At 68.0% G+C, this 56,579-nt stretch carries 56 protein-coding genes and 1 tRNA gene (1 of these 57 running past the window's edge); 39 read left to right on the plus strand and 18 right to left on the minus strand.

Annotation, left to right across the window (positions count from 1 at the left end; all coding sequences use genetic code 11):
- A partial coding sequence (locus tag B0293_RS07390) for an alpha/beta hydrolase (protein ID WP_077241260.1) occupies window positions 1-1,556 on the minus strand: 1,556 nt, incomplete at its 3' end.
- A 107-nt stretch (window positions 1,557-1,663) separates the two neighbouring features.
- Window positions 1,664-2,284 carry a hypothetical protein gene (locus B0293_RS07395; protein ID WP_005150411.1) on the minus strand — a complete coding sequence of 207 codons (621 nt, stop codon included), beginning with the start codon at window positions 2,282-2,284 and terminating at the stop codon, window positions 1,664-1,666.
- Window positions 2,285-2,444: 160 nt separating this feature from the next.
- Between B0293_RS07395 and B0293_RS07400 the strand changes: the two genes are divergently transcribed.
- Entirely contained in the window at window positions 2,445-2,816 is a 372-nt protein-coding gene (locus B0293_RS07400) for an ankyrin repeat domain-containing protein (RefSeq protein WP_209437239.1), read from the plus strand.
- A 49-nt stretch (window positions 2,817-2,865) separates the two neighbouring features.
- Here B0293_RS07400 and B0293_RS07405 read toward each other — a convergent pair.
- Together B0293_RS07405 and B0293_RS07410 are read right to left on the minus strand one after the other, a co-directional pair.
- Window positions 2,866-2,938, minus strand: a tRNA-Arg gene (locus tag B0293_RS07405).
- A 65-nt stretch (window positions 2,939-3,003) separates the two neighbouring features.
- Entirely contained in the window at window positions 3,004-3,441 is a 438-nt protein-coding gene (locus B0293_RS07410) for a MarR family winged helix-turn-helix transcriptional regulator (protein ID WP_005150406.1), read from the minus strand.
- Between the two features lie 78 nt (window positions 3,442-3,519).
- On the opposite strand from B0293_RS07410, the gene B0293_RS07415 reads away from it, so the two are divergent.
- Together B0293_RS07415 and B0293_RS07420 are read left to right on the plus strand one after the other, a co-directional pair.
- The gene (locus B0293_RS07415) at window positions 3,520-4,644 is read left to right on the plus strand and encodes an epoxide hydrolase family protein (protein ID WP_005150400.1); all 1,125 of its coding nucleotides are present in this window, start codon (window positions 3,520-3,522) and stop codon (window positions 4,642-4,644) included.
- A gap of 151 nt (window positions 4,645-4,795) precedes the next feature.
- A complete protein-coding gene (locus B0293_RS07420; RefSeq protein WP_005150399.1) occupies window positions 4,796-5,719 on the plus strand; it encodes a cation diffusion facilitator family transporter in 924 nt (307 codons plus the stop codon).
- Between the two features lie 4 nt (window positions 5,720-5,723).
- Here B0293_RS07420 and B0293_RS07425 read toward each other — a convergent pair whose 3' ends face one another.
- Both B0293_RS07425 and B0293_RS07430 read right to left on the minus strand, forming a co-directional pair.
- Complete coding sequence (locus tag B0293_RS07425; protein WP_005150396.1) at window positions 5,724-6,437, minus strand: DUF305 domain-containing protein; 714 nt, start codon at window positions 6,435-6,437, stop codon at window positions 5,724-5,726.
- Window positions 6,438-6,446: 9 nt separating this feature from the next.
- On the minus strand, window positions 6,447-7,241 hold the full coding sequence (locus B0293_RS07430) for a DUF3105 domain-containing protein (RefSeq protein ID WP_005150393.1): 795 nt from the start codon (window positions 7,239-7,241) through the stop codon (window positions 6,447-6,449).
- A 203-nt stretch (window positions 7,242-7,444) separates the two neighbouring features.
- Between B0293_RS07430 and argS the strand changes: the two genes are divergently transcribed.
- The 6 genes from argS (at window position 7,445) to rho (ending at window position 16,232) form a co-directional block, all read left to right on the plus strand.
- Window positions 7,445-9,100 (plus strand): arginine--tRNA ligase, encoded by a 1,656-nt coding sequence (argS, locus tag B0293_RS07435; RefSeq protein WP_039915176.1) that lies wholly within the window; start codon window positions 7,445-7,447, stop codon window positions 9,098-9,100.
- A 5-nt stretch (window positions 9,101-9,105) separates the two neighbouring features.
- Window positions 9,106-10,539: a diaminopimelate decarboxylase gene (gene lysA / locus B0293_RS07440; RefSeq protein ID WP_005150389.1), complete on the plus strand. Its 1,434-nt coding sequence runs from the start codon at window positions 9,106-9,108 to the stop codon at window positions 10,537-10,539.
- Between the two features lie 3 nt (window positions 10,540-10,542).
- Window positions 10,543-11,853 (plus strand): homoserine dehydrogenase, encoded by a 1,311-nt coding sequence (locus B0293_RS07445; RefSeq protein WP_005150388.1) that lies wholly within the window; start codon window positions 10,543-10,545, stop codon window positions 11,851-11,853.
- Window positions 11,850-12,911, plus strand: a complete 1,062-nt coding sequence (gene thrC, locus B0293_RS07450) for a threonine synthase (RefSeq protein ID WP_005150387.1) — start codon at window positions 11,850-11,852, stop codon at window positions 12,909-12,911. The genes B0293_RS07445 and thrC overlap by 4 nt, the downstream gene beginning before the upstream one ends.
- Window positions 12,908-13,789 (plus strand): homoserine kinase, encoded by an 882-nt coding sequence (gene thrB, locus B0293_RS07455; RefSeq protein ID WP_005150386.1) that lies wholly within the window; start codon window positions 12,908-12,910, stop codon window positions 13,787-13,789. The genes thrC and thrB overlap by 4 nt, the downstream gene beginning before the upstream one ends.
- 436 nt (window positions 13,790-14,225) lie before the next feature.
- On the plus strand, window positions 14,226-16,232 hold the full coding sequence (rho, locus tag B0293_RS07460) for a transcription termination factor Rho (protein ID WP_005150385.1): 2,007 nt from the start codon (window positions 14,226-14,228) through the stop codon (window positions 16,230-16,232).
- 275 nt (window positions 16,233-16,507) lie between these two features.
- Here the strand turns inward: rho and B0293_RS07465 are convergent, their stop codons facing one another.
- Window positions 16,508-17,053: a hypothetical protein gene (locus tag B0293_RS07465; protein WP_005150384.1), complete on the minus strand. Its 546-nt coding sequence runs from the start codon at window positions 17,051-17,053 to the stop codon at window positions 16,508-16,510.
- Window positions 17,054-17,276: 223 nt separating this feature from the next.
- Here B0293_RS07465 and rpmE point away from each other — a divergent pair, with 223 nt between their 5' ends.
- Both rpmE and prfA read left to right on the plus strand, forming a co-directional pair.
- Window positions 17,277-17,504: a 50S ribosomal protein L31 gene (rpmE, locus tag B0293_RS07470; protein WP_005150382.1), complete on the plus strand. Its 228-nt coding sequence runs from the start codon at window positions 17,277-17,279 to the stop codon at window positions 17,502-17,504.
- 93 nt (window positions 17,505-17,597) lie between these two features.
- Window positions 17,598-18,668: a peptide chain release factor 1 gene (gene prfA / locus B0293_RS07475; RefSeq protein ID WP_039915323.1), complete on the plus strand. Its 1,071-nt coding sequence runs from the start codon at window positions 17,598-17,600 to the stop codon at window positions 18,666-18,668.
- Window positions 18,669-18,690: 22 nt separating this feature from the next.
- On the opposite strand, the gene B0293_RS07480 is transcribed toward prfA, so the two are convergent.
- The gene (locus tag B0293_RS07480) at window positions 18,691-19,428 is read right to left on the minus strand and encodes a hypothetical protein (RefSeq protein ID WP_005150380.1); all 738 of its coding nucleotides are present in this window, start codon (window positions 19,426-19,428) and stop codon (window positions 18,691-18,693) included.
- Window positions 19,429-19,574: 146 nt separating this feature from the next.
- On the opposite strand from B0293_RS07480, the gene B0293_RS07485 reads away from it, so the two are divergent.
- A complete protein-coding gene (locus tag B0293_RS07485) occupies window positions 19,575-21,338 on the plus strand; it encodes a hypothetical protein (protein ID WP_005150379.1) in 1,764 nt (587 codons plus the stop codon).
- Between the two features lie 3 nt (window positions 21,339-21,341).
- Here B0293_RS07485 and wsfD read toward each other — a convergent pair whose 3' ends face one another.
- From wsfD to B0293_RS07505, 4 genes are all read right to left on the minus strand, one after another.
- A complete protein-coding gene (wsfD, locus tag B0293_RS07490; protein ID WP_005150378.1) occupies window positions 21,342-22,775 on the minus strand; it encodes a glycan biosynthesis hexose transferase WsfD in 1,434 nt (477 codons plus the stop codon).
- A 113-nt stretch (window positions 22,776-22,888) separates the two neighbouring features.
- Window positions 22,889-23,323, minus strand: a complete 435-nt coding sequence (locus B0293_RS07495; protein ID WP_005150376.1) for a GtrA family protein — start codon at window positions 23,321-23,323, stop codon at window positions 22,889-22,891.
- Window positions 23,320-24,306, minus strand: a complete 987-nt coding sequence (locus B0293_RS07500) for a glycosyltransferase family 2 protein (protein WP_005150366.1) — start codon at window positions 24,304-24,306, stop codon at window positions 23,320-23,322. Before B0293_RS07500 ends, B0293_RS07495 begins: the two co-directional genes overlap by 4 nt.
- 101 nt (window positions 24,307-24,407) lie before the next feature.
- Window positions 24,408-25,661, minus strand: a complete 1,254-nt coding sequence (locus B0293_RS07505) for a mannosyltransferase family protein (protein WP_005150364.1) — start codon at window positions 25,659-25,661, stop codon at window positions 24,408-24,410.
- 212 nt (window positions 25,662-25,873) lie between these two features.
- Here B0293_RS07505 and B0293_RS07510 point away from each other — a divergent pair, with 212 nt between their 5' ends.
- The 17 genes from B0293_RS07510 (at window position 25,874) to B0293_RS07590 (ending at window position 41,686) form a co-directional block, all read left to right on the plus strand.
- Complete coding sequence (locus B0293_RS07510; protein ID WP_005150363.1) at window positions 25,874-26,422, plus strand: HD domain-containing protein; 549 nt, start codon at window positions 25,874-25,876, stop codon at window positions 26,420-26,422.
- 84 nt (window positions 26,423-26,506) lie between these two features.
- Window positions 26,507-27,373: a peptide chain release factor N(5)-glutamine methyltransferase gene (prmC, locus tag B0293_RS07515; protein ID WP_005150362.1), complete on the plus strand. Its 867-nt coding sequence runs from the start codon at window positions 26,507-26,509 to the stop codon at window positions 27,371-27,373.
- A gap of 185 nt (window positions 27,374-27,558) precedes the next feature.
- Window positions 27,559-29,544, plus strand: coding sequence for a M6 family metalloprotease domain-containing protein (locus tag B0293_RS07520; protein WP_005150360.1), 1,986 nt, complete (start codon window positions 27,559-27,561; stop codon window positions 29,542-29,544).
- Window positions 29,545-29,862: 318 nt separating this feature from the next.
- Entirely contained in the window at window positions 29,863-30,513 is a 651-nt protein-coding gene (locus B0293_RS07525) for an L-threonylcarbamoyladenylate synthase (RefSeq protein ID WP_039915173.1), read from the plus strand.
- An 87-nt stretch (window positions 30,514-30,600) separates the two neighbouring features.
- Window positions 30,601-31,752, plus strand: coding sequence for a glycosyltransferase family 4 protein (locus B0293_RS07530; RefSeq protein ID WP_005150358.1), 1,152 nt, complete (start codon window positions 30,601-30,603; stop codon window positions 31,750-31,752).
- 57 nt (window positions 31,753-31,809) lie between these two features.
- Complete coding sequence (locus B0293_RS07535; protein WP_005150357.1) at window positions 31,810-32,265, plus strand: hypothetical protein; 456 nt, start codon at window positions 31,810-31,812, stop codon at window positions 32,263-32,265.
- Between the two features lie 379 nt (window positions 32,266-32,644).
- A complete protein-coding gene (gene atpB, locus B0293_RS07540) occupies window positions 32,645-33,439 on the plus strand; it encodes a F0F1 ATP synthase subunit A (RefSeq protein ID WP_005150355.1) in 795 nt (264 codons plus the stop codon).
- Window positions 33,440-33,501: 62 nt separating this feature from the next.
- Window positions 33,502-33,756 (plus strand): ATP synthase subunit c family protein, encoded by a 255-nt coding sequence (locus B0293_RS07545; protein WP_005150354.1) that lies wholly within the window; start codon window positions 33,502-33,504, stop codon window positions 33,754-33,756.
- Between the two features lie 33 nt (window positions 33,757-33,789).
- A complete protein-coding gene (locus tag B0293_RS07550) occupies window positions 33,790-34,347 on the plus strand; it encodes a F0F1 ATP synthase subunit B (protein WP_005150352.1) in 558 nt (185 codons plus the stop codon).
- Window positions 34,348-34,353: 6 nt separating this feature from the next.
- Complete coding sequence (locus B0293_RS07555) at window positions 34,354-35,175, plus strand: F0F1 ATP synthase subunit delta (RefSeq protein ID WP_005150351.1); 822 nt, start codon at window positions 34,354-34,356, stop codon at window positions 35,173-35,175.
- A 53-nt stretch (window positions 35,176-35,228) separates the two neighbouring features.
- Window positions 35,229-36,866 (plus strand): F0F1 ATP synthase subunit alpha, encoded by a 1,638-nt coding sequence (atpA, locus tag B0293_RS07560; protein WP_005150349.1) that lies wholly within the window; start codon window positions 35,229-35,231, stop codon window positions 36,864-36,866.
- 11 nt (window positions 36,867-36,877) lie between these two features.
- Window positions 36,878-37,816, plus strand: coding sequence for a F0F1 ATP synthase subunit gamma (locus B0293_RS07565; RefSeq protein WP_005150347.1), 939 nt, complete (start codon window positions 36,878-36,880; stop codon window positions 37,814-37,816).
- The gene (atpD, locus tag B0293_RS07570) at window positions 37,816-39,240 is read left to right on the plus strand and encodes a F0F1 ATP synthase subunit beta (protein WP_005150346.1); all 1,425 of its coding nucleotides are present in this window, start codon (window positions 37,816-37,818) and stop codon (window positions 39,238-39,240) included. The genes B0293_RS07565 and atpD overlap by 1 nt, the downstream gene beginning before the upstream one ends.
- A gap of 114 nt (window positions 39,241-39,354) precedes the next feature.
- On the plus strand, window positions 39,355-39,720 hold the full coding sequence (locus B0293_RS07575) for a F0F1 ATP synthase subunit epsilon (protein WP_005150340.1): 366 nt from the start codon (window positions 39,355-39,357) through the stop codon (window positions 39,718-39,720).
- A gap of 25 nt (window positions 39,721-39,745) precedes the next feature.
- Window positions 39,746-40,180, plus strand: coding sequence for a DUF2550 domain-containing protein (locus B0293_RS07580; RefSeq protein WP_039915170.1), 435 nt, complete (start codon window positions 39,746-39,748; stop codon window positions 40,178-40,180).
- A 33-nt stretch (window positions 40,181-40,213) separates the two neighbouring features.
- Window positions 40,214-41,449 carry a 3-phosphoshikimate 1-carboxyvinyltransferase gene (gene aroA / locus B0293_RS07585; protein WP_005150326.1) on the plus strand — a complete coding sequence of 412 codons (1,236 nt, stop codon included), beginning with the start codon at window positions 40,214-40,216 and terminating at the stop codon, window positions 41,447-41,449.
- Window positions 41,450-41,533: 84 nt separating this feature from the next.
- On the plus strand, window positions 41,534-41,686 hold the full coding sequence (locus tag B0293_RS07590; protein WP_005150324.1) for a hypothetical protein: 153 nt from the start codon (window positions 41,534-41,536) through the stop codon (window positions 41,684-41,686).
- An 80-nt stretch (window positions 41,687-41,766) separates the two neighbouring features.
- Here B0293_RS07590 and B0293_RS07595 read toward each other — a convergent pair whose 3' ends face one another.
- Window positions 41,767-42,339 (minus strand): cob(I)yrinic acid a,c-diamide adenosyltransferase, encoded by a 573-nt coding sequence (locus B0293_RS07595; protein ID WP_005150323.1) that lies wholly within the window; start codon window positions 42,337-42,339, stop codon window positions 41,767-41,769.
- 61 nt (window positions 42,340-42,400) lie between these two features.
- On the opposite strand from B0293_RS07595, the gene murA reads away from it, so the two are divergent.
- The gene (gene murA / locus B0293_RS07600; protein WP_005150322.1) at window positions 42,401-43,675 is read left to right on the plus strand and encodes a UDP-N-acetylglucosamine 1-carboxyvinyltransferase; all 1,275 of its coding nucleotides are present in this window, start codon (window positions 42,401-42,403) and stop codon (window positions 43,673-43,675) included.
- 207 nt (window positions 43,676-43,882) lie between these two features.
- On the opposite strand, the gene B0293_RS07605 is transcribed toward murA, so the two are convergent.
- Window positions 43,883-44,515 (minus strand): LysE family translocator, encoded by a 633-nt coding sequence (locus B0293_RS07605; RefSeq protein ID WP_005150321.1) that lies wholly within the window; start codon window positions 44,513-44,515, stop codon window positions 43,883-43,885.
- A gap of 128 nt (window positions 44,516-44,643) precedes the next feature.
- Here B0293_RS07605 and B0293_RS07610 point away from each other — a divergent pair, with 128 nt between their 5' ends.
- The 6 genes from B0293_RS07610 (at window position 44,644) to ehuA (ending at window position 50,473) form a co-directional block, all read left to right on the plus strand.
- On the plus strand, window positions 44,644-45,222 hold the full coding sequence (locus B0293_RS07610) for a YdbT family protein (RefSeq protein WP_005150318.1): 579 nt from the start codon (window positions 44,644-44,646) through the stop codon (window positions 45,220-45,222).
- An 81-nt stretch (window positions 45,223-45,303) separates the two neighbouring features.
- A complete protein-coding gene (locus B0293_RS07615; protein ID WP_077241262.1) occupies window positions 45,304-47,325 on the plus strand; it encodes a protein meaA in 2,022 nt (673 codons plus the stop codon).
- 117 nt (window positions 47,326-47,442) lie between these two features.
- Window positions 47,443-48,336 (plus strand): ectoine/hydroxyectoine ABC transporter substrate-binding protein EhuB, encoded by an 894-nt coding sequence (gene ehuB / locus B0293_RS07620; RefSeq protein ID WP_005150314.1) that lies wholly within the window; start codon window positions 47,443-47,445, stop codon window positions 48,334-48,336.
- Between the two features lie 13 nt (window positions 48,337-48,349).
- A complete protein-coding gene (gene ehuC / locus B0293_RS07625) occupies window positions 48,350-49,045 on the plus strand; it encodes an ectoine/hydroxyectoine ABC transporter permease subunit EhuC (protein ID WP_005150313.1) in 696 nt (231 codons plus the stop codon).
- On the plus strand, window positions 49,045-49,701 hold the full coding sequence (ehuD, locus tag B0293_RS07630) for an ectoine/hydroxyectoine ABC transporter permease subunit EhuD (RefSeq protein WP_005150310.1): 657 nt from the start codon (window positions 49,045-49,047) through the stop codon (window positions 49,699-49,701). Before ehuC ends, ehuD begins: the two co-directional genes overlap by 1 nt.
- Window positions 49,702-49,708: 7 nt before the next feature.
- Entirely contained in the window at window positions 49,709-50,473 is a 765-nt protein-coding gene (gene ehuA / locus B0293_RS07635; RefSeq protein WP_005150308.1) for an ectoine/hydroxyectoine ABC transporter ATP-binding protein EhuA, read from the plus strand.
- A 521-nt stretch (window positions 50,474-50,994) separates the two neighbouring features.
- Here the strand turns inward: ehuA and B0293_RS07640 are convergent.
- On the minus strand, window positions 50,995-51,555 hold the full coding sequence (locus B0293_RS07640; protein ID WP_005150305.1) for a cysteine hydrolase family protein: 561 nt from the start codon (window positions 51,553-51,555) through the stop codon (window positions 50,995-50,997).
- A gap of 72 nt (window positions 51,556-51,627) precedes the next feature.
- On the opposite strand from B0293_RS07640, the gene B0293_RS07645 reads away from it, so the two are divergent.
- Window positions 51,628-52,614, plus strand: coding sequence for a GlxA family transcriptional regulator (locus B0293_RS07645; RefSeq protein WP_005150302.1), 987 nt, complete (start codon window positions 51,628-51,630; stop codon window positions 52,612-52,614).
- Entirely contained in the window at window positions 52,587-53,360 is a 774-nt protein-coding gene (locus B0293_RS07650) for an enoyl-CoA hydratase-related protein (RefSeq protein WP_039915159.1), read from the plus strand. The genes B0293_RS07645 and B0293_RS07650 overlap by 28 nt, the downstream gene beginning before the upstream one ends.
- A 4-nt stretch (window positions 53,361-53,364) precedes the next feature.
- On the opposite strand, the gene B0293_RS07655 is transcribed toward B0293_RS07650, so the two are convergent.
- Window positions 53,365-53,904 carry an NUDIX domain-containing protein gene (locus B0293_RS07655; RefSeq protein WP_005150299.1) on the minus strand — a complete coding sequence of 180 codons (540 nt, stop codon included), beginning with the start codon at window positions 53,902-53,904 and terminating at the stop codon, window positions 53,365-53,367.
- A 37-nt stretch (window positions 53,905-53,941) separates the two neighbouring features.
- On the opposite strand from B0293_RS07655, the gene nucS reads away from it, so the two are divergent.
- A complete protein-coding gene (gene nucS / locus B0293_RS07660; protein WP_034308895.1) occupies window positions 53,942-54,601 on the plus strand; it encodes an endonuclease NucS in 660 nt (219 codons plus the stop codon).
- On the opposite strand, the gene B0293_RS07665 is transcribed toward nucS, so the two are convergent.
- Both B0293_RS07665 and B0293_RS07670 read right to left on the minus strand, forming a co-directional pair.
- Entirely contained in the window at window positions 54,553-55,938 is a 1,386-nt protein-coding gene (locus B0293_RS07665) for a tyrosine-type recombinase/integrase (protein ID WP_005150297.1), read from the minus strand. The two genes, nucS and B0293_RS07665, sit on opposite strands and share 49 nt — an antisense overlap.
- Window positions 55,925-56,579, minus strand: partial view of a hypothetical protein gene (locus B0293_RS07670; protein ID WP_143254518.1) — the 3' portion only. It continues 14 nt past the right edge of the window; only the last 655 of its 669 coding nucleotides appear in the window; its start codon lies off the right edge, out of view — the gene reads right to left on this strand; the stop codon is at window positions 55,925-55,927. Before B0293_RS07670 ends, B0293_RS07665 begins: the two co-directional genes overlap by 14 nt.

Consider the following 56,579-nt stretch of genomic DNA (forward strand, 5'->3'; position numbering starts at 1 on the left):
GAGTGCTGTGAGACGACGGCCGGCCGCGCGGCCGCCGCGGTTCCCGCCTTCGGCACCGGCAGCGGATGCGGCGCGATGTCGAGGTCACCGTTCGGCAGCAGGCCATCGACGAGGTAGTCCTTGCCGATCCGCTGCGCCTCCCGGTTGAGCATCGCCGGGTGGGCGCCGAACACGCAGTGGGTGCCCGCCCCGCGCTCGGTCACCAGCACCGAACTGGGGAGCTGCTCGTGCATCGCGACCGTGTTCACGTACGGCGTCGCGGAATCCCCCTCGACGCCGAACATCAGCATCGGCGGCAGGTTCTTCCCCGACGGCACGATCCGCTGATCGTGCACCGGCCAGTTGGCGCAGGCGGACGGGATCGACACGTTGTACCAAGCGAAATCGCTGGTCTTGGCCAGCTCACCGAAGTCGCGCTCGATCTTCGTCCGGTCCGTCGGCGCGTCGGAATCGACGCAGGCGATCGAGATCATCCCCGCGATGAAGCTCTCGCCCGCCGCTCCACCCGACGGAGTCGCCCAGTCCAGCACGGCACGATCGTCACCGCGCAGCACGTAGTCGGCCATCGCCTTCGCGAGCGGTTCCCAGTAGAGCTCGTGGGAGAGGTTGGCGATGTAGACGTCCAGCAGTTCCACCGCGCCGACGTTCTTCATCGGCCCGCGCGGCGCCTTCCGGAAGTCGCCGAGCAGCTTCTGCCAGGCCGTGTTCACCTCCTCGTAGCTCTTGCCGAGGTGGAAAACGTTGTCGTACTGGGCGATCCAGCTCAGGTAGGCCTTCTCGCGGGCGACTCCGGCGGTGACCTGACCGGTCGAGTTCCCGTACCACATCTGCGGTTCCACCGGATTCATCGAACTGTCGAGGACCATCCGGTCGACCCGGTCCGGATACCGCTCGGCGTACGCGCTGCCGAGGTAGGTGCCGTAGGAATAGCCGAGGTAGCTGATCTTTTCCTCGCCGAGCAGCGTGCGCACGCGGTCCATGTCCTGGATGACGTTGCGGCTGCCCGTGTACTTCAGCTTTTCGCCGTTCTTTTCCGCGCAGGATCGGGCAAAGGCCTTCCAGCGCTCCCAGCTCTTGTCCCGTTCCTCGGGGCGGTCCGGGTCGGGCTGAAGCTGGCGCCAATAGTCCTCGCCGACGCAGCTGAGCGGCTGGCTGTGGCCGGTGCCGCGGGAATCGAGGCCGACGATGTCGTAGGCCTCCAGCACTTCCTTGGGCAGCCGGGTGTACCCGGTCGCGTCCGGAAGGGACAGCTTGCCTGCCTGCATCACCGCGGAACCCGCCGGACCGCCGGGATTGACGAACAGCGTGCCGCGTCGTTTCGCCGGGTCGGTGCTGGTGTGTTTCGAGACGAGCACGTCCATCCGCGCGCCGAACGGCCGCGAATAGTCGAGCGGGACGTTGACCGTCGCGCATTTCAATGCCGGGTACGCCTGAGCGACATCCGCCGGGCAGGCCCCGAAGTCGAGCTGTGAAGCGGCGTGCGCGGGTGTACTGACGGCCGCCGCGGTGCCCAAGGTGAGCAGCGCGGACAGGCCGATGGTGAGGAATTTCCTCATTCGAACCCCCAGTTCGATCGGACGTCGGGACTGTAGCGACAAGACCGACGTCCCGTCCGGGCATTCACGAAGATCGCGGAGACGACATCCGTTCCGGGCATTTGGCTCTAGGCCAGTTCGTTGACCGTCTTGCCGTCCCCGTCCAGGATCTTGATGGTCGGCCGGTCGTTTTCGTCGACCTGGAGCACGATTCGCGGACGCCCTTGGGAATCGCACAACGCCAGTTGCGCGCCGAAGGCGGTGTGGCAGCCGAAGAGCGCGCGCGGGGTGGCACGGACGCCGGGCCCGGCGTCGGGATCCGGAATGCCGTTGATGGTCAGGCCCGCGCCGCCCACGCCGTCCTTCGCGGACAGGCTGAGGTTGATCCCGTCCACCGCGTGCGGATAGTCGAAGGCGATGTGGCCGCCGGTGGGGTGGACGAGCAGCCCGCCCTTCTCGTCGCCGGTCTCGTCGTTGAAGATCAGATAGGAGCCGTTCTCCGGCCCGGAGCGCCGCTCGGGCGGGTAGGTCTGGCCGTCGACGATCAGCGGCGGCTTACGGCTGTCGAGCAGGAATCGCTGCCGCCCTCGCTTGTCCACCACGGTGAACGACGGGCTCACCTGGTGCTTGTCGTTCGCCGCGGAGCCGGCCGCGGACTCCGCCGCGCCCGCGGTGCCACCGGCCAGCAACGCGCCGCCGGCGGTCGCCGCCATCCCGAAAGCCGCCCGTCGCCCGAGATCCCCTGTCATCGCCCAGCCCCCTCAAGTCGGTCCCCGGACGCTAGCAAAGATCATCGCCAGATGTGACAGATCGACGACATGTGTCACTCGCTTGGAGTAGGGCGGTTCGTCTTTCCGAATGTGCGGACAATTCTTCCGGCTCGCTGGAATGGGTATGCTAATTCGAGCAATGCCGGACTTCATTTCGCAATTGGGGGAGGGTTTGGCTGTGGGTGACTTCAGTCCTGCTCATCTGGCTGTCGAGATGTGTGATCTGCCGCTGCTTCGTGAACTCCTCGATGGCGGCGGCGACATCAATGAAGAGCATGGCGGGCTCACGTTGTTGCACCATGCGATCGATGTGGAGATCGACAGTCATACGCAGACCGGCGAGCCGCTGCACGTGGATGTCACGGCCTACTTGCTCGCGCGAGGGGCGGACCCGAAGCGACCTTCGAATGGCGGCTGCGGTGTCACCGCTGAACACATGGCCTTCGTGGATGGTCATTGGCTGGCGACGGCCCTCTTCGAAAGATGGGATATCCGCCGAGAGAACTCGTGACCGTCCGGCCCAGACTGGCGCGAACAGGATTCGATTCGATCGGAAAGTGTGCCCTCGGCAGGATTCGAACCTGCGACACCTGCCTCCGGAGGGCAGTGCTCTATCCCCTGAGCTACGAGGGCGTTGCCGCCTGAGCGACTCGTGAAGCTTAGCGCACCCCGCGCGGCCTCCTCGCGCGAGGTGGTCGTTAACCCTGATGGTGCTCGACGACGCGGGCCAGGAGCCGCGTCAGCTGCTCTCGTTCGGCGGGTTCCAGTGCCGAGAGGAAGACGTCCTGCGTGTCGCTGACCAGGTCTTCCAGGTGCTCCAAACGCCGCTTGCCCAGGCTGGTGAGGGTGATCAGGTTGCGCCGCCCGTCCGCCGGGTCGGGAGCGCGCTCGACGTAGCCCGTGTCGGCGAGTTCGTTGATGACGGCGACGACGTCGCTGCGGTCGATGCCGGTGCAGCGGCTCAGGGTGGCTTGGCTCGACGGGCCGTTCTCGTCGATCGCGGCGAGGATCCCGTAGTGGTAGCGGCGGGCGCCGCTGCGGGCGAACTCGTCCAGGGCGAGCCGGTGGGCCACGGTGGCGGCCTGGTTGACCAGCCAGCTGGCCTTGGTCCGGAGCCGGGCGGGGGCGGTGCTCATCGGGGCAGCGTACCGAACCGTTGGCGTGACCAATGAATCCTGCTAGCGTTGGTGAGACCAACGAACTGGGAGTATGCCGTGATCGAACCGTTCGAAGTCCGGATTCCCGAAACCGCCATCGTCGATCTGCGGGCCCGGCTGCGCGCCACGCGCTGGCCCGAGCCCGCCACGGCGGACGGCTGGGAGCAGGGTGTCCCGCTGGAGTTCGCGCGCGAGTTGTGCCGGTACTGGGCGGAGGACTACGACTTCGGCCTTGCCGATCGCGTCAACGCCTTCCCGGGTTTCAAGACCACTGTGGACGGTCTCGGGATCCACTTCCTGCACGTCCGTTCGCCGGAGCCGGACGCGACGCCGCTCGTGCTCACGCACGGCTGGCCGGGGTCGGTGGTCGAATTCCTCGACGTGCTCGGCCCGTTGACCGATCCCGCCGCGCACGGTGGCGATCCGGCGGACGCGTTCCACGTCGTGGCGCCTTCGCTGCCGGGCTTCGGCTGGAGCGACAAGCCGTCGTCGACGGGCTGGAACGTCGAGCGCATCGCCCGGGCCTGGGACGAGCTGATGGGGCGGCTCGGCTACGAGCGCTACGCCGCACAGGGTGGCGACTGGGGCGCCGGGGTGACGAACATGCTCGCCAAGGTCGCGCGGGAGCGGATGATCGCCGTCCACGTGAACATGGCGGGCGTCCCGTACGACGTGGCCGAGCTGGGGGATCCGACGCCGGAGGAACGGGCCGCGATCGGTGACCTCGCGCGGTTCCGCGATGTCGGGTCCGCGTACTCGCAGCAGCAGGCCACGCGCCCGCAGACGGTCGGCTACGGGCTCACCGACTCGCCGGTGGCGCAGGCGGCTTGGATCGCCGAGAAGTTCTGGGAGTGGACCGACAACGACGGCTCGCCGGAGACCGCGCTTTCGTGGCGGCAGATGCTCGACGCGATCTCCGTCTACTGGTTCACCGGAACGGCCGCTTCGTCGGCTCGGATCTACTGGGAGAACAAGGAGCGGGACGTCTCCGCGGTTGAAGTTCCTTCGGGTATCTCGATCTTCCCGCGCGAGATCGTCCGCCCTTCGCGGCGCTGGGCGGAGCTGCGCTACACCGATCTTCGCTGGTACGACGTGTTGGCCAAGGGTGGTCACTTCGCCGCGTTCGAGCAGCCCGAGGCCTTCGTCGGTCAGCTGCGGGGGTTCTTCCGGTCACTCCGGTAGCGGTGCGTGGCGGTTTCAGGTTTCGGGAAGGCCCTCCTGGGGGATGGCTTCCGTGTGTGGCTTAGGACAAAGTGAACTTAGGCTCACCTGTATTGCACATATGCGCATGTGACAATATATTCGGCCTGTCGACTTCACGAGAGGCGGAGCAATGGGTCACGGGCACGGGCATGGGCATGGGACAGCCTCGCCGTCGAGCGCGTCAGGTCGCTACCTCAAGAGCCTGACGATCGCCCTGGTCATCGGTGCCGGCTTCATGGTCATGGAGTTCATCGTCGGGTTCGCCACGGGCTCGCTCGCGCTGATCTCCGACGCCGCGCACATGTTCACCGACGTCCTCGGCGTCGGAATGGCGCTGGCGGCCATCCTGCTCGCCCGGCGCAGCGGCCCGACGCTCACCCGCACGTTCGGTTTCTACCGGGCCGAGGTGCTCGCGGCGCTGGGCAACGCCATCCTGCTGTTCGGCGTCGCGGGGTACGTCCTGGTCGAGGCCGTCGGCCGGATCAGCGACCCGCCCGCCGTGCCCGGCCTGCCCGTGCTGCTGGCCGCCGCCGCGGGCCTCGTCGCGAACATCGTCTCCTTCCTGATCCTGCGCAAGGGCGCGGAGGAGAGCATCAACGTCCGGGGCGCGTACCTCGAGGTCCTCGCCGACCTGATCGGCTCCGTCGGTGTGCTGCTGAGCGGCGCGATCACGCTGCTGACCGGCTGGCGCTACGCCGACCCGATCATCGGTGTCGCGATCGGCCTGTTCGTCCTGCCCCGCACGTACGCGCTCGCCCGGCGTGCGCTGCGGATCCTGTTCCAGCACGCGCCGAAGGGGGTCGACGTCGCCGGGATCCAGGCCGAACTCGGCGGGCTGAAGGGCGTCGAAGACGTCCACGACCTGCACGTCTGGACGCTGACGTCGGGGATGGAGGTCGCTTCGGCGCACCTCACCATCGCGCCGACCGTCGAGCAGGCGGAGGTGCTGACCGAGGCGCAGAACCTCCTGGCGGACCGCTACTCGATCGAGCACGCGACCTTGCAGATAGAAGTGCCCCAATGTGCTCAGCGCTGCCGGGAACTCTCCTGGTAGCGGGTCAGGCAGGCAAGGGGGAGGCGCCGCGTTCCTGGAGCAGGGACTTCATCAGGTCCATCTCCGCACCCTGCGAGACGAGCATGCTCCGCGTCAGCGACTTCACGTCCGCGATGGACGTGTGGTCGTTGCCGTACTGAGCCATCTCCGTCCCGCCCATGTGATGCCGCAGCATCAGCTGGAGGAAGAAGACGTCCATCTCCTTGCCGGTCAGCGAGCGCAGCTTGGCCAGTTCGGCCGACGTCGCCATCCCCGGCATCGGCGCGCCGTTCGACGGCTTCATGTCGGCGCCACCGTGTCCGCCGTGGCCTGAAGGTTCGGTCATCCAGGTCATGTAGGCGCCGGTCGCCTGCTCGGGCTGGCCCCACAGGCCCAGCCAGCCCTTCATCCGGCCGACCTGGCCGGTCTGCGTGCGCTCGATGTCGAACGCGAGGGTCTTGATCGCCGGATCGGTCGTGTGGTCCCGCGCCCAGCCCGCCATGGTGACGGCCTGGAGGTGGTGCACCGACATGTCCTGCGCGAAGCCGACCTCGACCGAACCCGCTCCCGGGGTCGTCTGCTCCGGCTCGGAGTCGATCAGCCTGGTCGTCAGGGCGCCCAGGCCGAAGCCCAGGATCAGCATGACGACCAGGGCGGCCCCGATCACCAGCCACCGGCTCTTGGCCGCGCGTGGCACCGCGTCGCCGGGTTCGTCGACGTACTGGAGATCGGGGTCCATCTGGCTCACTTACTTGCTCGCGGGCGCCGAGGGCTGGGTGGCCGGGGGCTGCGACGGCTGGCCGGCGCCGGGCTGGTCCTGCTGGGTGCCCGCGGTGCCCTTGTAGTCCATCGGCTTCGCGTCCGGCCCCGGCGGGGTCGGGTCGAAGTCGCCCGGCTCGATCTGCGCGTCGCAGGTGGCGTCACGCTCGGGGTACGCGCCGAACGGGTTGGTGCGCAGCGCGGCGATGAACTGGTCGATCCGCTCGTCGGAGGCGCTGTCCAGCTTCAGCTGGTGGCCCCAGGACTGCAGCGAGATCGGCTTGTCGAGGTTCGGGTACGGCGACATCGTCGTGTACGGCTTGCCCTCGACGCGGACCCGCAGCAGCTCCAGCGCGTCGCCGGAGATCTGCGCCGGGTTGTAGGCGATCCAGATCGCGCCGTGCTCGAGACCGTGGACCATGTTCTCGTTGCGGACGGCCTTCTCGTAGACGACGCCGTTGCACGCGGCCCAGGACTGGTCGTGCGGGCCGCCGTAGGGCGGGGTCTTGTCGTAGGCGACGCGCTCGGCCGCCGTGACGTGCACGGACCCCTCGTAGGTGGTCGTGGTCACGCCGTTGATCCGCTTGGAGGGATCCGGGTCCTGCTGCGAAGGCGCGAAGGCGGCAGCGGCCTCTTCACGGGTCTTCTGCTCGCGCTTCGGCGCCGAGGCGACCATGTAATAGGTGACCACCGAGGCCGCCAGGGCGACGATCGCGACGACCGCGATGATCGTGCCCCAGGGCGTGCCCTTCTTGGACACGACGGAACTACGGGCGGCCTTCATGGCGTTCTTCGACGACGCGCCCTTTTTTCTGGTTGTCCCGTTAGCCATGGCTCCTGCGTTCTCCAAAGGGGGTGGTCCCTGCGCGGGCCAGTGTAGAGACCGCGCGTCTGATCACCGTGAACAGCCAGAAGATCAACCGCTTGGCTCACACCTTCCGGCGGTCGCTGCGAAGCCCGGACCTGGTCACACCTAGAATTCCGCGAGTGACTCCCGCAGCTCTCGCCGACCTGGTCCGTAACTCAGCCGTGCAGGTTCTCACCGCGCGCGGCCTCGACGATTCCGTGCTGCCGGAGAAGGTGACGATCGAACGTCCCCGCAACCCGGAGCACGGCGATTACGCGACCAACCTGGCGCTGCAGGTGGCCAAGAAGGCGGGCATGAAGCCCGGCGACTTCGCCGACGCGCTGGCCGAGGCCCTCGCCGCCGCCGACGGCATCGAGTCGGCCGAGGTCGCCGGGCCGGGCTTCCTCAACCTGCGGCTCGCCGCCGACGCGCAGGGCCAGATCGTCCAGCAGGTGCTCGACGCCGGCGAGAAGTACGGCCTCGGTGACGCGCTGGCCGGGGTCAAGATCAACCTCGAGTTCGTCTCGGCGAACCCGACCGGCCCGATCCACCTCGGCGGCACCCGCTGGGCCGCGGTCGGTGACGCGCTGGGCCGCGTGCTCTCCGCGCAGGGCGGCCAGGTCACCCGCGAGTACTACTTCAACGACCACGGCGCGCAGATCGACCGCTTCGTCCGGTCCCTGATCGCCGCCGCCAAGGGCGAGCCCGCCCCCGAGGACGGCTACGCGGGCGGCTACATCAACGACATCGCCGCCGAGGTCATCCGGCAGGAGCCGAGCGCGCTTTCGCTGCCCGAGGACGAGCGGGCCGAGACCTTCCGCCGGGTCGGCATCGAGCTGATGTTCACCGAGATCAAGCAGAGCCTGCACGACTTCGGCACCGACTTCGACGTCTACTTCCACGAGAACTCGCTGCACGAGTCCGGCGCGGTCGCGTCGTCGGTCCAGCGGCTGAAGGACTCCGGGAACCTGTACTTCGAGGACGGCGCCTGGTGGCTCAAGTCCAAGGAGCACGGCGACGACAAGGACCGCGTCGTCATCAAGAAGGACGGAAACCCGGCCTACATCGCCGGTGACCTCGCCTACTTCCAGGACAAGCGCAAGCGCGGCTTCGACCTCTGTATCTACATGCTCGGCGCGGACCACCACGGCTACATCGCCCGGCTCAAGGCCGCCGCGGCCGCGTTCGGCGACGATCCGGCCGTGGTCGAGGTGCTGATCGGCCAGATGGTCAACCTCGTCTCCGACGGCAAGCCCGTCCGGATGAGCAAGCGCGCGGGCACCGTGATCACCATGGAGGACCTGGTCGGCACCGTCGGCGTCGACGCGGCCCGCTACGAGCTGATCCGCTACTCCGTCGATTCCACTTTGGACATCGACCTCGACCTGCTTCGCAAGCACTCCAACGACAACCCGGTCTACTACGTCCAGTACGCCCACGCGCGGCTGGCCTCGTTGCAGCGCAACGCATCCGACCTCGGTCTCACCTTCGATGGCGACGCCGACCTCGGACTGCTCACGCTGCCGGCCGAGGGCGACCTGATCCGCACACTCGGCGAATTCCCGACCGTCCTCCGCCGGGCCGCACAGCTGCGCGAACCGCACCGTGTCGCCCGGTACCTCGAAGAACTCGCCGGCGCCTACCACAAGTGGAACGCCGTCGGCCGGGTCCTTCCGAAGGGCGACGAGGAGACCACCCCCCTCACGTTCTCCCGCCTCGCGCTCAGTGAAGCGACTCGTCAGGTGCTGGCCAACGGCCTCACCGTGCTCGGTGTCTCTGCTCCGGAACGGATGTAAGCAAGATGGCTCACCCCGCCGGCCCCCGCCACGCCGACGTCTACCCCCACGCCGACGCCTCCGGTTTCCCGCCGTCGAGTCCCGAAGAACTCGACAGGCTGTATCCGAAAGTCTGGCCGCGCAACACTTTCCGCGGCGGAGACGGCGTCGTGCGCATCGCGGGCGTCGACGTCCGCGAACTCGCCGAGAAGTACGGCACGCCGCTGTTCGTCGTCGACGAGGCCGACTTCAAGTCCCGGTGCGCCGACTACGCCGAGGCGTTCGACGACCCGGCGCTCGTGCACTACGCGTCCAAGGCGTTCCTGTCCATCGAGATCGCCCGCTGGGTGGCCGAGCAGGGGCTGAGCCTGGACGTCTGCAGCGGCGGCGAACTCGCCGTCGCGCAGCGCGCGGAGTTCCCCGCCGAACGGATCACCTTCCACGGCAACAACAAGTCGCTGTCCGAGCTGGACGCCGCTGTCGAAGCCGGCGTCGGCACGGTCGTGGTCGACTCCTACTTCGAGATCGCGCGGCTGGCCGATGTCGCGGCCCGGCACGACGTCGTGCAGAACGTGCTGATCCGGGTCACCGTCGGCGTCGAGGCGCACACCCACGAGTTCATCGCGACCGCGCACGAGGACCAGAAGTTCGGTTTCTCGCTGGCTTCCGGTGACGCGGCCGAGGCCGTGCGCCGCGTGCTCAACGCGCCGTCGCTCAAGCTGATCGGCCTGCACAGCCACATCGGTTCGCAGATCTTCGACGCCGACGGCTTCGAGGTCGCCGCCCGCCGCGTGGTCGGCCTGCTGGCCGAACTCGCCAAGGAGCACGGCGCCGATCTGCTCGACCAGCTGTCCATCGTCGACCTCGGCGGCGGTTTCGGTATCGCCTACACCGACAAGGACAACCCGCCGCCGCCCGCGCAGATGATCACGCAGATCCGCGAGATCGTCCGCAAGGAATGCGAGTACGCGGGCCTCCCGGTGCCGAAGATCGCCGGTGAGCCGGGCCGCGCCATCGCCGGTCCCGGCACGATCACGCTGTACGAGGTCGGCACCATCAAGGACGTCTCGCTCGGCGACAAGGCCGCCCGGCGCTACGTCAGCGTCGACGGCGGGATGAGCGACAACATCCGCACCGCGCTCTACGACGCGGTGTACGACTGCCGTCTCGTCTCCCGGACCTCCGACGACGACGGGGACGGCCAGGTCGCCGCCGCGCTGTCCCGGGTCGTGGGAAAACACTGTGAGTCCGGCGACATCGTCGTCCGCGACTGCTGGCTGCCCGACACCCTTGCTCCCGGCGACCTGCTCGCCGTGGCGGCCACCGGGGCGTACTGCTACTCGATGGCCAGCGGGTACAACCGGCAGCCGCGGCCGGCGGTGGTGGCCGTGCGCAACGGCAGCTCCCGCGTGCTGCTGCGGCGGGAGACGACGGACGACATGCTGCGCCTGGAGGTCTAGCAAGTGTCTACTGTGGACGGACGCGTGATCAGGGTCGCCCTCCTGGGCTGCGGGACGGTCGGCGGCGAGGTCGTCCGGCTGCTCACCGAGCAGGCCGAAGAGCTCGCCGCCAGGGCGGGCGCCAGGATGGAGCTGGCGGGCATCGCGGTGCGGCGCCCCGACAAGCACCCCGAGCTGCCGCCGGAACTGGTGACCTCCGACGTGACGAAGCTCGTCACCTCCCCGGACGTCGACGTCGTCGTCGAACTGGTCGGTGGCATCGAGCCGGTGCGGGAGTGGCTGCTCGACGCGCTCAAGGCGGGTAAATCCGTTGTCACGGCGAACAAAGCGCTGATGGCCGAGCACTCCGCGGAGCTGTTCGAGGCCGCCGACGCGGCAGGCGTGGACCTGTACTTCGAGGCGGCCGTGGCCGGGGCGATCCCGTTGCTGCGCCCGCTGCGCGAATCGCTGGCGGGCGACCGCATCACCCGCGTGATGGGCATCGTCAACGGCACCACCAACTACATCCTGTCCGCGATGGACTCCACCGGCGCCGGTTACGCGGAAACGCTGGAAGAGGCCAGCAGGCTCGGATACGCCGAGGCGGACCCGACGGCCGACGTCGACGGCTACGACGCGGCGTCCAAGGCCGCGATCCTCGCCTCGCTCGCGTTCCACACCCGGGTGACCGCGTCCGAAGTGCACCGTGAAGGCATCGCCGACGTGACCGCGTCGGACCTCGCCGCGGCGAACGTGCTGGGCCGCACGGTGAAACTGCTCGCCATCTGCGAGCGCGTCACCTCCGACGACGGCACCGAATCCGTTTCGGCGCGCGTGCATCCGGTGATGATCCCGCGTGGCCACCAGCTCGCCGGGGTCGGCGGCGCGTACAACGCCGTCTACGTCGAGGCCGACGCCGCCGGTGAGCTGATGTTCTACGGTCAGGGCGCCGGTGGCGCGCCGACCGCGAGTGCCGTGCTCGGCGACCTCGTCGCGGTGGCTCGAAACCGGGTCGTCGGCGGCCGTGGCCCGCGCGAATCCGCGCACGCCGCGCTCCCGGTCAGGCCGATGGGCCAGACGCCGACGCGGTACCACGTCAGTCTCGACGTGGCCGATCGAGCGGGCGTGCTCGCCCAGGTGGCCCAGGCGTTCGCCGGGCACGGCGTCAGCATCGCCGCCGTGCGGCAGCGCGACGCCAACGACACGGCCAGCCTGGTCGTGGTCACCCACCTGGCGCCGGACGCGGCACTGCGGTCCACTGTGGACGACATTGCCAAGCTCGATGTGGTGAACCAGGTCGTCAGTGTGATGCGTGTGGAAGGCGAAGACCAGTGATTTCCCAACCGTGGCCCGGGATCATCCAGGCTTATCCCGACCGGATCCCGGTACCGGCAGGCGCGAAGGTGATCACCCTCGGCGAGGGCAACACCCCGTTGCTGCCCGCTCCGCACCTCTCGGAACTGACCGGCTGCGAAGTCCACCTCAAGGTCGAAGGCGCGAACCCGACCGGGTCGTTCAAGGACCGCGGGATGACCGTGGCGATCACGCACGCGCTCGCCAGCGGTCTCAAGGCGGTCATCTGCGCCTCCACCGGCAACACCTCCGCGTCGGCCGCGGCGTACGCGGCCCGCGCCGGGCTCACCTGCGCCGTCCTCGTCCCGCAGGGCAAGATCGCGATGGGCAAACTCGCCCAGGCCGTCCTGCACGGCGCGCGGATCCTGCAGGTGGACGGCAACTTCGACGACTGTCTCGAACTGGCGCAGAAGACCGCCATCGACTACCCGGTGACCTTGGTCAACTCGGTCAACCCGGTGCGCATCGCCGGGCAGAAGTCGGCCGCTTTCGAGATCTGCGACGTGCTCGGCAAGGCGCCGGACATCCACTGCCTGCCGGTCGGCAACGCGGGCAACATCACCGCCTACTGGGCCGGGTATTCGGAGTACGCCGGGGACGGTGTGGTGAAGAACACCCCGCGGATGTTCGGTTTCCAGGCGGCGGGCGCCGCGCCGCTCGTGCACGGCGAGCCGGTGGCCGATCCGGACACGATCGCGACCGCGATCCGCATCGGCAGCCCCGCGTCCTGGGACGGCGCGATGAAGGCGAAGAACGCGTCCGCCGGGCTGTTCGAAGCGATCACCGACGAAAAGATCCTTGAGGCGTACCGGCTGCTGGCCCGCAAGGAGGGCGTGTTCGTCGAGCCCGCTTCGGCGACCAGCGTCGCGGGCCTGCTCGCCACGGCCGCCGACGGACGACTGCCGAAGGGCTCGACCGTTGTGTGCACCGTCACCGGGCACGGCCTGAAGGACCCGGCCACGGCGCTGGAGGGCAACGTCGAGGTCGAGCCGCTCGCCGTCGACCCGACCGCCGTCGCCGCCGCGCTGGACCTGCGATGACACTGCTCAAGATCAAGGTCCCGGCGTCCTCGGCGAACCTCGGGCCCGGGTTCGACACGCTGGGCCTGGCGCTGGCGCTCTACGACCGGGTCGAACTCCTGGTCACCGACGCCGGGCTCAAGATCGAGGTGATCGACGCCGGCGCCGGTGACGTGGACGACGTCCCGACCGACGAATCGCACCTGGTCGTCCGGGCTTTCCGGCGTGGTTGCGAACACCTCGGCCTCCGGCCGCCCGGCGTGCACCTGCGCTGCTTCAACGCCATCCCGCACGCCCGCGGCCTCGGCTCGTCCGCGGCCGCCGTCGTGACCGGTGTCGCGGCGGCGTACGCGCTGGCGGAGAAGGCCCTGGACGACGACGCGCTGCAGCTGGCCGCCGGGTTCGAAGGGCACGCCGACAACGCGGCGGCGAGCCTGCTGGGCGGCTTCGTGGTGGCCTGGAACGAGGGCGAGCGGTTCCGCGCCGAACGGCTCCAGCCGCATCACGACATCCGGCCCGTGGTCGCCGTCCCGGCGTTGCGCTCGTCGACCGACGCGACGCGCGGACTGCTTCCCGCCCAGGTCCCGCACGCCGACGCGGCTTTCACGGCCGGTCGCGCGGCGCTCGCGGTGCACGCGCTCACCGCGCGCCCCGACCTGTTGCTCTCCGCGACCGAAGATCGGCTCCATCAGCATTACCGGGCGCCCGCGTACCCGGCGAGCAGCGAACTGGTGCGCGCGTTGCGGGCCGAAGGGGTGGCCGCGGCCATCTCCGGAGCCGGTCCGACCGTGCTCGCGCTGACCACCGGCGGAATACTCCCGACGGGTGTCGACGTTACATCTTTCGACGTCACCGAGCTGCCGATCGATCCGGGCGGCGTACAGGTTGCGGCTCAGTAAAGCCTCGGTCACATGCCGGAGCCCCATCCCGCCACGCGGGGGGTGGTTGTTGCACCCGGCCGTGGCGCGGTCTACCCTCGGGGGCGTTCGATCACCGTGCGTTTCCGCACCCGGTGCCGGTCCAGGTGACCAGTGTCATCCTTGGCCCGCATCCTTCGTTGATCCGCCAGTTCCGCAGGACGTCCGGCGACTAGCACAGCCTGGCAAGCGGGGGCTGGCAGATTGACACAGGCGGGTTCCCGGTTCCGGCGGTGCCGAATTCCGCTTCCTCCATATGGAGGACGCAAATCCCTGTGCTGGAGGCCTTCTAGCTGTGTTCAACACGGCCGAGGAGTTGCTAGCCCGTATCGGGGGCCAATTACGCCGTTTCGCAATCGGACGCGAGCGGCGGTCCGCTGATCCACCTGGAGGCGTGGATCGGTCAGGAAGGACATTTGTGAGCAACACCGATCTTTTGAGCGACGTCGAAGGTGGCGCCGCCGAGTCGAACGGCGTCGTCGCTCCCAAGCGCACGGTCGGCGGATTGACCGGCAAGACCGTCGCCGAGCTGCGCTCGATCGCTGGGGAACTCGGCATCGGCGAGACCACCGGTATGCGCAAGGGCGACCTGATCGCGGCCATCCGCGAGCGCCAGGGCAAGACCAAGCGCAAGTCCCCCGCCGCGGCGAGCGAAACGCTTCCGCTCGAGGGGATCGATGCACCGCGCAAGGCCCCGAAGGCCGACGCGCCCAAGACCGAGGCCCCGAAGCAGGAGGCCCCGAAGGCCGAAGCGCCGAAGGCGGAAACCGCCCCGGCCGAGGCTCCTCGCGCCGAGAAGACCGAGAAGACCGAGAAGTCTTCGGAAAACGGCGCCGCGCCCGCCGCGGAGCGGCCCGCGCAGCAGGACAACGGGCAGCAGGACGGCCAGTCGCAGCAGGAAGAGGGCGGCCGCGGCCGTCGTCGTCGCGGCTCCAACCGTGCCGCGGGTTCGCCCGAGCAGGGCGGCCAGCAGCGTGAGCGCGGTGACCGGGGCGACCGCGGTGAGCAGGGCGGCAACCGTCAGGGCAACCGTGACGGTGGTCGTGACGGCAACCGCGATGGCGGCCGTGACGGCAACCGCGACAACCGCGGCCAGGACAACCGCCAGCGCAACCAGCAGGGCGGCGGCCAGGACAACAGCCAGCGTCAGGGCCAGGGCCAGCAGGGGGACGACGACGAGGAAGGCGGCCGTCGCGGCCGTCGCTTCCGCGACCGTCGCCGCCGGGGTTCCGGCGGTGGCCGTGAGCAGGGCGGTTCGCCCGACACCGAGATCCGCGAGGACGACGTCCTGCTGCCCGTCGCGGGCATCCTGGACGTGCTCGACAACTACGCGTTCGTGCGTACCTCGGGCTACCTCGCCGGGCCGAACGACGTGTACGTCTCGCTGTCGCTGGTCCGCAAGTACGGCCTGCGTCGCGGTGACGCCATCACCGGTGTCGTGCGCCAGCCGCGTGACGGCGAGCAGCAGCGGCAGAAGTTCAACCCGCTGGTGCGCGTCGACTCGATCAACGGCCTGGAGCCGGACGAGTCCAAGCGCCGTCCCGAGTTCACCAAGCTGACCCCGCTGTACCCGAACGAGCGGCTGCGCCTCGAGACCGAGCCGCACAAGCTCACCACCCGCGTCATCGACCTGGTGATGCCGGTCGGCAAGGGACAGCGCGCGCTGATCGTGTCGCCGCCGAAGGCCGGCAAGACGACGATCATGCAGGACATCGCGAACGCGATCTCGACGAACAACCCCGAGTGCCACCTGATGGTCGTGCTCGTGGACGAGCGTCCGGAAGAGGTCACCGACATGCAGCGGTCGGTGAAGGGTGAGGTCATCGCCTCGACCTTCGACCGCCCGCCGTCCGACCACACCTCGGTCGCGGAGCTGGCCATCGAGCGGGCGAAGCGCCTGGTCGAGATGGGCCACGACGTCGTCGTGCTGCTCGACTCGATCACCCGTCTGGGCCGCGCCTACAACCTGGCGGCCCCGGCGTCCGGCCGGATCCTCTCCGGTGGTGTCGACTCGACCGCGCTGTTCCCGCCGAAGCGTTTCCTCGGCGCGGCGCGCAACATCGAGAACGGCGGTTCGCTGACGATCTTCGCCACGACGATGGTCGAGACCGGGTCCACCGGTGACACGGTCATCTTCGAAGAGTTCAAGGGCACCGCGAACGCGGACCTCAAGCTCGACCGGAAGATCGCCGAGCGGCGCGTGTTCCCCGCGGTGGACATCAACCCGTCCGGTACCCGCAAGGAAGACCTGCTGCTTTCGCCGGACGAGCTCGCGGTCACCCATAAGCTGCACCGGGTGCTGCACGCGCTGGACTCGCAGCAGGCCATCGACCTGCTGATCTCGCGTCTGCGCAAGACGAAGACCAACATCGAGTTCCTCATGCAGGTCTCGAAGACGGCCCTCGGCTCGAACGACGACGACTGAGTTTCGTTCTGTAAGTACATGAAGGCCCCCTTCCTCGCGCCAGGCGCAAGGAAGGGGGCCTTCATGTACTTGGGCACTGGCGGGGCGAAGCGACGTTGTGAAAGCCACTTTCGCAACGTTCAGCGTTGCGAAAGTGGCTTTCACAACGTCGGGTGCGGCAGGTGCTGTCACCTCCGCCCACACCCCTGAAGCGCGTGAAGGCCCCCTTCCCTCGGCTCAGCCGAGGGAAGGGGGCCTTCACGCGCTTCCGCGCGCTGACTACGAGACCCGAGGGCTCAGCGGTGCGGAACGGCCGCGGGGGTCCAGCCGCGGTAGTTGTTGAAGTAGTTCACGCTCGAAGCGTGGCCGATCTTGCCGCCGATGCTGGAGGCGTAGATCCCGCCGGAGCCGTCGGCGATGCCGACGTGGCCCCACTGGCTGATGTTCCAGTACACGAAGGAGCCCTTCGGCGGGGTCCCGGTCGTGTGCTTCGGGCTCGCGCCGTTCCAGTGCGCGTTGGCCGAGGCCCAGACGCCGGTGGTCCCGTACGCGTTCTCGGCGGCCTTCTCGCAGAGGCCCTGGTACGCGGTGGAGCCGGCGTGGTTCTTGTACCACTGGACGGCGCCGGCGGGAGTGCCGTCACCGGCGCCCTGGATGGACAGGTCGCCTTCGGGCACGGTGGTGAAGGTTCCCGCGGCCGGGTTGATGTCGGCGGCGGTGATGGTGGCGCCCGCTTCGGGGGCGGCCGGGGCGGCCCCGGCGACCGGAGCCACGGCGAGGGCCGCGATGGCCAGCGCGGCGACGGACGCCGGCTTCGCCACCTTGGCGAGGATGGTGCGCATGATCAGTACCTCCTGTTGAGGAATTACCAACAGAGAAGACGGTCTCGTGATCAAGTACAAATTTCGTACAACTCGGCGTCGATAGTTGATAACTCAACGTGCTGGAATATACCGGGGGAGGGGTGCGTTGACGCCACTGCCAGCACATCTGGCAAAATCATCCGCTGAAGTCCGGCACCGGTTCACCCCGAACGGGGACCCGGGGCCAACGAGAGAGGACACCATGAAGAGCGGTATTCACCCCGAGTACGTCGTCACGCACGTCAACTGTGACTGTGGCAACGAATTCACCACGCGCAGCACCAAGACCTCCGGCAGCCTCCACGTCGAGATCTGCTCGAACTGCCACCCGTTCTACACCGGCAAGCAGAAGCTCATGGACACCGGCGGCCGCGTCGCGCGCTTCGAGGCTCGCTACGGCAAGCGCAAGAAGGCCGAAGACGCCAAGTAGCTTGATCGACGGCGCCTACCCGCATGTCCGGGTAGGCGCCGTTTTTTTGGTGTTTCAGCCATGGTTTTGCCCGGGCCGTCGAGAGGTGGAGTGGTGGATTCGAGTTCGCTCAAGGGTCTGCTCGAAGAGCACGCCCAGCTGGAAGAGCAGCTGGCCGACCCGTCCGTGCACGCCGACCAGGCGCGCGCACGCAAGCTCGGTCGTCGCTACGCGGAGCTGAGCCCGGTCGTCAAGACGGTCCGCGAGCTCGACACGGCCCGCGAAGACCTCGAGACGGCGAAGGAACTGGCGGCGGAAGACGCGGCCTTCGCGGCCGAAGCCGAGGAGATCGCCGCCAAGATCCCCGTGCTCGAGGCCAAGCTCACCGAACTGCTCCTTCCGCGCGACCCGTACGACGGTTCCGACGTGGTCATGGAGATCAAATCGGGTGAAGGCGGCGAGGAGTCGGCCCTGTTCGCCGGCGACCTGCTGCGCATGTACCTGCGCTACGCCGAGCGTCACGGCTGGAAGGCCGAGGTGCTCGACTCGGTCGACTCGGACCTCGGCGGTTTCAAGGACGTCACCGTGTCCATCAAGAGCCGTTCGGCCGACGTCGACGGCGTCTGGGCGCGGCTGAAGTTCGAGGGCGGGGTGCACCGCGTGCAGCGCGTGCCCGCCACCGAGTCGCAGGGCCGCATCCACACCTCCGCGTCCGGCGTGCTCATCTACCCCGAACCCGAGGACGTCGAGGTCGAGATCGACCCGAACGACCTGCGGATCGACGTCTACCGCTCGTCCGGGCCCGGTGGCCAGAGCGTGAACACGACCGACTCGGCCGTGCGCATCACGCACCTGCCGACCGGGGTGGTCGTCTCGTGCCAGAACGAGAAGTCGCAGATCCAGAACCGCGCCCGTGCCTTGCAGGTGCTCCAGGCCCGTCTTCAGGCGATCGCCGAGGAGGAGGCCGCCGCGAAGGCGTCGGACGCGCGCCGCTCGCAGGTCCGCACCGTCGACCGCTCCGAGCGGGTCCGCACCTACAACTTCGCCGAGAACCGCATCGCCGACCACCGGGTGAACTACAAGGCCTACAACCTGGATCAGGTCCTCGACGGCGACCTCGACGGGGTGCTGAACGCGCTCATCACCGCGGACCGCGAAGAGCGGCTCGCCGCCCACGCCGGCTGACAGCCGTTCCGCGCCGGGCCCGCTAGCCGGGTTCGGTGTAGAACGGGTCGTCGTCCAGTCCGGTGTGGATGGCCCGCACCGACATGCTCACCCGGGAAAGCCTCTCGGTGATCTCGTTCGTGACCCGGCTCTGCGCCTCTTCGCCGCTTTCCCCGTCGAGAGCCGGAAACGCCGACAGCAGGACCGCTTCGCAGGGGCCCGCGTCCGTGCTGATCCGGACCAGCGACGCCGAAAGGTCGGTCGCGGGACGGCCGCACAGGCCCACGGCCAGCCGCAGATCCCCGGTGGGGACGTAAAGATGCACTCGCGAAATGACATCCGTTTCCGCGCGCGGGGTGAAATCGTGCCTGGTGACGTACGCGGGCTCACGGGGGTCGGTGCCGCCGACGGCGGCCATCAGTGAATAGAGCGTGAATCCTTCGGTCGGGGTGTCGCAGGCGTCGTAACTTCCGTACTGGCCGGTCTCCGGCGTGCCGTGGATCTCGAAGAATTCCGCATTCAGTCCGAAGTGGAAAAGCGCGGGCAAGGCGGCCCGGTGCAGTGTTTCGGCGGGATCTTCGTCCTCGGCGGGAGGCGTGCGATAGCCGACGGAGACCAGGTAGCCCTTCCAGCCGCCTTCGGGGTCGGCCCGGCAGATCTCGAATTCGGTGGCCTCGAAGTCGCCGATGAAACGTTCTCCCAGCTCGGCGGCCGCGGTGAAATCCTCGGTGTCGATATTCGCGGATATCCGCGTGACGACATCTGTTTCCCGGAGATCCATGGCTGCTTCGAGTGGCCCCTTCGTGGCTGACAGGTGTGCACAGCGTACGTGCGGTGCCGGTGGGCCTACAGTCGGCCTGTCCTTGATTCCCTGTTTCCGCTACGGTTTTGGAGAGTGAGGGAAATTCGCAGGGGGAAACACAATTCGTGGCGCACGCAGACGACCTGAACATCAGGGAACGACCGATTCCGGCGATCCGGAAACGTGCTCCGCGAGCCTTCTTGCTCGGAGCGGGAACACTCCTGCTCAGCGCGGTCGTCGTCGCCAGGATCGGCCGGTTCGGCTTCAATCCGACCGACCAGGGATTCGTGCTCGCGCAGGTGTGGCGCGTCCTGCACGGCGAGATCCCGCACGTCGATTTCCTCGGGCCGAGACCGTTCGGTTCGGCTTACCTGCACCTGATCGACCATCTCGTCCCCGCGCCGCTGATGATCGGCTCGAGTTTCGTGATGATGGTGCAGCTGATCGTCGCCACGTTCGCCCTCGTCGCGTTCCTGACCGGGACTTCGCCGCTGGACTGGGGTCCGCTGCGGCTCGGCCTGGTTTTCGCCGCCGCGCTGGTCTGCCTGAACACGTATCCGCTGATGGCCTGGCATACCGTCGACGGGGTCTTCCTGGTCGCGGTCGGCTGGTGGGCGCTCGACAGCGGGTTGCGTTCCGGCTCGCGGTGGCGACGCCTGCTCGGGCTGTTCTGCCTCGGGTTCGCGATCATCGTCAAGCAGAGCTTCGTGTTCGCCGCGCCGATCTGTCTGCTGATCCTCCTGTTCCATCCCGCCGCGCCGCCGAAGAAGTGGCCGCGCCTGCTGGGTGACGTCCTCGTACTCGGCGCGGCACCGTTGCTGTACTTCGGCATGGTCACCGTCGCCGGGGGACTCCCGTCGGCGATCGCGCAGCTCACCGGTGGCACCCAGACGTGGGGCGAGAGTCTTTTCCGGTTCTGGGCGGCGGACTTCGAGGGCCGGGCCGATCCGAGGACGTACCTCCTCCCGGTGCTGCTCGCGGTGGCGGTGATCGCCGTGGCGTGGTCCGTCCGCGAACGACTCGGCGAGCCAGGACGTCGGCTCCGGCTCGTGATGGGTTTGTGCGTCGGGGCCGTGGTGGTGTTCGTCGTCGCCGACGGCGGGTTCGAGCACGTGGGCAGCTGGCCGGTCACGCTGCTGTGGCTCTTCCTGCTCGCCGCGGTGCTCGACGCCGTCGTCCGAAAACGGTTGCCCTGGCAGCACCTGGCGATCGCCGCACTCGGCTGGATGGCCGGCCTGTCCTGGGGCTATCCACTTCCGGGACTGCTCACCGGGATCCTCGCGCTGGGGGTACTGGAAGCCGTGGTGCCGCCGGATCGGCCGCGGGTGCCCAGGCTCGCGGGTGGTGTGCTCGGCGCGACCGCGTTCGTGCTCGCCGGCCTCCTGCTGATGTCCGCGCACGACAAGGCGCCGTATGCGGACAGGCCGCAGGGTGAACTGACGAAGGATCTGGGCGACGTCGCGCCCTCGATGCGCGGCGTCCGCACGAATCCCGGTGTCCACACCTATGTCGCCCAGATCCGCGGCTGTCTGGACCACTACCCGGCGTCGAGGGTGGCGGTGCTGCCGCACAATTCTTTCGTCGCCCCGATTTTCGGTGTCCGGAATCCCTTTCCGATGGACTGGCCGATCCCGATCGAAATGACCGGCGACAGTCCGGAAAGGATGGTCGAGGCGGCGGAACGTCTCGACCGGGAAGGGGACTACCTGGTCCTCTTCCAGACGGTCGATCCCGTTTCGCTGAGCGCGGGTGAACCGGTGCCCGGCGCCGTCACCTCGGACGCGCCGACGATCGGGCTGAGCAGTGTGGAGGGCCGGATCAAGGACGTGCTCGGCGGGGCCAGGGTCGCTTGCGGCAGCTTCGCGGGATTCTGGGCACCGGCGCGCTGACGATCAGCCGGTGACGGACGCCGTCTCCGGCTCGCGTTCCACGGCGGCCGGCGGCTCTTCCTCGCGCCGCGGCAGGAACGAGAGCGCCGCGAGGGCGGCGGCGAGCAGGGTCGGGAAGATCGTCAGCTGCTGATGCTTGATGTTCTCGATGCCTTCGGCGAGACCGGACACCAGGAACTGGCCCATCGCGAAGAGCAGGAACATGAGCACCACGATGCCGACGTCGCGGCGGCCGACGCGGTTCCGGAACGCGCGGAGCCCGGCCCAGCCGATGAGCAGCCAGATCGGCAGCAGGGCGAACAGTCCCAGCGGGGCGATCCAGCCGGTGATCCCGGACAGGACGGGGACCCGGTACTCCTTGGCGAGCGGCGGCTGCCCGGCGCGCTCGCCGAAGCTGCCGAGGTTCGGCACGCGCGCGGTCAGCGTCTCCTGCGCGGACCGGTGCAGTATCTCGACCACGCGCCCCGGATGACCGAGGTAGTACCGGGCGACGTTCCGGCGGCTGATCTGGTCGCGGTACCGGGCGTACTCGGGGTCGCGCCAGGCCGGGTTCTCGCTCCACCAGCCGGTGCCGACGTACTGGGCGTACCTCGGCGGGAGGCCCAGTGCGGCGAGGTCGCCGGCGGTATCGTGTTTCCCGTCCACGATCCCGTTGAACACGACGTGGTACATGTTGGCCTCGCGGTACTCCGCGTTGGCCGAGTCGCCCGTCGCCTGCGTCAGCACGGTCCCCGTGGAGACGACGGCGAGCACGGCCAGCGGCAGACCCCAGCGCGCCATGCCGCGGCCGCTCGCCGGGCGGACGCACAGCAGCGCGAGCGCGAAGATCGGCATCAGCAGGAGCGTCTGCGACTTCGCGTTGATCCCGATCATCGCGCCGAACATGGTGATCGCGGCCCCGGTGTAGCGCCACGTCCCGGTGCGGTGCATCAGCAGGAGCCCGCCGGCGAGCAACAGCATTCCGACGAAGGCGGCGCCCTCGCTCAGCACCGAGGCGAAATACCCGAAGAACGCGGAGTCCGCCGCGACCAGCAGCAGCGCGATCGTGGCGATGACGCTGTTCCGGACCGAAAGACGCAGGGCCACCACGATCGCGGCGATCCCGCCCGCGACCAGCAGGCAGCCCAGCACTCCCAGGACCAGCAGGTTCAGGATCCCCGGCAGGTCGAGCAGCTGCCCGGCCCCGCCGGCGATCTTGTCGATCCAGCTCTGACTGGAGATGTACTCGCTGGTGCAGGCCGGGGCCGGACCGTAGGAGAAGCGGACGAAGTGCTCCGAAGGCCGGTCGATCTCGCGGGCGCCGAGACGGCAGAGGATGCGCCAGCCGTCACCGTTGTCGGCCATGCCGATCGGCCGAGGAACGAGGAAACGGACGAGGAGCACCCCGAGCGCGGCGAAAAACACACCCGATGCCAGTCGGATCTCCCGGAACTTCACCCGCGCCACCCTAGAAGACGCCGAAGTGTGATCAGCCCGCACCCTCCGAAATGCCTGCGGAGAGGAGCCGATCGATCACTCCGGGCCACTGACGGGCCGGTGATCCGGGAGTGTCAGCCCGCCTGGGAACCGGGCTGGACCGCGGCGGCGGGTTCAGGCTGCCCCTGCCGGAAGACCACCTTCTTGTACATCACGTAGTTCCACACCATGCCCACGGCGATCGCGCCGAGCTTCGGGACGAGGAGATGGACCCCGGGGAAGAGCTTGGTGACCGCGAAGATCACCGCGGCCTGCACGACCCACAGGCCGAACGCGGTGATGGCGAAGAAGAGGATGGCCTGACGGCGGATGTCGCCGTCCTTCGCCCGGAAGGTGAAGTTCCGGTTGAGCGTGAAGCTCAGGAGCATGCCCGCCGTCGTCGAGATGAAGTTCGCGACGAACATCGGGACGCCGAACGTCGCCAGCAGGGCGTAGCCGACGGCGTCGACCGCGGTGTTGAGCACCCCGACGACGGCGAAGCGCACCTGAGTGGCGTTGATCGGCTTCACCGGGCGACGCTTCGCTCTCCGGCGGCGGTCTCGGCCCCGGTGCGGACCGACGCGACGCCGTAGAGCGGGCGGTTCTGCACCTGCGAGTACGTCCGGCCGATGTAGCTGCCGAGCACCCCGAGCATGATGATCTGGATACCGCCCAGGAAGAACATGGCGGCGGTGATGAACGCCCAGCCCGGTACGGCGGTGGACGGCGCGAGCAGTTTGACGCCGACCACGTAAAGGATGCCCAGGAAGCTGAGCAGCGAGATCAGGTAGCCGAGCCGGGTGATCATCCGCAGCGGCGCGACGGAGAACCCGAGGATCCCGTCCGCGGCGAAACGGAGCATCTTGCGCAGGGGGTAGCCGGTCACCCCAGCGTGCCGCTTGTCGCGGTCGAACAGGACGGCGGTCTGCTTGAAACCGATGTAGCTGACCAGCCCGCGCAGGAACCGGTCCTGTTCGCGGTATTTCCGCAGCTCGTCGACGACCTTGCGGTCGATCAGCCGGAAGTCGCCGGTGTTCCGGGGGATGTCGACCGACGCCATCTTCCGGAGGAACCAGTAGAAGACGCCGGCGGTGAACCGCTTGAACGCCGAGTCCTGGCGAGAGGGGCGCTGCGCGTAGACGACGTCGAAGCCCTCTTCCCACTTCTCGATCAGTTCCAGCGCCACCCGAGGCGGGTCCTGCATGTCGCTGTCCATGATGATCGCGGCGTCCGCTTCCACCAGGTCGAGCCCGGCGGTGACCGCCATCTGATGGCCGAAGTTGCGGGAGAGCTCGATCACGGTGACCCGGTCGTCGCGCCTGCTCAGCGCGGTGAGGATGTCCATCGAGTGATCACGGCTGCCGTCGTCGATGTAGACGAAGCTGAAGTCGTACTTGCCGGCGAGCGGCGTGATCACCTCGTCCACCGTGCGGTGGAGGAGCTCGATGTTCTCTTCCTCGTTGAAGATCGGGAAAATGAACGCGATTCGGCGTCTGTCGTGATCCCCGGGCACCGGATTACCCCCGTCGAGATTTCTGGAACAGGTGGTGAATGGATTCACCGCCTGGGCGAGCTGATTCTAGAAGACCGGCTGAATGTCCCTCTTTCGGGTGGTCAGCCCGCCCAGTGGCCGGCGACGAAGCGAAGGAAGATCGCGCCGCAGATCAGCGAGTTGAGGTACAGCGTCGCGTACGCCACGACGCGCAGGTTCGGGCGCCGTTCGGCCAGCAGCACCAGCGCGAGGTACATGACCAGGCACGGGAGCAGGTACCGGTGCACCGAGACGACGTTGCTGTTGATCGTGAGCATCACGAAGGAGGCGATCCCGAACAACGCCAGCGGCAGGCCGTCCGCCTTCAGCGCGACGAAGATGTAGACCGAAGCCACCACGAGCAGGATCAGGCCGAGCGTGGGCAGGACGTGACTCATCAGCGTCCACGCGTCCATCGGCCTGTCGCCGACCAGTGCGCTGAAGGTGACCTTGAGCTCGGTGAGCGTCGTTTCCACGATGTTCGGGTTGAACTGGTGGTACGACCAGGTGCTCACGCCCTTGAGTGCGGTGAAGCTCGCCATCGCGCTGCCGGTCTCGAGCTTCATGTAGAGCATGTGCGCGCCGAGGCCGAGGTACGCGGCCGGGAACCAGAGGATGTTCCACGACAGCAGGCCGCGCGGCTTCCACCCCGCGGATCGCCAGAATTCGAGGAAGCACAGGCCGACGAACACCGCGGCGGTGATCCGTGACGCGGTGAGCGGGATCAGGCAAAGCCCCATCCACAGCCATTGCCGCTTCAGGGCGAACAGGTACGCCCAGAAGCCCAGCGCGCAGAACACCGCCTCGCTGTAGAACGAGTGCAGGAAGAACGCGGCGGGCGCGGTGAGGAACGCGCCGACGACCAGCCACTGCGAGCGGGGCGTGCGGAGGAAGAACCGGGCGATCTTGAGCAGGGCCACGCCCGCCAGCCAGGTGGCGATCAGGTTGACGAGGAAGCCGGCGGTGAGCAGGCCCAGCGTCCCGAAACTGACGGTTTTGACCAGCCACACGAAGATCGGGAAAATCGGATAGAACGCGCGTAACGGCACGTAACTACCCGTGTACGCGTGTTCGGCGATCTCGCCGTAGTTGCCCGCGTCCCAGCGGTAGGTGTGGGAGAGCAAGCTCAGCGTCGAGCCGATGCCGGTCTTGGGGATGCCTTCGCTCGCCGGAGTGGACGGGCCGAACAGCCACGCCACCGCGATCAGCGCGACGTTCCAGGCCAGGACGACCAGGAGGACCTTGCCGAAGTCGCCGGTCAGCCATCGACGCACGCGTTCGCGGCCGGCGTCGACGGCATGCTCCTCGGTGGCACTCTCCGTGATCGTTTCGGTCATGAGCGGCTTTTCCTCGCAGGGCTCGGCCCAGTTCGAGCGGATGCCCGAAAACAAGGGGAATTGAAGGCCGAATCGGGCGGTCCCCGTACCGCCTTACCCGGACGGGTGAATTCTAGAACACCGTTCGCACGCGTCGGACGACCGCCTCGGAACACTCCGGCGGCGGCACGGGACACTGGCCGGGTAACTCGCCGTCGACGTCTAGGAGAACTGTGGAAGCCCTCGCCGGATTCGGGTTCGAACTGGGTGTGCTCAAGCGGATCCGGCGGGCCGGATGGTGGCAGGCCGGGGTCCGCGATCCCGAATCGGTCGCCGAGCACACCGCGCGGGTCGCGCAACTGGCCGGACTGCTGGCGGCCGAGGGCGGTGCGGACCCGGCGCGGGCGGCGTATCTCGCGCTCTGGCACGACACGCAGGAGACGCGGACCGGCGACCTCCCGCACACGATCAAGGGATTCGTCGAGAAGCCGGACCCCCGGGCGATCACCGCCGCGCAGACGTCGGCGCTGCCCGAGGCCGCGCGGGACTCGGTGCGCGACGCCGTCGACGAGTACGAAACCGCGGAGAGCCCGGAGGCGCTGTACGCGCGTGACGCGGACAAGCTCGAGATGCTGCTTCAGGCCGTCGAGTACCGCGACATCGGCGTCCGGAACGTGGACGAGTGGATCGCCTCCGCGACGAAGAGCCTTCGGACGGACCTCGCGCGGCGGGTGGCCGAAGCGGCGCTGACACTGTCGTCGCTCTCGTGGCGGGTGCGCTGAAAGCAATCGATACCCTGAGCCCGCGTGTATCGACCCCGGCACGCGTGCCTCGTGTGTCAGGCTTGACTCTGTGAAGGAACACCAGTGAACCGGCAGCCGTTGCGCCTCGCCATCATGGAAGCGACCCGCATCCTCACCGAGGCCGGTGTGGCGTCACCGCGCTCGGACGCGGAACTGATCGCCTCCCATGTCCTCGGCGTCGATCGCGGCCGCCTGCCGATGGTGCCACTGGTGGACCCGCCGGTCATCGACGCGATCGGCCAGCTCGTGAACCAGCGGGCCAAACGGATCCCGCTGCAGTACCTCACCGGCTGGGCCGCGCTCGGCGACATCACGGTCAACGTCGGCGCCGGGGTGTTCGTCCCGCGGCCGGAGACTGAGCTGCTCCTGGAATGGGGCCTCAAACTGCTGCACGGACGCGAGTACCCGGTGGTGGTCGACCTGTGCACCGGCTCCGCCGCGCTGGCGCTGGCCGTGCAGCACGCGCGGCCGGACGCCGTCGTCTACGCCGTCGACATCGACGCGCAGGCGCTCGCCTGGGCCCGGCACAACGCCGACGTCCACACCGACGCGGGCGACACCCCGATCCGGCTGTACTCCGGCGACGTCGCCGACAGCACGATGTTCGCCGAGCTCGACGGCCTCGTCGACCTGGTCTTGTGCAACCCGCCGTACGTGCCGGAAGGCACCCCGGTGCCGTCGGAGGTCGCCGAGCACGACCCGCCGCGGGCGGTGTTCGCGGAGGAGAGCGGGCTCGCGGTGATCCGGCACGCGATCGCCGCGGCCGCGCGGCTGCTGCGGCCCACCGGCGGGATGGCGATCGAGCACGACGACACGCACGGCTCCGCCGTCCCGGCCCTGGTGCGGGCGAGGCGGGTGCTGACCGACGTCCAGGGGCACCTCGACCTGGCGGGCCGTCCGCGGTTCGTCACCGCCTTGCGCGTCTCCTGACCGCGTTTCGTCCTCTGAACGCGGTAGTTCGTGGTGTGAACTACCGCATTCAGAGGACGGGGCGCGAGGCGTTCGGCGGATAGTTAGCGGGACTCACGACTTCCGGCGGGTGCCCAGGGCAAAGCCCGCCTCCTAACGTCGATCACGGCCGCCTCATCGGCGGTCCGACTGGGAGGTGTACCCCGATGCGATCGTCTCTCCGACGAGCCCCACTCAGAACACTCGCCGTCCTCGCCGCCGTCGCGCTGCTGCCGGGTCTGGTCGCCCAGCCCGCGTCCGCCGCGGCTCCCGCCAAGGGCTGGCCCGCCCCGATCGACGGGTCGACCTGGGAGAACCAGGACCACATGACGTGGGACGACTACCGCAAGCCGCCCGGCACGAACTGGGCCGATCCCACGCTGAAGCCGACCAAGCGGATGTTCCGGGGCGCTGTGGTGCTCGCGGACTACCCGGACCAGGAATTCGCCGTCACGCAGGCCACGCATTCGACGGTGTTCGGCAACCCCGGCCCCGCCGCTAGCAACATCCCCCGCAAGGACGTCGCGAAGTTCTACCAGGACTTCCTCAACAAGCCGCAGGCGATCAACAAGGGCCACACGATCAACGAGTACTGGATGGAGGACTCCGGCGGCAGGCTGGGCGTCGAACTGACCGCGTTCGGGCCGTACCGCCTGCCCGGCAAGTCCTTCGAGTACGGCATGGAGTTCCAGCCCGACGCCTGTCCGCCGGGGGCGAACTGCAAGCGCGACCTGCGCGCCGACGCGGGCGCGGCCTGGCGGGCCGACGTCGGTGACGTCTCCAAGCAGTTCGACTTCATCTTCTACCTGTCGGCAGGTCAGGACGAGAGTGCGACCTGGCAGGAATTCGGCGTCATGAAGTTCGGCGAGAAGGAGAACGTGCCCGACGAATTCGGGCCCGGCGTCGCCGGAATGCCGAACGCCGCGTCGACCCGCTATGTCCCGTGGACGTCGTGGAAATCCGCGGCGAGCATCTGGCCGAACGCGGTCACCGGTTCCTCGACCCAGGCGGAAAGCTCGGGCCAGGCGGTTTACGCGCACGAATTCAGCCACATTCTCGGCATCGGCGACAACTACAACAACCCGTTCGGCAACCCACCGTCCCGTACCTACACCGGACCGTGGGAGATGATGTCGCGCGGCAGCTTCAACGGACCCGGCGGACCGCACACACGCTGGCAGATCCCGGCGACACAGGGCGGCTCGATGGGCTCGCACCACATGCTGCGCACCAAGATGAAGCTCGACATCATCGACTCCGAAGACGTGCTGAAGCTCGACCGGAAGCAGCTCGCCAAGACCGGCCCGGTCTCCACGCGGATCACCGCGCGTTCGGTCCTTCCGGGACAGGGCGCTTACAGCGGTATCAACATCGCGCTCACCGGCGGGGACCTTTCGCCGAAATGCGATCGGTCCAAGGATCCGTTCTGCGACGGTGGTGGCTACGACAATTACACCGTCGAGGTCGTCGACCGGATGGGCAGCGATTCCTTCGCCCCCGATTCCGGCGTCATCATCGCGAAGACGAAGAACCAGGACAACGCGCCGTTCGAATGGATCGTCGACGCGAACCCGGCCGACATCGGCATGACCGACTACAAGAAGCCGGACGGCACCCCGGTCCCGATCCCGATCGGCGACTACCGCCAGCTCAACGACGCCGCGTTCAAGGCGGGCACCGGTTCGGCGAGCAAGTACGAGTACACCGACGAGGCCAACCGGCTGAAGTTCCTGGTCTCGGACATCGAACGCGACCGCAAGGGCGTGCTGTCCTACGTCGTCACGGTGGCCTCTCTCGACGGCGGGGGCTCGCAGGCTCGCGGCGTCTCGCTGTGGCCGTCGGTGCCCGCGTTCGGCAAGAACGGGCTCGCGACCTGCTCGTTCCCGGTGTTCAACACCGGCAAGGCGAACGGGGCGGTGGCGCCGTACGACACCGACACCTACCGCCTGAGCGCGTCCACCACCGCGAAGGGCTGGGAGGTCCGGCTGCCGAACGAGCTGTCGACCGTCCCGTTCGGCGGGCGGTCTTCGGCGACGGCGCACGCCAAACGGACCGCGGGCGGTGACCACGCCGCGCAGATCAAGCTGACCGCGACGTCGATCGCCGACCCGGGCAAGACGGCGACGTCGTTCTGCACCGCTTTCGCCTTCTGACGGTGACCGAAGGGCCCTTCGTCGCATGCCACGCGGCGAAGGGCCCCTTCGGTGCATCGCATGCGGTGGGAGCGTTGTGAAAGCCACTTTCGCAACCTTCAACGTTGCGAAAGTGGCTTTCACAACCTCAGCCTCCGCTGGTCCGCGCTAGGCGCGGGGCGATCGGGCAGCGCCCGGGTGTCGCGAAAGCCACTTTCGGGACACCAGACGTCTCGAAAGTGGCTTTCGCGACATCCCCAAGTCGGCAGGCGGGGCGCGGGTCGCTTCGCGAAAGGTGCCCTGAAGGCCCCTTCGGCCGCAGGACTACGCTCACCTGCCATGAGCGCGGTGTACGACTGCAGCAAGCATGAATCCCGGGCCGACGGGCTCGCCGCGGCGGCGAGCGCGGTGCGCTCCAGTCGCCTGGTGGTGCTCCCGACCGACACGGTCTACGGCATCGGCGCGGACGCCTTCGACGGCGGCGCCGTCCAGTCGCTCCTGCGGGCCAAGAACCGCGGCCCGGACATGCCGGTCGGCGTCCTGGTCGGCTCCTGGTCCACTGTGGACGGACTCGTGCTCGGCACGCCGCCGCAGGCCCGCGCGCTCATCGAGGCCTTCTGGCCCGGCGACCTCTCGATCATCCTGCCGCACGCCCCGAGCCTGCAGTGGGATCTGGGCCAGTCACGCGGAACGGTGATGCTGCGCATGCCGCTGCACCCGGTCGCGCTGGAACTGCTGCGCGACGTCGGCCCGATGGCGGTCTCCAGCGCCAACGTGTCCGGCCGCCCGCCGGCCACCACCGCGCAGGAAGCGGTCGACCAGCTCGGCGACAGCGTCGCGGTGTACCTCGACGGCGGCTCGTCCGGCGAGCCCGTTCCGTCCACGATGGTCGATCTCACCGGCGACGACCCGGTCGTCCTGCGGGAGGGCGCGGTCAGCCGTGCCGCCGTCGCGGAAGTACTGGGAGTGCCCGCGGAGTCACTGGCCTAGTCCACGAGTATCAGTACCGTTGGCCGCCGTATCCCCCTAGCGCGGTAGCGTGTTCGAGTGACTTGGACCTCGGCGGCGTAACGCACCATGCCTCCCACGCAAGGCCTCCCGATCCGGGAGTACATCCTCGTCGCCCTCACCGCGGCGGCCGTTACCTTCCTGCTCACCGGAGTGGTGCGCCGGGTCGCCATCCGGGTCGGCGCGATCGCCAACCCGCGGGCCCGCGACGTCCACGTCACCCCGATCCCGCGGATGGGCGGCATCGGCATCTTCCTCGGCGTGGCCGCCGCGATGGGGCTCGCGCACCAGCTGCCCGCGCTGAGCCGGGGCTTCGACTTCTCCTTCGACTCGCTGGGCGTGCTGCTCGCCGCGGGCGTGATCTCCCTGATCGGCGCGCTCGACGACCGGTTCGAGCTGGACGCCTGGACGAAACTGGCGGGCCAGGTCATGTGCGCCGGGATCCTGGTGATCTTCGGTGTGCAGTGGGTGTCGTTCTGGGTGCCGTGGGGAGGCGTCGGCGACTCCTTCGGCCAGGTGCTGGTGCTGGACAAGAACCAGGGCGCGCTGCTGACCGTCGTGCTGGTGGTCGTCATGGTCAACGCGATGAACTTCGTCGACGGCCTGGACGGGCTCGCCGGCGGCCTCGGTTTCATCGCCGCCGCGGCGACGTGCTCGTTCTCGCTCGGTCTGCTCGACTCGTCGGGCGGCGACGTCGGCGCGTACCCGCCCGCCCTGATCGCCGCCACGCTCGCCGGGGCGTGTCTGGGCTTCCTGCCGTACAACTTCCAGCCCGCGAAGATCTTCATGGGCGACTCGGGCTCGATGATGATCGGCCTGATGCTGGCCGGGGCGACGACGTCCGCGTCGGGTCGCGTGCCGTACCCGCAGTTCAGCGGCAAGGACGCGCTCGCGCTGCTGTCGCCGCTCGTCGTCGTCGCCGCGGTCCTGTTCGTTCCGCTGCTCGACCTGATCATGGCGGTCATCCGCCGCACCCGTCGTGGCGAGAGCCCGTTCGCCGCCGACAAGATGCACCTGCACCACCGCTTGCTGGAGATCGGGCACTCCCAGCGCCGCGCGGTGCTGCTCATCTACTTGTGGGCGGGTCTGCTCGCGTTCGGCGCCGTGTCGGTGACGCTGTTCGACGACGCCGCGGTTTTCTGGATCGTCGGATTCGGTTTCCTGCTGGCGACCCTGGTGTCGATCATCCCGCGGCTGCGGTCGCGGAACCGGACCGCGTGAACGGACTCGATCCGTACGCGCCTACACTGGCTGGTTGAGACGACCAGGGAGCTTTCTGTGAGCGAGACCGAAAAGACCGTCGAGGCGGAGGAGAACCCCCACGCCAAGGTGGTCCTGCAAGCGGCCAACGCGATGATGAAGGCTTCGCTGAAGCTGGTCCCGCCGGCGGTGCTGATCTGCATCGTGGTCTTCACCATCCTCAAAGGACAGCCGGGCCTGCTCGGCTCGCTCATCGGTGGCGTACTCGCCCTCGTGTCCGCCGTCGCGACGCTGGGCCTCATGCGCTTCAGCGCGGGCATGGACCCGATGTTCGTGATGGTGATCGCTCTCGGTGGTTACGTGCTCAAGCTCATCCTCCTTTTCGCCGCGCTGAGCGTGCTTCGAGGAGTGGACTCGATCCACCCGGTCGCCTTGGGCGTCACCATGATCGTCGCGATCCTCGTGGCCGCCGCGGTGGAGTTCGCGGCCTTCCGCAAGACCAAGATCCCGACGATCATCCCCGCTTCCCGCTGATTTCGGGACTCAGGTCCTGACCTGGGACAGGACCTAGGTCCTCGGCCGATCAGGGGCAATGTAGTACGCCTGTACGGCGCGTCGGAACCTGCTGATATGGTCCGCGTATGGGCGGCGGCCTCGGCTGCCGGCTCCTGATGACGAACCCCGAACAGCAGTGTGGCGACGGTGTTGAATCGTCCCTCATTACCCGCTGGTAGGCGTCTGTCTCCCGGGAGCACTGCATCGAGAATCCTCGTGTGCGGAACGTGAACCCGTGTTCAGCACATCGTGGGGTGGCCGCCTCCGACGGCCCGATACGTGTCGGGTACGTTAAGTCCAGATCGTGACGATTCCCCCGGCGGAGTGAACGCCGGCCGGGAGAACCGGAAGGAGCCCAGTGGGCGCGCTGGTACTAGCCGAGGGTGCGGAGTTCGCGCCGCCTGGTGTCAAAGACTTCAACCTGCCGCCGTTGTTCGGTTCCGGCTGGTTTGCTTTCACCAAGCCGATGCTGCTGGTGGTCATCTCCCTGATCATCATCATCACCTACTTCATGGTGACGTCTCGCCGGTTGAAGGTCGTCCCGGGCAAGGGACAGTTCATCGCCGAAAGCATCTACAACTTCGGCCGCAACAACATCGCGCGTGAGCAGATCGGTTCGGCCGACTTCAAGCCGTTCATTCCGCTGATCCTGGGTCTGTTCAGCTTCGTGCTGGTGAACAACCTGTTCGGGATCATCCCGTTCTTCCAGTTCCCCACGATGGCGCGAATCGGTTTCCCGGTCGCCCTCGCGTTCCTTGTCGTTTACCCGGTGTACCACTACGTCGGGTTCAAGCGCCACGGTTTCAAGGGTTACCTGAAGAAGGAACTGGCGCCGGCCGGTATTCCCGGGTTCGTTCTGCCGCTGTACTCCACCATCGAGTTCGCGCAGAAGTTCTTCATCGCGCCGGCCACGCTGGCGATCCGGGTGTTCGCCGCGATGTTCGCCGGTCACCTCATCATCATGGTCTTCACGCTCGGTGGCAGCTTCCTGCTGACCGAGGGCGAAGGTCTCGTGAAGGTCGCTTCGCCGGTGGCGTTCCTGTTCGCCATCGCGATGACTTTCCTGGAGGCATTCATCCAGGTCCTGCAGGCATTCATTTTCGCACTGCTGTCCGCAGGCTACATCGGCGCCGCGCTGGCGTCGGAGCACTGAGAGAACACCAAAAGCCCCCGATCCGCGTGAGTCGCGCGGACCGAGTTTGAAGGGAAACGCACGTGAGCAACATCGTTCTTGCGCAGCAGGCTGCCGAGGCCGTCAGCATCAACAAGGGTCTCGCCGCCATCGGTTACGGCCTCGGCGCGATCGGCCCCGGTATCGGTGTGGGTCTCATCTTCGCCGCCGTCATCAACGGCACCGCCCGTCAGCCGGAGGCGCAGGGCAAGCTGCAGAGCATCGCCTTCTCGACCTTCGTTCTGACCGAGGTTCTGGCGCTGATCGGTATCGTCATTTACTTCCTCGCCTCCGCCTAGGGCTGAGTTCCGCTCATCGCTTAAGGAGACGTTGTGCTGAAGACCGAATTGGTGTTGGCGTCCGAAGAGGTGCCCAACCCGATCGTGCCGCACATTCCCGAGCTCATCCTCGGTTTCATCGCCTTCCTTCTGCTGCTGTTCGTTCTGAAGAAGTACGTCGTCCCGCGTTTCGAGGCGACCTACGAAGAGCGGACCAAGCTGATCGAGGGCGGCATCGAGCGGGCCGAGAAGGCGCAGGCCGAAGCCGAAGAGAACCTTGCGCAGTACAAGGCGCAGCTGGCGGAAGCCCGTTCCGAGGCCGCGAAGATCCGCGACGACGCCCGGCTCGAAGCCGAGCAGATCAAGGCGGAGCTGCGGGCCGAGGCGGAGTCCGAGTCCCAGCGCATCGTCGCCCAGGGCCAGGCTCAGCTGCAGGCCCAGAAGGCGCAGATCATCGCCGAGCTGCGCGCCGAACTCGGCCGTAACTCCATCGAGCTGGCCAGCCGCATCGTCGGCGAGTCGCTCGCGGACGACGCGCGCCGTCACGGCACCGTGGACCGGTTCCTTGCCGAGCTGGAGACCGCGGGTGCCTCCAACGGAGCGGGAAAGTAGACCAGAATGACGCTGCATGCTGCGAGCCGTGAAGCGCTCGACCTCGCCGAGAATCGTCTCGGCGAGGTTCTGGCCGCCGCGGGTACGGACCCGGCGACGGTCGGCGACGAGTTGCTTTCGGTCGTCGCCCTGCTGGACCGGGAGATCGGCCTGCGCCGGGCCGTCGCCGACGGTTCGTCCTCGCCCGAAGCCCGGATCGGCCTCGCCCGCGGGATCCTCGCGGGCAAGGTTTCCGAACCGGCCCTGCAGGTGCTCGACTCCGTGGCGGGCAGCCGCTGGTCGAGCCCGCGCGAACTGACCGACGGGCTCGAGGCCCTCGGCCGCTCGGCGCTGCTCACCAGTGCGGAGAAGTCCGGGAACATCGACGCTGTCGAAGACCAGCTGTTCCGGGTCACTCGTATCGTTGCGGGGGCCCCGGAGCTCGAACGGGCACTGTCGGACCTGGCCGCCCCCGCCGAGGCGAAGCGGACGCTGGTCCGCAACCTGTTCGCCGACAAGGTGGACGTGGTCACCGAGACCCTCGTCGAGCAGGTCGTCCTGCGCGCCAAGGGCCGCGGGGTCGCCAACGCCCTCGAGCGGCTGGTCCAGCTGGCCGCGGAACGCCGTGAACGCTCGGTCGCCCAGGTGACCAGCGCGAGCGCGCTGTCCGACGAGCAGCAGGCTCGGCTGAGCGAGAAGCTCAACGCCCTTTACGGGCGGCAGCTCGCGCTGCACGTCGAAGTGGACCCCAAGCTCGGCGGCGGACTCGTGGTCCGCGTCGGCGACGAGGTCATCGACGGCAGCACCGCGGGGCGCATCGACGCCCTGCGTCGCCGGCTGGCTAGCTGACCCACAACAACGACTTTGCACACTGGCACGAACGAAGCGAGAGCGGGATTGAAATGGCGGAGCTGACGATCTCCTCGGATGAGATCCGTAGCGCGATCGAGAACTACGTCTCGAGTTACGCCCCGGACGTGAGCCGGGAAGAGGTTGGCGTCGTCATCGACGCCGGTGACGGTATCGCTCACGTCGAGGGCCTTCCCTCGGCGATGGCCAACGAGCTGCTCGAGTTCCCCGGCGGGGTCCTCGGCGTCGCACTGAACCTGGACGCGCGCTCCATCGGTGCCGCGATCCTCGGTGACTTCGAGACCGTCGTCGAAGGCCAGCAGGTCAAGCGGACCGGTCAGGTCCTCTCGGTTCCGGTCGGCGAGGGCTACCTCGGCCGCGTCGTGAACCCGCTGGGCGCCCCGATCGACGGCCTCGGCGAGATCGAGACCACCGAGCGTCGCCCGCTGGAGGTCAAGGCCGCTTCGGTGGTCGAGCGCCAGCCGGTGGCCGAGCCGCTGCAGACCGGTATCACCGCGATCGACGCGATGACCCCGATCGGCCGTGGCCAGCGCCAGCTGATCATCGGTGACCGCAAGACCGGCAAGACCGCGGTCGCGGTGGACACGATCATCAACCAGAAGGCCAACTGGGAGACCGGCGACCCGAAGAAGCAGGTTCGCTGCATCTACGTCGCGGTCGGCCAGAAGGGCTCCACGATCGCCGCGGTGAAGAAGTCCCTCGAGGACGCCGGCGCGATGGAGTACACCACCATCGTCGCGGCCCCCGCGTCGGACTCCGCCGGCTTCAAGTGGATCGCGCCGTACACCGGCTCGGCCATCGGCCAGCACTGGATGTACGAGGGCAAGCACGTCCTCATCGTGTTCGACGACCTGACCAAGCAGGCCGACGCCTACCGCGCGATCTCGCTGCTGCTGCGTCGCCCGCCGGGCCGTGAAGCCTTCCCCGGCGACGTCTTCTACTTGCACTCCCGTCTCCTCGAGCGTTGCGCGAAGCTCTCGGACGAGCTGGGCGCGGGCTCGCTGACCGGTCTCCCGATCATCGAGACCAAGGCGAACGACGTGTCGGCGTACATCCCGACCAACGTCATCTCGATCACCGACGGTCAGTGCTTCTTCCAGTCGGACCTGTTCAACGCCGGTCAGCGCCCGGCCATCGACGTGGGTATCTCGGTTTCCCGCGTGGGTGGTGCCGCGCAGGTCAAGGCGATGAAGGACGTTTCGGGTTCGCTCCGTATCGACCTGTCGCAGTACCGCGAGCTGGAGGCCTTCGCGGCCTTCGCCTCGGACCTCGACGACGCGTCGAAGGCGCAGCTCGAGCGTGGTGCCCGCCTGTACGAGGTGCTCAAGCAGCCGCAGTACTCCCCGCTCCCGGTCGAGGAGCAGGTCGTCACGGTGTACCTCGGCACGAACGGTCACTTCGACACGGTTCCGACCGAGGACGTGCGCCGCTTCCGCGACGAGTTCGTCGACTCCGCGCGTCGCAAGCACGGAGAGCTCCTCAAGGACATCCGCGAGTCGGGCAAGTTCTCCAAGGAGACCGCTTCCGGGCTGGTCGACGCGGTGAACGAGTTCAAGAAGGAGTTCACCACCTCCGAGGGCAAGAGCCTGGTCGAGGTCTCCGACGCGATGGACGCCGAGAAGGTCGGGCAGGAGACCGTCAAGGTCAACAAGCCCGCGCCGAAGAAGTGAGCTGGTAGTCCATGGCCGCACAACTCCGAGAACTCCGGTCGCGTATCAAGGCGACCAAGTCCATCGGCAAGATCACCAAGGCGATGGAGCTCATCGCGACCGCGCGCATCACCAAGGCGCGGGCGAAGGTCGCGGCGTCCCGGCCCTACTCCGACGAGATCACGAACGTGCTCTCGGCTCTGGCCGGTGCCTCGGCCAACCTCGACCACCCGCTGCTGGTCGAGCGCGCCAACCCGAAGCGCGCGGCGGTCCTCGTGATCACCAGCGACAAGGGCCAGTGCGGTGGGTACAACTCCAACGTGCTGAAGGCGACCGAGGAGCTCCTCACGCTGCTGCGTGAGCAGGGCAAGGAGCCGGTGCTGTACGTGACCGGCAACAAGGGCCTGAGCTACTACCGGTTCCGCGGCCGCGACGTGAGCGAAGGCTGGACGGGCTTCTCCGACCAGCCCGGTTACGTCAACGCCTCGGCTGCCGGTGAACTCCTCGTCGAGTCGTTCCTGAACGGCGCCGACGACGAGGCGGGCAACGCCGACGGCATCCTGGGTGTCGACGAGATCCACGTCGTCTACACCGAGTTCGTCTCGATGCTGACCCAGCGTCCGACCGCCAAGCGTGTCGCGCCGCTCGAGGTCGAGTACACCGAGGACGGCGAGGAGAAGCCCGAAAGCCTGCTCCCGAGCTACGAGTTCGAGCCCAGTGCCGAAAAGCTGCTCTCCGCGCTGCTGCCGAAGTACATCAACACGCGGATCTTCGCGGCGATGCTCGAGTCGGCCGCGTCCGAACTCGCTGCCCGCCGTACCGCGATGAAGGCGGCGTCGGACAATGCGAACGATCTGGTGAACACGCTGACGCGGGAGGCGAACCAGGCCCGCCAGGCGCAGATCACCCAGGAGATCTCCGAAATCGTCGGTGGGGCGAACGCTCTCACCGCAGCAGGAAGTGATGACTGATGACCAGTACTGAAGCCCGTGCCAAGGGGCGCATCGTCTCGGTGACCGGCCCGGTCGTCGACGTCGAATTCCCGCGCGGTTCCGTTCCCGACCAGTTCAACGCGCTCAAGGTCGAAATCGAGTTCGAGCAGCTGCGCAAGACGGTGACCCTCGAGGTCGCCAGCCACCTCGGTGACAACCTCGTCCGCACCATCTCGCTCCAGCCGCAGGACGGCCTGGTGCGTGGTGCCGAGGTCACCGACACCGGCGGCCCCATCACGGTGCCGGTCGGCGACAAGGTCAAGGGCCACGTCTACAACGCGCTCGGCGAGTGCCTCGACGAGCCCGGCTACGGCGACGACCTCGAGCGTTGGGGCATCCACCGCAACCCGCCTTCCTTCGACCAGCTCGAAGGCAAGACGAAGATGCTGGAGACCGGCCTCAAGGTCGTCGACCTGCTGACCCCGTACGTCGAGGGTGGCAAGATCGGCCTCTTCGGTGGTGCCGGCGTGGGCAAGACGGTGCTCATCAAGGAGATGATCACCCGTGTCGCCCGGAACTTCGGCGGTACCTCGGTGTTCGCCGGTGTCGGCGAGCGCACCCGTGAGGGCAACGACCTCTTCCTGGAGATGTCCGAGGACGGCGTCATCAACGACACCGCCCTCGTCTTCGGTCAGATGGACGAGCCGCCGGGCACCCGTATGCGGGTCGCGCTGTCCGCGCTGACCATGGCGGAGTACTTCCGCGATGTGCAGAACCAGGACGTGCTGCTCTTCATCGACAACATCTTCCGGTTCACCCAGGCCGGTTCCGAGGTGTCGACCCTGCTGGGCCGCATGCCTTCGGCCGTGGGTTACCAGCCGACGCTGGCCGACGAGATGGGTCAGCTCCAGGAGCGGATCACCTCGACCCGTGGTCGTTCGATCACCTCGATGCAGGCGATCTACGTGCCCGCGGACGACTACACCGACCCGGCCCCGGCGACGACGTTCGCCCACCTGGACGCCACCACGGAGCTTTCGCGTGGCGTGTTCCAGAAGGGCATCTTCCCGGCGGTGGACCCGCTGGCGTCGACGTCGACCATTCTCGACCCGGCCATCGTCGGTGAGGACCACTACCGCGTGGCCTCCGAGGTCATCCGGATCCTGCAGAAGTACAAGGAACTGCAGGACATCATCGCGATCCTCGGTATGGACGAGCTGTCGGAAGAGGACAAGCTGACCGTTCAGCGCGCGCGCCGCATCGAGCGGTTCCTGTCGCAGAACATGCTGGTCGCCGAGGCGTTCACGCAGATCCCGGGCTCGACCGTGCCGCTGTCGGAGACCATCGAGTCCTTCGACCGCATCACCAAGGGCGACTTCGACCACTACCCGGAGCAGGCGTTCCTGGGTATCGGTGGCCTCGAAGACCTCGAGAAGAAGTACAAGGAAATCACCAAGAAGTGATGTTCCGATGAGCGGCGGGATCAGTGTCTACTGTGGACGCTGGTCCCGTCGTTCGCATACAGGAACCGTTGACTATTACACTCGGTGCCAGCACCTGAGGTGAAGGGAAGCTACGTGGCTGAGATTTCTGTCGAGCTGGTAGCCGTCGAGCGCCGTCTCTGGTCCGGTACCGCCACGTTCGTGGTGGCTCAGACCACCGAGGGCGAGATCGGCATCATGGCCGGTCACGAGCCGGTTCTCGGCCAGCTCGTCGAGGGTGGCGTCGTGAAGGTGACGACCACGGACGGCGAGATCGTGACCGCCGCGGTGCACGGCGGTTTCCTGTCGGTCACCGCGACCGGCGTGAGCATCCTCGCCGAGAGCGCCGAGCTTTCGGACGAGATCGACGTCGACGCGGCCAAGAAGGCGCTCGGCGGCGAAGACGAGCAAGAGCGGGCTAGGGCGTCAGCCCAGCTTCGCGCGGCCGGTCAGTCGGTCTGACCGGGCGACGGGCAGGGGCCGGGCCGTGGAAATCGCAGTGGGAGTTCTCGGGGCCCTGACCATCCTGGCCGTCGTCGTGGCCTGGTATTCGTTGCGGTGGGTCCGGATGCGCCGCGGTGGTGGCGTGAGCGTCGCACTGCGGTGGCGTCCGGACGAGGCGCGGTCCAGCTGGCATCTGGGGCTGGGCCGCTACGAGGGCGACGAGTTCGTCTGGTTCCGCGTGTGGAGCCTGCGGACCGGCCCGGACCGGGTCTTCCAGCGGGCGAGCATGGAGATCGCGGACCGGCGCGATCCGTCCGGCACGGAGGCGTACGCCGTCCCCGAAGGTTCGATCGTCCTGCGATGTGAGTCCGCCACGCAGGAGGCGATCGAGATCGCGATGGGCCCCGGCGCCCTCACCGGCTTTCTTTCCTGGCTCGAATCCGCTCCTCCGGGGCGTCGTCTCCCACGCGCTTCCTGAATCGGTTCCGCGGGCACGTCGTATGCTCACGCCGTGACCATCGTCGACATCCCCGGTTCGAAGTCGATCACCGCCCGAGGCCTGTTCCTCGCGGCCGCCGCCCACGGCACGACCGTGCTGAGCAGGCCGCTGCGTTCGGACGACTCCGAGGGCTTCGCCGAGGGCCTGCTCAGGCTCGGCTATCAGGTTTCCCGTTCCGAGTCGGAGTGGACCATTTCCGGCAGGCCCGAGGGCCCCGCCGTCGGCAGTGCCGACGTCTTCTGCCGCGACGGCGCCACCACCGCCCGCTTCCTGCCCGCACTGGCCGCCGCCGGGCACGGGACCTTCCGCTTCGACGCGTCCGAGCAGATGCGCGCCCGGCCGCTGGGGCCGCTGACCGACGCGCTGCTCGAACTGGGCGTCGACCTCACCTTCGAAGGTGCACCGGGGCATCATCCGCTGGTGGTGCGGGCCGCCGGGATCAAGGGCGGGGAACTGACCCTGGACGCGGGGCTGTCCTCGCAGTTCCTGACCGCGTTGCTGCTGGTCGGGCCGCTGACCGCGGAGGGATTGCGGATCACCGTCACCGACCTCGTTTCGGTGCCCTACGTCGAGATCACCATCGCGATGATGCGGCGCTTCGGCGTCGAGGTCGTCCGGGACGGCGACACGTTCGTCGTGCCGCCCACGCCGTACCGGGCCTGCCGGTACGAGATCGAGCCCGACGCGTCGACGTCGAGCTACTTCTTCGCGGCCGCGGCTCTGACCGGGCAGTCGGTGACCGTGCCGGGGCTGGGCGAAGGCGCTTTGCAAGGGGACCTGGCCTTCGTCGAGGTCCTGCGGCAGATGGGCGCGGACGTCGAGGTGGGCCCGGACGCGGTGACCGTGACGGGGACGGGCGGGCTGCGCGGCGTCACCGTGAACATGCGCGACATCTCCGACACCGTGCCGACGCTCGCGGCCATCGCGCCGTTCGCGGACGGGCCGGTGCGGATCGAGGACGTCTACAACACCCGGATCAAGGAATGCGACCGGCTGGCCGCGTGCGAGGAGAACCTGCGCGCGATGGGCGTCCCGGTCGAGACCGGGCGGGACTGGATCGAGATCCGGCCCGGGGCGCCCACGGGGGCTTTGGTGAAGTGCCGGCGCGATCACCGGATCGCGATGGCGTTCAGCGTCACGGGGCTGCGCACACCGGGAATCACGCTGGACGACCCGGGTTGCGTGAAGAAGACGTTCCCGGGGTTCCACGACGCCCTGGCGTCCCTGAGGGCTTCCTGGGGCCTCTGACTCGCATACCGAAGCGAACATGAGATCTTCACCGACCGGCATTTCTACCCGGCTTCGGACGTGATCCGCGTCTATTCTCGCTCCATGACTCAGAGCGAGGACACGAACCGCTGGAGCCACCTTCCCGAGTCCGTGTCCCTGGAGGACACGATCACGATGAAGGCGATCGACCCGGGCAAGGACGGCACGCCCGACGTCGACCTCGAGCGCTATTGGGCGGCACAGGAACAGGGCTGAACGCGAGCTGAAGGACGCTTTCCCCGCATCCGATGCGGGGAAAGCGTCCTTCACTGCGTCTTACGCGGGGAAAGTCCCCTTCAGCTCGCGCCGCCGGGCTGCCACAGGATGTCGCCGTTCGGGTTCGCCAGCCGCGACAGGATGAACAGCAGGTCCGAAAGCCGGTTCAGGTACTTGATCGCCAGCTGGTTGGTCGTGGCCTGCTCGGCCTCGAACAGCGCCCAGCCGGAGCGCTCCGCCCGCCGCGCGACCGTGCGGGCCTGATGCAGGAACGCCGCCCCCGGGGTGCCGCCCGGCAGGATGAACGACGTCAGCTTCGGGACGCGCTCGTTGAACTCGTCGCACCAGCCTTCCAGCCGCTCGATGTACCGCTCGGTGATCCGCAGCGGTTCGTACGGCGGGTTCTCCACGATCGGCGCGCACAGATCCGCGCCGACGTCGAAGAGATCGTTCTGCACGCCACGCAGCACCTGCGCGATTTCCTCGGACAGACCGCCCATCGCGAGCGCGAGCCCGATGACGGAGTTGGCTTCGTCGACGTCGGCGTACGCGGCCAGCCGCGGCGACGTCTTCGGCACGCGGGAGCCGTCGCCGAGCGCCGTGGTGCCGTTGTCGCCGACCTTCGTGTACACGCGGTTGATGCGAACGACCATGAAGCCGACTCTACCGGCCCGGCGTAAGGCAAATCCGGGCGAGAGGGCATGATTGGCGCCCATGAGCGAGCACTTCGACGTGCACGGCGGAGCACGGCTGGTCGGCGAGGTCGACGTGGTCGGGGCGAAGAACAGCGTCCTGAAACTGATGGCCGCGGCACTGCTGGCCGAGGGCACGACGACCATCACGAACTGCCCCCAGATCCTGGACGTCCCGCTGATGGCCGACGTCCTGCGCAGCGTCGGCTGCGACGTCGTCATCGACGGCGACACCGCCAAGATCACCACTCCGGCAGAGTTGTCGCATCGGGCCGATTCGGCCGCGATGGGCAAGCTGCGCGCGTCGGTCTGCGTGCTGGGCCCGCTGGTCGGACGGCTCAAGCAGGCCGTCGTGGCGCTGCCGGGCGGCGACGCCATCGGCTCGCGACCGCTGGACATGCACCAGAACGGCCTGCGCAAACTGGGCGCCACCAGCACCATCGAGCACGGTTGCGTCGTGGCGAAGGCCGACGGCCTGCACGGCGCGCAGATCTGGCTGGACTTCCCGAGTGTCGGCGCCACCGAGAACATCCTGATGGCCGCCGTGCTCGCCGAGGGCACCACGGTCATCGACAACGCCGCGCGCGAGCCCGAGATCGTCGACATCTGCACGATGCTGACCGAGATGGGCGCGAAGGTCGAAGGCGCGGGGACCTCGACCCTGACCGTCGAGGGCGTCGAAAAGCTGCACCCGACCGAGCACCGCGTGATCGGCGACCGGATCGTCGGCGCCACCTGGGCGTTCGCCGCCGCGATGACCCGGGGCGACCTGACCGTCCGCGGCGTCAACCCGCACTACCTCGACCTCGTCCTCGACAAGCTCCGCCTGGCGGGTGCCGAGGTCGAGACGTTCGACGACAAGGGTTTCCGCATCGTCCAGAACGAGCGCCCGAAGGCGGTCGACTGGGTGACGCTGCCGTACCCCGGCTTCGCGACCGACCTCCAGCCGTTCGCGGTCGCGCTGTCGGCGGTGTCCGAGGGCACGTCGATGATCACGGAGAACATCTACGAGGCCCGGTTCCGGTTCATCGAAGAGATGATGCGGCTTTCCGGCGACGCTCGGACCGACGGGCACCACGCCGTCGTCCGCGGTGTCGAGAAGCTGTCGAGCGCTCCGGTGTGGGCCGCGGACATCCGCGCCGGCGCCGGGCTGGTGCTGGCCGGGCTGTGCGCCGACGGCGTCACCGAGGTCTGGGACGTCTTCCACATCGACCGCGGCTACCCGCATTTCGTGGAGAACCTGAACCGCCTCGGCGCGCGGATCGAGCGCGTCGCGGGCGAACCCGAGCGCGCCTGACGGCGTTCGGTCCTTGTTCCCAATGTCGCATTTGAGTCGCTGAGCGTCTCAGATGCGACATTGGGAACATCCGCCTCCGGACGTCACGGCAGTACGTAGCGAGCGCCACGCTCGAGACGGTGAGTGTCCCCAGCGTGGCGCTCGGGACATGCACATCGACCCGACACGGAGAATGCCGTTCACCCGGCACGACCCACTCGCGCGTGCCTAGCTTTCCAGTACCAGGGCCGCGCCGAAGCCGACCAGCGCGGCACCGGTGACGCCGTCGAGCGCCCGCCGGACCTTGCGGCGCTCCAGCCAAGACCGCACGCGGTGCACGAAGAACAGCAGCGTCAGCAGCCAGACCGCGCCCAGCACCGCGACGGTGTAGGCGAGCAGCAGCGCGTCCCACGCGGAGGTCGTCACCGGGTCGAGGAACTGCGGCAGCACCGACAGGTACAGCACGAGGACCTTCGGGTTGGTGATGTTGGAGAGGAAGCCTTCACGGAAACGGCGGAACCCGCTCGTCCGTTGCTGCTTCGCCGCCGCGACCCCGGTGTAGTCGCCGCGCCACGCACCGCGCAGCGCCTGGAAACCGAGGAAGACCAGATAGGCGGCGCCGACCCACTTGAGCGTCACGAACACCGGCTGCGACTGCGCGATGACGACGCCGAGGCCGAGCGCGGCGGCGGTGCCCTGGACCGAGTTGGCCACGAAGATCCCGGCCGTGGTCAGGAATCCGCCGCGGGTGCCGCCGGACAGCGAGTTCTTGAGCATCACCATCGTGTCCGGCCCCGGTGCGAGGACGATCAGGATGACGATGACCAGATAGCTGCTGTAAGAACTCCATGTCACGGTCACCCACGCTAGACGCAGGGAACGGGGGAGTCTCGCGGATTTCCGTCACAGTGCCGGGGCAAGCGGACCCGTCGCGCGACCGACGATCGGACGCTGCCCCCGCTCGGGAACGGCGGGTAATGTGCGATGCCATGCATGAGGGGCAGATCGACCTCCTCCCAGGCGAACGCGTCATCTGGGCCGGACAGCCGGTGCGCAGGCCCCTCTTCAATCCCGGCGACTACTTCAACGTCCCCGTCGGCCTCCTCCTGCTCGGCGGCGTCACGCTGTTCTTCTCCGCCAACCACGAGACGGCGTTCCACCAGGCCGCGTGGGTCGTGCTCACCGTCGCGGGCGTGTTCCATCTCGTCGGCAGGCCGCTGATCCGCTACCTCAGGCTGGCCTCGACCACCTACGCCGTGACGGACGGCCGGGTCATCGCGACCAGTTCGCTGGTCCGCCGCAAGGAGGACTCCGTGGAGCTGGCCGGGCTCGCGGATCCCGTCGTCACCCCGGGACCCGGCAAGACCGGGACGATCACGTTCGGCAGGCTCGGCGTGCTGGCGTGGGCGTCGGCGAACTTCGGCGCGGGCTCCGGGAAGGACCGCGAGCCGCCGGTCATCCTCGTGGGGGTCAGCGAGGTGGCGAAGGTGCGGGAAAAGCTCGCGAAAGCCGTTGACGAGGCACGACAGCGCCAGCAGCCCCCGGAGGTCCAGGCCGTCGGAGAATGACCCGACTGTGTCTGATTCAACTGCGCGAGCGATGTTACCGGCCGGTACACTCAGGCGGTCGTCCAGCGCCGGAGGTGTACCGTGCCCTATCCCACGGACCGTGAACGGGACCGCCCCTGGGTGATGCGGACCTATGCGGGCCACTCGTCCGCGGCCGCGTCCAACGAGCTGTACCGGCGCAACCTCGCCAAGGGGCAGACCGGGCTCTCGGTCGCCTTCGACCTGCCCACGCAGACCGGCTACGACCCGGACCACCAGCTGTCCAAGGGCGAGGTCGGCAAGGTCGGCGTCCCGGTCTCGCACATCGGCGACATGCGGCGGCTTTTCGACGGGATCCCGCTCGCCGAGGCCAACACGTCGATGACGATCAACGCGCCCGCCATGTGGCTGCTGGCGCTCTACGTCTCCGTGGCGCGAGAGCAGGCCGAAGCCGAAGGGCGCGACGTCGACGAGGTGCTGGCCAAGCTCACCGGCACCACGCAGAACGACATCATCAAGGAATACCTCTCCCGCGGCACCTACATCTTCCCGCCGGGCCCGAGTCTCCGCCTGATCACCGACATGATCGCGTGGACCGTGCACCACGTGCCCAAGTGGAACCCGATCAACATCTGCAGCTACCACTTGCAGGAGGCCGGCGCGACGCCGACGCAAGAGGTCGCGTACGCGTTGTGCACCGCCATCGCCGTCCTCGACGCCGTCCGGGATTCCGGGCAGGTCGAGCAGGCCGACATGGCCAAGGTGGTCGCGCGGATCTCCTTCTTCGTCAACGCCGGTGTCCGGTTCGTCGAAGAGATGTCGAAGATGCGCGCGTTCACCGCGCTCTGGGACGAGATCACCCGGGATCGTTACGGCGTAACGGATCCCAAGGCACGGCGACTGCGGTACGGCGTTCAGGTCAACTCGCTGGGCCTGACCGAGGCGCAGCCGGAGAACAACGTCCAGCGCATCGTGCTGGAAATGCTCGCGGTCTCCCTTTCCCGCGGCGCCAGGGCGCGCGCGATCCAGCTGCCCGCTTGGAACGAGGCGCTCGGCCTGCCCCGGCCGTGGGATCAGCAGTGGGCGCTGCGGATGCAGCAGGTGCTGGCGTTCGAGACCGATCTGCTGGAGTACGAGGACATCTTCGACGGCTCGCACGTCATCCAGGCCAAGGTCGACGAGATCATGGCGGGCGCGCGTGAGGAGATCGCCCGGGTGCAGGATCTCGGCGGCGCGGTCACGGCCGTCGAGAGCGGCTACATGAAGTCGCAGCTCGTCGCGTCGCTCGCGGAACTCCGGCGCGGGATGGAGAACGGCGAGCGGATCCTGGTCGGGGTCAACAAGTTCGAGACCACCGAACCCTCACCTCTGCAAGCCGAAGGCGCCAAGGCGATCGAGACGATCGACCCGGCCGTCGAGAAGCAGGCCGTCACCGCGATCGAGGAATGGCGGACGCGTCGCGACAACGCGGCCGCCGAGGCTTCGCTGGAGAAGCTGAAGGCCATCGCGAAGACGTCGGAGAACCTGTTCGAGGCCACGATCGACTGTGCTCGCGCCGGGGTCACCACCGGCGAATGGTCGGGTGCGCTGCGGGAGGTCTTCGGCGAATACCGGGCTCCCACCGGGGTTTCCGCCTCGGCGGCCGCGGGCGAGGGCAACGAGGAGATCCGCCGGGTCCGCGACAGGGTCAAGACGACGAGCACCGAAATCGGCGAACGGCTGCGGATCCTGGTCGGCAAACCCGGTCTGGACGGCCATTCCAACGGCGCCGAGCAGGTGGCCGTGCGGGCGCGCGACGTCGGTTTCGAAGTGGTGTACCAGGGCATCCGGCTCACCCCGGAGCAGATCGTCGCGGCCGCCGTCCAGGAGGGCGTGCACGTGGTCGGGCTTTCGGTGCTCTCGGGTTCGCACCTCGAAGTCGTGCCGCAGGTCGTGGACGGGCTGCGGCACGCGGGCGCGGGCGACATCCCGGTCATCGTCGGCGGCATCATCCCGCCCGACGACGAGAAGCTCCTGCTGGAGCGGGGAATCGCGAAGGTGTTCACGCCGAAGGACTACGAACTCACCGACATCATGGACGGAATTGTCGGATTGGTGCGGGAGCGCCATGGCCTGAGCACGTAAAGTCACCGTAAATCTCGGTACCGTAACGGCAGGTGGTTCGTCACCCGCTCACACTGCCCGCGCAAAGGTACCCACCTACGTTTCGATTAAACCGATTAATCGAAAAGAGGTGCCGCTATGGTGCACGGCGAGTGGTCGAGGCGGGAGTTCTTCCGGCGGTCCGCGGTCCTGGGGGCGGTGACGATCGGCGGTCCGGTTCTGTTGTCCGCCTGCACATCGACGTCTTCGGGCGACGCGCTCCAGGCTGCCAAGGACGCGAAGAAGATCAAGATCGGTATCGCGAACGAAGCGCCATACGGATTCACGGACCAGAGCGGCAAGGTGACCGGTGAAGCGCCGGAAGTCGCCCGCGCCGTCTTCAAGGCCATGGGCATCGACAACGTGGAAGCCGAAGCGGTCTCGTTCGACCAGCTGATCCCCGCGCTCAACGCCAGGAAGTACGACCTCGTCGCGGCCGGGATGAACATCAAGAAGGAGCGGTGCGACGCCGCGGCCTTCTCGATCCCCGACTACTCGGCGCTGACGGCTTTGCTGGTACCCAAGGGGAATCCGCAGCAGGTGCTGAAGTTCGAGGACATCGCGGCCAAGAAGGTCAAGGTCGCGGTGCTCTCGGCGGCGGTGGAAAAGGGGTACGCCACCGATTCCGGGGTCGCCGAGGACCAGATCGTCACCCTCGATTCACAGGACAACATGCTCCGCGCGGTCACCGACGGCCGGGTCTACTGCGCCGCGCTCACCGACATCTCCCTCAAGGATGTCCTGGCGAAGAGCCCGGGCGCCGCGGCGGAAGTGACCCCGGGCTTCGATCCGGTCAAGGACGGGAAGCCGGTCGTCTCCGCCGGCGCGTTCGTCTTCCGCAAGGACGACAACCCGCTGCGCGAGGCGTTCAACGCCGAACTCAAGAAACTGCACGACAGCGGCGAATGGACCAAGATCGTGACGCCGTTCGGGTTCTCGGCGGACAACCTGCCGAAGGCCGACGTGACCACCGAGAAACTCTGCGCGGTGTGACGGGGCGGACGTCATGTCGTCGTCGGTATCGCACATCGTCACAACCGTCCTCAGTGGACTGACCGCGACCGTCACCGCCGCGCTCGGCGGGATCGCGCTCACCATGGTGCTCTCCCTGGTCGCCGGTCTCGCGCTGAGATCGCCCTCCCGGGTGGTGCGCGGGATCTCCCGCGTCTACGTCGAGATCTTCCGCGGCACCTCGGAAGTCGTCCAATTGTTCTGGCTCTACTTCGTGCTCCCGGTGCTGGTCGGCCTCCAGCTGGTGCCGATGTTCGCCGGAATCCTGGTGCTGGGCCTCAACCACGGCGCCTATGGCGCGGAGATCGTCCGCGGCGCGGTGAATTCCGTACCGCGGGCGCAGTTCGAGGGCGCCGTCGCGCTCAACCTGACCCCCGCGCAGCGGATGCGGCGGGTGATCCTGCCGCAGGCGTTCGCGGAAATGCTGCCACCGTTCAACAATCTCTTCATCCAGTTGCTGAAGAGCACCGCCCTGCTGTCGTTCATCGCCGTCCCGGAGATGGCGCGCCAAGGCGAACTGCTGCGGCCGGTGTTCAGTGCCGAGATCGGCTGGATCTACGGCACCGAACTCGTGCTCTATCTCCTGCTCGCGCTGCTGATCACCGGCGGGATGCGGCTGCTGGAACGGTTCGCGGCACGACGTCTCGGCCGGGCCCCGGCCAAGATGACCGCCGCCGCGGGAGGTGTGTGATGGACTGGAGCTGGGAAGCGGCCGCGAATTCGGTTCCGCTGCTGTTGGAAGGGCTTCTCGTCACCATCGAGATCACCCTGCTCGGCTCGGTGGTCGCGTACGTGCTCGGCCTGGTGTTCGCGCTGCTCCGCCGCACGGGGATTCCCGTGCTGTCCCAGGCGGTCGTGCTGTTCATCGAGTTCGTCCGCAGCACGCCGTTGCTGATCCAGGTGTTCGTCCTCTACTACGTGATCCAGCCGGTGGGCGGGATGACGCTGTCCCCGTTCGTCACCGGTGTCATCGCGCTCGGCGTGCATTACGCGACCTACTCGGCCGAGGTCTACCGGGCCGGGATCGAGGCCGTCCCGAAAGGACAGTGGGAGGCCGCGACCGCGCTGAACCTGCCGAGGTCGCGGGTGTGGACCGCGGTGGTGCTGCCGCAGGCGGTGCCGAGGGTGCTGCCCGCGCTCGGCAACTACACGATCTCGATGTTCAAGGAAACCCCGCTGCTGCTGGCGATCGGCGTCGTCGACGTGCTGGCGAGGGCGAAGGAGGTCGGTGCCGAAACGTTCCGCGTCACCGAGCCCTACACCCTGGCCGGGGTGCTGTTCCTGCTGGTGAGCCTGCCGGCTTCGATTCTGGTGAGAAGGTTGGAGCGACGTGCCGCCCACAGTTGATTCCCCGATGATCCGGTTTTCCCAGGTGGTCAAGTCCTATGGCGACCACGTCGTGCTGCGGGACCTCGATTTCACCGTCGCGCCAGGGGAATTCGTCTCGCTGATCGGGCCGAGCGGGTCCGGCAAGACGACGATCCTGCGGCTGCTGATGACCCTGGAGAAGGTCGACGGCGGCACCATCGAGGTCTGCGGCGATTACCTGAGCCATATGAAACGCGGCGAGAAACTGGTGCCCGCGGACGAGAAGTACCTGCGGGACGTGCGCAAGCGGATCGGCATGGTGTTCCAGCAGTTCAACCTGTTCCCCAACATGAACGTGCTGCGCAACATCACCGAGGCGCCGATCCACTCGCTCGGCGTCCCCCGGGACGAGGCCGAGGCGCGGGCCGTCGAACTGCTGGAGATGGTGGGGCTCGAGGACAAGAAGGACGCGCACCCCACCCGGCTCTCCGGCGGCCAGCAGCAGCGCGTCGCGATCGCCCGCGCGCTCGCGATGCGACCGGACGTGCTGCTGCTGGACGAGGTGACCTCGGCGCTCGACCCGGAACTGGTCGCCGACGTGCTGCGCGTGCTGCGCGAGATCGCGACGTCCACCGACATCACGATCCTTTGTGTCACGCACGAAATGCAGTTCGCGCGGGACGTCTCGGACCGGGTGATGATGTTCGACGGGGGACAGGTGCTTGAGGACGCCGCGCCGGAGAAGCTGTTCAACGATCCGGAACACGACCGGACGCGCCGGTTCCTCAAAGCCGTGATCGACCGGGCCTGAGGGCGGCCGCAGGAGGAGACGGCTGCGGGAGGGCGTCGGTCCAGGTGGTCGTGAGTGGCGATTCGGGTTAGGGCCAAATGGGTCTCGCGTACCCTGCTGGGATCTGACCGCGGTCGGTCGGGAATCGGCGATCGCCACGGTCGCTTCATGTGCACCAGCAGCCACAAAGGTCGGGCGCGAAGGTCTCCTTCACACGGCTCAGCCGGGAAAACTCGACCTTCACGCTGTGCGGCAGATGGGCAGGCCGTCGGGACCGAGCCGGCCGGGGTGATTTCGTGTGATGGGAGGGACGACACGCGTGACTGGATGGACGACACACGTGTCCAGGCGGACGACTCGCGTCGGGGCCCCGGCCACGATCGTGTCGTCCCTTCAATCACCCGTGTCGTCCGTCGGATCACCGGTGTCGTCCGATCGGTCACGCGGCGGAGAGCGTCGGTCCAGGTGGTCGTGAGTGGTAAGTGCCGTTCTAACGACACTTACCACTCACGACCCACTTGACCCCGTTCGGCCGCGAGACCTCAAAGGCTCCCGAGGATCTCCTTGGTCGAGGTGACCGTGGCGAAGCCGCCGCCGTGCAGGTTCGTCGCGGTCGCCCGGTACAGCTCGTCTGCGGTGAGGACGCTCCCGTCCGGCCCGGCGAGGTCGAAGGTGAACGTGGCGTCGAGCGCGAAGGTCACGTCGTAGCCGAGGTTCCCGCCGACGCGCGCGGTGGTCTCGCAGCAGAAGTTCGTCTGGATGCCGGCGAGCACGAACGACGTGATGCCGCGGGTCTTGAGCCAGCCGTCGAGGTCGATGTCGCCGTGGAAGGCCGAGTTGACCTTCTTGCCGAACACCAGATCCGCGCGCACGCCGTCGAGTTCGGGCTTGAAGTGGTTGCCCTCCTGGCCGGGGTTCAGCGACGAGCCGGGCTTCACGGAGTCGTGGTGCACCAGCACGATCGGCAGCCCGCGCTCCTGCCAGGCGTCGACGAGCGCCTTGATGTTGGCCTCCGCGCCGGGGTTGTTGCGCGGGCCCCAGACGGGCTTGTCGAAGCCGCGCTGGACGTCGATCACGAGCAGGGCCTTGGTTTCAGTGGTCATGGCTTCGAGTTTCGTTCCCGCGGGCGCCGTCGGGGGAGTGGCAGAAGACGCGCGATGCGGTACTTTTCTGCCATGCGAACCGTGGGTGTGCTCCTCCTGCCGGGCAGCCGGTCCTTCGACCTCGGCGTGATCGGCGAGGTCTGGGGCGTGGACCGGACCGACAGCGGCATCGGCCCCTTCGAGGTCCGGCTCTGCGCGCCCGGCCGCGCCACGGTCACCATCCACCCGTTCGGCCAGGTCGGGGCGACGCACGGGCTGACCGGACTGGACGGCTGCGACCTCGTCCTCGTGCCGGGCCGGGTCGATCCGCACGCCGAGGTGCCCGAGGCCGCCGTCGCCGCGTTGCGCAAGGCGCACCGGGCCGGGATCACCGCGGCGTCGCTGTGCTCCGGCGCCTTCACCCTCGCCGCGGCCGGGCTGCTCGACGGCCGGTCCGTCACCACGCACTGGCGGCTGCTGGACGACCTCGAAACCGCCGCTCGCGACGCCGTCGTCCAACGGGACGTCCTGTTCACCGACGAGGGTGACGTGCTGACGTCCGCCGGTGTCGTCGGCGGGCTGGATCTCTGCCTGCACCTGGTGCGGCGCGATCACGGCGCCGAGGTCGCGGCCGCTCTCGCCCGGCGGCTCGTGATGCCGCCCGCGCGGGAGGGCGGGCAGCGTCAGTATGTCGACAACCCGTTGCCGCCCAAGCCGTCGCGACCGAGCGTTTCGTCCACAATGGACTGGGCGCTGGAGCGGATCGCCGACGACATCGGCGTCGAGGACCTCGTCGCCCACGCGGGGCTGAGCGAGCGGACCTTCCATCGCGAGTTCGCGGCGGCCACCGGGGTGACGCCGGGACGCTGGCTGCGCGCGCAGCGGGTGCGGCTCGCGCGGCGGTTGCTGGAGACGACCGAGCTCCCGGTCGAGCGGATCGCGCGGCGTTCCGGGCTCGGCACCGCCGCCAACCTGCGGCGAAGGCTCCGGGCGGACGTCGGCGTCGGGCCCGATTCGTATCGCCGGACGTTCCGGTCGGTTACCGTCGAAGCATGGCCGAGTACGAGCACATCCTCGTGAAGCGGGACGGCGACACCGTCACCGTCACCATGAACCGCGCCGCGCGGCGGAACTCGCTGTCGGCGGACCACCTCGCCGAGCTGCTCGCGGCGTTCCGTGAGGCCGGGGACACCGACGCCACCGGGATCGTCCTCGCGGGCGCCGGACCGGTGTTCTCGGCGGGCCACGACTTCGGTGACGTCGCCGCGCGTGACCTGATGGCCGTGCGTGAGCTGCTGCGGCTGTGCACGGACCTGATGGGCACGATGCAGTCGGTGCCGCAGGTCGTCGTCGCGCGGGTGCACGGGCTCGCGACCGCGGCGGGCTGCCAGCTGGTGGCCTCGTGCGATCTCGCCGTCGCCGCGGAGTCCGCCGGATTCGCGCTGCCCGGTGGCAAGGGCGGCTGGTTCTGTCACACGCCCGCGGTGCCGGTGGCCCGCTCGATCGGGCGGAAACGGCTGATGGAACTGGCGCTCACCGGCGACGTCGTCGACGCCGCGACCGCGCTGGACTGGGGCCTGGTGAACCGCGTCGTCCCGGACGCCGGGCTGGACGACGCCGTCGCCGACCTGCTGGCGCGCGCGACGCGGGGCAGCCGGGCGAGCAAGGCGATGGGCAAGCAGACCCTCTACGCGCAGCTGGACCGGCCCGAAGCCGACGCCTACGCGCTGGCGCTGGAGGTGATGGCCTCGGCGTCGCAGCTGCCGGGAGCGCGTGAGTGGATGGCTGCTTTCCAGGAGAAGCGTTCCCCGGTCTGGCCGGACTGAGGCTTCAGCCGCGTTCGCGCATGAGCAGCAGCATGTAGGCGGCCAGCGTCTGCGCGTCGGTGATGTCGCCGGAAGCGATCATCTTTTCGAACTCGCCGCGCTCGATCCACGCCGTCCGCATGTCCTGCTCCTCGACCTCGCGCTGGGTCTCACCCTGCGTGAGATCGGTGGCCAGGAACACGCGGCCGCGCTGACTCGACATGCCGGCGGCCACGTCGGTCACACCGAGGTCGGTCATCGAGCCCGCGATCAGCCCGGTCTCCTCGCGCAGTTCGCGGGCGGCGAGTTCCGGCGGCGGGACGTCGGCCAGCTCGGGGGCGGTGCCCATGGGGAACTCCCAGCGCCGCAGCCCGAGCGGGTAGCGGAACTGCTCGACCAGGTGAAACCAGGCGCCGTCGAACGGGATGATCACCGCGCAAGTGGGTTTGTCGACGACCGCGTAGATCCCTTCGGAACCATCGAGCCGCCGGACGGCGTCTTCGCGAACGGTCATCCAGTTGTTCCGGTACACCTCGCGGGAGCTGACACGCTGAACGGGGTCCATGCGCACAGTATCGCCGTGCTTGTCCTACCCTCGCGGGGTGCGCCTAGTGATCGCTCGCTGCCAGGTCGACTACGCCGGCCGTCTGACCGCCCATCTGCCGATGGCCACCCGGCTGTTGCTCGTGAAGGCCGACGGCTCGGTGTCCGTGCACTCGGACGACCGCGCCTACAAGCCGCTGAACTGGATGAGCCCGCCGTGCTGGCTGATCGAGGACGGCAAGCTGTGGATCGTCGAGAACAAGCAAGGGGAGAAGCTCGTCATCACGATCGACGAGATCTTCCACGACCACGCCCAGGAACTCGGCGCGGAACCGGGCTTGCAGAAGGACGGCGTCGAGGCGCACCTCCAGGAACTGCTCGCCGAGCACATCAAGACCCTCGGCGACGGCTACACCCTGGTGCGGCGGGAGTTCCCGACCGCGATCGGGCCGGTCGACATCATGGCCCGCGACGCCGACGGGGCCAGCGTCGCCGTCGAGATCAAGCGGCGCGGCGAGATCGACGGCGTCGAGCAGCTGACGCGGTACCTCGAACTGCTCAACCGCGACCCGCTGCTGGCGCCGGTGCAGGGCGTCTTCGCGGCGCAGATCATCAAGCCGCAGGCGCGGGTGCTGGCCGAGGACCGGGGCATCCGGTGCCTCACGCTGGACTACGACGCGCTTCGCGGCATCGAGTCGGACGAGTTCCGCCTCTTCTGAGCGTTTCCGCTGGTCAAACCCTGTCCGGACGGTAGCTGGGGCACACCTGGGGCACGCGGCGAATCTCCGACTGCGGTGATGGTGAACGAACCGTCGGCGTTCTGGGGCGCCCACATCGCGTCGATGGCGCTCTTCGTGCGGTTCTCGGACTCCGGCATGAGGTGCGCGTAGTACTTCAGCGTAACCGCAGGGTTGTGGTGCCCCAGGTAAGCGGCGACGGCGACGATGGACTCGCGTGCATCAAGCAGGGTGCTCGCGAAGAAGTGCCGCAAGGCGTGCATTCCGTTCACGCGCTCCGAGGGGATGCCCACCTTGTCGAGAGCGCGCTTCCACACGTTCGCGTTGAAGTGGTTCCTGTTGCAGGCCCCGCGTTCCCGGGTGGTGACGAACAGCTTCACCGTGACCGGCTTGCCTTCGCCGTGCTCCCACGGCAGCGTCACCTCCACCGCGGGGAACTCGGTCATGTAGGCCGCGAGCTCGTCCCGGACAGTCGGGGATAGAGGGACCTCCCGCTCCTTGCGCCCCTTGGGGAGGGCGAAGCACAGCCGGTTGCCGACAAGCTTCACCTGTCGCCGGATGGTGGCCTTCCCCCGTAGCCAGTCGACGTCGTCAGGGGAGAAGCCGAAGATCTCGCCCTGCCGCAACCCGAGGCCCACGCCTTGGGGGATGAAGATCCTGTACCGGGGTGGCAGCGCGTTCCGGACCCCCATGACCCACTCGCGCGCCCATGGCACGATCTTCGCGTGATCCGGCCGCGGGGCTTTGACCACCCGTGAGCGGCAAGGGTTCTTCGCGATCACCTCGTTCTCGGCGGCGTCGGTCAGCATCGCGGAAACGTGGCTGAAGACGACGCTCTGGGTGGACTTCGCGAGCGGGTCACCTTTCGAGGTGGTGACCTTCCCCAGGCTGCGCAGCCAGTTCTGGATGGGCGAGGGCTTTGCGACCGCCTTCAGTTGCGATCGCCACAGCGGGAACGGTTCGACGTAGCGCCGAAACCGGTCTTCGATGTTCTGGATGGTCAGCGGGTCGAGGTCGACTTCAAGACGCTGGATCCACTGCTTGGCGTAGGCGCTGAACAGGATCTCGCCGGCGCGAATGTCGATGTACGTGCCGCGGAGCTTGTCAGCCTCCACTAGCACGATGTGCGCCTCGGCCTCGGTCTTCTTCACGAACGACTTCTTACGCTCGCGCTTGTCGGGCTCACGCCACCGCGCAAGCCACCGCATTCCCTTCCCGTAGCGCTCAGTCTTCTCCAAGACCGGCTTGTCGTCGTCGTCGAACAGCGGCTTGCCGTCGACCTTGACCTGTCTCCACCATCTGTCCTCAACGGTTGCCATCGTGCGCCTCCGGCATGTCGTCGACCTCGGCCAGGAGGCGCTTCAAGGCGCCCTTGAGCCGTTCCGGTAGCGGCCTGGGATCTGGCTGCCGTCCGTAGTTGTTGCGCCGCAGGTCTTCAGTCGAGTCTTGCCGCGCCTCGCCTTCAGCTTGGCGCCGCTTCTCGACAATCGTGTTGATCAGATAGAGGACGTCTTCCGCAGCTCGAACAGCAGTATCTTGGTCACGCTGCCGGTCGCCGTCCGGGCGCCCACGACGCACGAAGCTCTCGTACAGATCGTCGTATGCCGCCTCGGGACCCTCCAAGGCTGCCGCCGCACGCAGAAGCGGTTCTTCGCCGTAGGCCCACCGCCATGCGAACTCCTGATCCTCTTCGACTGTGGTCGTGAGTGGGACGCTCGAACCATCTACCGGCAGCAGCAGGCGGTTCGGGGGCACGTTGAGGGCGAGGGCAAGAGCGATCAGGTCATCGGCGTCGACTCGGCGCGCATTGTTCTCGATGCGCGAGAGCCCAAGTACGGGGATCGGTCGCCCTAGTCGGTCGAGTCGATCGGACAACTCCTTGTAGGTCATCACCCCCCGAAGCGCCCGGAGGTTATGCGCGACGCGCTCCCCGGTGGGGCCGATGTTCTGCACGGGACCT

This window comes from Amycolatopsis azurea DSM 43854, assembly GCF_001995215.1.
Taxonomy (GTDB): Bacteria; Actinomycetota; Actinomycetes; order Mycobacteriales; family Pseudonocardiaceae; genus Amycolatopsis; species Amycolatopsis azurea.

Excerpts from the sequence above, each read along its gene's own strand:
- B0293_RS07400 (WP_209437239.1), top strand. The coding sequence starts at position 2,445 with ATGCCGGACTTCATTTCGCAATTGGGGGAGGGTTTGGCTGTGGGTGAC.
- ehuB (WP_005150314.1), top strand. The coding sequence starts at position 47,443 with ATGGTGCACGGCGAGTGGTCGAGGCGGGAGTTCTTCCGGCGGTCCGCG.
- B0293_RS07425 (WP_005150396.1), bottom strand. The coding sequence starts at position 6,437 with ATGGACCCCGATCTCCAGTACGTCGACGAACCCGGCGACGCGGTGCCA.
- B0293_RS07665 (WP_005150297.1), bottom strand. The coding sequence starts at position 55,938 with ATGGCAACCGTTGAGGACAGATGGTGGAGACAGGTCAAGGTCGACGGC.
- B0293_RS07480 (WP_005150380.1), bottom strand. The coding sequence starts at position 19,428 with ATGGATCTCCGGGAAACAGATGTCGTCACGCGGATATCCGCGAATATC.
- B0293_RS07555 (WP_005150351.1), top strand. The coding sequence starts at position 34,354 with ATGACGCTGCATGCTGCGAGCCGTGAAGCGCTCGACCTCGCCGAGAAT.
- ehuD (WP_005150310.1), top strand. The coding sequence starts at position 49,045 with ATGGACTGGAGCTGGGAAGCGGCCGCGAATTCGGTTCCGCTGCTGTTG.
- B0293_RS07595 (WP_005150323.1), bottom strand. The coding sequence starts at position 42,339 with ATGGTCGTTCGCATCAACCGCGTGTACACGAAGGTCGGCGACAACGGC.
- atpA (WP_005150349.1), top strand. The coding sequence starts at position 35,229 with ATGGCGGAGCTGACGATCTCCTCGGATGAGATCCGTAGCGCGATCGAG.
- B0293_RS07410 (WP_005150406.1), bottom strand. The coding sequence starts at position 3,441 with ATGAGCACCGCCCCCGCCCGGCTCCGGACCAAGGCCAGCTGGCTGGTC.
- B0293_RS07645 (WP_005150302.1), top strand. The coding sequence starts at position 51,628 with ATGCGAACCGTGGGTGTGCTCCTCCTGCCGGGCAGCCGGTCCTTCGAC.
- B0293_RS07610 (WP_005150318.1), top strand. The coding sequence starts at position 44,644 with ATGCATGAGGGGCAGATCGACCTCCTCCCAGGCGAACGCGTCATCTGG.
- B0293_RS07525 (WP_039915173.1), top strand. The coding sequence starts at position 29,863 with ATGAGCGCGGTGTACGACTGCAGCAAGCATGAATCCCGGGCCGACGGG.
- B0293_RS07430 (WP_005150393.1), bottom strand. The coding sequence starts at position 7,241 with ATGAAGGCCGCCCGTAGTTCCGTCGTGTCCAAGAAGGGCACGCCCTGG.
- B0293_RS07530 (WP_005150358.1), top strand. The coding sequence starts at position 30,601 with ATGCCTCCCACGCAAGGCCTCCCGATCCGGGAGTACATCCTCGTCGCC.
- rpmE (WP_005150382.1), top strand. The coding sequence starts at position 17,277 with ATGAAGAGCGGTATTCACCCCGAGTACGTCGTCACGCACGTCAACTGT.
- B0293_RS07590 (WP_005150324.1), top strand. The coding sequence starts at position 41,534 with ATGACTCAGAGCGAGGACACGAACCGCTGGAGCCACCTTCCCGAGTCC.
- B0293_RS07650 (WP_039915159.1), top strand. The coding sequence starts at position 52,587 with ATGGCCGAGTACGAGCACATCCTCGTGAAGCGGGACGGCGACACCGTC.
- B0293_RS07565 (WP_005150347.1), top strand. The coding sequence starts at position 36,878 with ATGGCCGCACAACTCCGAGAACTCCGGTCGCGTATCAAGGCGACCAAG.
- B0293_RS07420 (WP_005150399.1), top strand. The coding sequence starts at position 4,796 with ATGGGTCACGGGCACGGGCATGGGCATGGGACAGCCTCGCCGTCGAGC.
- atpD (WP_005150346.1), top strand. The coding sequence starts at position 37,816 with ATGACCAGTACTGAAGCCCGTGCCAAGGGGCGCATCGTCTCGGTGACC.
- ehuA (WP_005150308.1), top strand. The coding sequence starts at position 49,709 with ATGATCCGGTTTTCCCAGGTGGTCAAGTCCTATGGCGACCACGTCGTG.
- lysA (WP_005150389.1), top strand. The coding sequence starts at position 9,106 with ATGGCTCACCCCGCCGGCCCCCGCCACGCCGACGTCTACCCCCACGCC.
- ehuC (WP_005150313.1), top strand. The coding sequence starts at position 48,350 with ATGTCGTCGTCGGTATCGCACATCGTCACAACCGTCCTCAGTGGACTG.
- B0293_RS07640 (WP_005150305.1), bottom strand. The coding sequence starts at position 51,555 with ATGACCACTGAAACCAAGGCCCTGCTCGTGATCGACGTCCAGCGCGGC.
- B0293_RS07520 (WP_005150360.1), top strand. The coding sequence starts at position 27,559 with ATGCGATCGTCTCTCCGACGAGCCCCACTCAGAACACTCGCCGTCCTC.
- B0293_RS07655 (WP_005150299.1), bottom strand. The coding sequence starts at position 53,904 with ATGGACCCCGTTCAGCGTGTCAGCTCCCGCGAGGTGTACCGGAACAAC.
- B0293_RS07465 (WP_005150384.1), bottom strand. The coding sequence starts at position 17,053 with ATGCGCACCATCCTCGCCAAGGTGGCGAAGCCGGCGTCCGTCGCCGCG.
- B0293_RS07505 (WP_005150364.1), bottom strand. The coding sequence starts at position 25,661 with ATGACCGAAACGATCACGGAGAGTGCCACCGAGGAGCATGCCGTCGAC.
- thrB (WP_005150386.1), top strand. The coding sequence starts at position 12,908 with ATGACACTGCTCAAGATCAAGGTCCCGGCGTCCTCGGCGAACCTCGGG.
- murA (WP_005150322.1), top strand. The coding sequence starts at position 42,401 with ATGAGCGAGCACTTCGACGTGCACGGCGGAGCACGGCTGGTCGGCGAG.
- B0293_RS07395 (WP_005150411.1), bottom strand. The coding sequence starts at position 2,284 with ATGACAGGGGATCTCGGGCGACGGGCGGCTTTCGGGATGGCGGCGACC.